Below are 56,042 nucleotides of genomic sequence, written 5' to 3' on the forward strand. Positions count from 1 at the left end.
TGACGTCGCAATCGAACAGGCGGGCGACGCCCAGTTGCTCGGCGAGCGGGCGCACGCGCTTCTCCATCGCCGCCCCCTGGTAGGAGAAGGCGAGTTCCGCGCCATGTTCGGACAATTGCTTGGCGATCCCCCAGGCCAGCGACTTGTCGTTCGCCAGCCCCATGATGAGACCCCGCTTGCCCGCCATCAAACCCGTCACGCCGTCTTCGCCTCCGCTATCGTCGGCGCTTCCTTTAGCGCCGGTTCCGGGGGTTCGGCTAGAGCCGCGTTGAGATGCGCGCCGAAGACGAGGCCCAGGCCGATGAGGTAGAAGAACAACAGCATGACGACTACGCCTGCCAGGCTGCCATAGGTGAGGTCGTAGCCGCCGAGCGACGACAACACGATCGGCAGCAGCGCGGTCATGCTGATCCACCATGCCGCGGTGAACAGCGCGCCCGGCCATTTCGGGCAGTCGGTGTAGCGGTATTTGGACGGCGTCACCGAATAGAACAGCAGGTACAGCGCACCGTACATCACCAGCCCGGGGATGACCCGCGACAGCCCGACCCAGCCCGCCAGCCCCTCGGCGAAGGGCAGCAGGCGGTAGATGAACTGTTCGGCGGCGGTCAGGATACCCTGCACCAGGAAGCTCATCAGCGCGATGATGACCGACAGGATGATGACGCCCGACGACGACAGCCGCGAGCGCCAGAACGGTACGCTCGCCTTCACGCCATAGGCGCGGTGGAAGATGTCGCGGATCGTCTCGACGAAGCTGCCGACCGTCCACAGACCGACGAGGCCGCCCAGCCAGAGCAGCGAGCCCGTACGCGCGACCAGCACGTCGGCGATCGGCTTCCTCAGGATATCGGCGACGTTGGGCGGCAGCACGTGCAGGAACGAGGTGACGGCGCGCTGCGTCTCCTCGCTCTGGCCGAGCAGCGACAGCACCGCCGCCGCCGTGATGAAGAACGGAAACACCGTCATCAGTGCCAGATAGGCAAGATTGCCGGCGTGGATGAACCCGTCGTTGAACACGCCGAGCGCGGATCGCTTGACGACCTCGATCACAGCGGGGCCCGGCTTCAGCTTGGCGAGACGATGGCGGGCGCCGTGGCGCTGGTGCGCCCGATCTTCGGGGGTGAGGGCGGTGGTATCGGTCACTCCGGCGTCAGACGCCCATCGCCGCCCTCGGGTTCCGTGCGTCGGTCCAGCTTGCCACGAACTGTTGCAATGCTGCATCATCGGCCGGCACGTCGATCATCAGCGTCACCAGCTGGTCGCCGCGGCTGCCGTCCTTCTTGTGGAAGCCCTTGCCCTTGAGGCGCAGCGTCTTGCCGGAGGTGGTGCCCTTGGGGATGGTGAGCATCACCGGCTTGTCCACCGTGGGGACGCGCACCGCGCCGCCGGCGACCGCCTCGCCGAGCGTGATCGGCAGGTCGAGCCGCACGTCGTCGCCGTCGCGGGTGAAGAAGCGGTGGCCCTGCACCTCGATCGCGACGATCGCGTCGCCGGCACCGCCCGCGCCCTGTTCGCCCTTGCCGGTGAGCTTCATCTGCGTGCCCGTCTCGACACCGGCGGGCAGCTTGAGGTCGATGGTCTTGCCATCGCCCAGCGTCACGCGCTGGGGGCTGAGCGTCGCTGCGTCGATGAACGGGACCTGCAGGCGGTAGGTGATGTTGGCGCCCTTGGGCTGCGGGCGCCGGCCGAAGCCGCTGGCGAAGCCGCCGCCGCGCGCCTGGCCGCCGCCGAACAGCCCTTCGAAGATGTCGCTCATGTCGCCATCGCCACCGCCGAATTCGAAACCGGCGCTGCTGAAACCGCCGCCGGGACCCCCGGCGCGGCCGCCCGCACCCGGCCGCGCGCCGCCGCCGAAGCCGAAGGGCGAGGCGGGGTTGCCGTCGCCGTCGATCTCGCCGCGGTCGAAGCGGGCGCGCTTGTCCTTGTCGGTCAGCAGATCGTAGGCGCTCGTGACTTGGCTGAACCGTTCCGACGCCTTGGGATTGTCCTTGTTGCGATCGGGGTGCAGCTCCTTGGCGAGCTTGCGATACGCTTTCTTGATGTCCGCCTCGGACGCGCCGCGGGCGACGCCCAAGGTCTGATATGGATCGGCCATTGGTTCCCCGTTGGTGTATTACGGACGTATGTGGGGGAGTGCGCGGCGCAACGCAATCGCCGGCTGCTTCGTTGAAGGGGCCGAGGAGAGCCACGATGAGCGACAAGCAACCGATGCAGGCGATGAGCGAGGATACTAAGGGAGCCGGGAACGGCGCGAAGGACGGCGTCGGCAATCCCTCGGGCAAGTCCGACAGCGAGAGCAGCGGCGGCGCCTATCCCAATCCGCACACCGGCAAGGGCAAGCAGGACGACGTCGGCGGCGGCTTCCTGGGCCATGGCGGGCAGAGCGGCATGGATTATTCCGGCACCGGCGACGGCGATACGGACGAGGATGTCGGCAATGAAAATGCGGTGACGAAATAGGCGCTTATTTCGTCATTCCCGCGAAGGCGGGAATCCATACTGGCTGACCTTTCGGCTCCATGCCGAACCGCAGTGATTATGGATCCCCGCCTGCGCGGGGATGACGAGGGTGTTCGTTGGATGTGGAGCCGGCATCACTCCAGCGGCGCCACGTCCACGCTGACCGCCATGTCCTGCGCCTGCGACCCCAGCACGACGCCGTCGACCGGCGCGATCTCGGCATAGTCGCGCCCCATCGCCATGACGATATGGTCGCCCGCCATCCAGATGCCGTTGGTCGGATCGAGGCCGATCCAGCCACGCGCCGGCCCGCACCACAGCATCACCCAGGCGTGGGTGGCGTCGGCGCCGACCAGTCGCGGCTGGCCGGGCGGCGGGATGGTGCGGATATAGCCGCTGGCATAGGCCGCGGGCAGGCCGGCGGCGCGCAGGCCGGTAATCATGATCTGCGCGAAATCCTGGCACACGCCCTTGCGCTTCAGGAACGCCTCGTGCGGGGGCGTGTCGACCAGCGTCGCGGTCGCATCGAAGGCGAAGTCGGCCTGGATGCGGCGGGCGAGCGCGATCCCCGCCTCCAGGCTGCCGCGTTCGGGCGGGAGATCGGGCGCGCAATAAGCGGCGATCGCATGGTCGAGCGGGATCAGCGGCGAGGGGAACAGGTAATTGGCCGGCCCCGCTGCCGACAGGTCGCGGCTGGCGCGGGCGAGCGCGGCGATCTCGCCCAGCGTCGGATCGCCGGCGTCGGGCACCGGCACCAGCCGGTCGACCCGCATCCGCGACCGGCTCTCGATGGTCAGGTCGCGCACCGGCGTGTCGATCGTCAGCCGGGTGACGTTGGCGAGCCCGGCTTCCGCGCGTGCCGCCCGCAGCCGGCCGACCGGCTCCACGGTCAGCGCATAATCCTCCAGCTCCTGCCCCGGCCAGTCGATCGGCTGGAGGCGCAGGTTGCAGCGCGCGAAGCGGACGTTGCCGCCGTAGCTGAACCGGGTGATGTGGCGGATATCGTACAGCATCACGCCAGCGTCAGCCCGACCGCGCGCAGCGGCTCGGCGCCCTGCAGGAAATAGCGGCGCGCCACCGCTTCCGACAATTGCGCCAGCCGCCGCTCGATATCGCCGAGCACGTCCTCGTCCAGCGTCGCCGCGGTGGTCATCGCCAGCGCGGCCGACAGTTCGCGGCCCTGCGCCTGCTGCGCCTCCGGCATGCCGTCGTCGCTCAGCACGGGCAGGGCGCGCAGCCGCTCGCCGATCCGCTCCGCCTGATAGGCGAGGCTGCGCGGATTGTCGGGATCGAGCGCGACGAGGTCGACCACCGGCACCCGCGCGATGCCGGTCAGGTAGCGCTGGCGATAGCTGATCTGGCTGTCGGCGAGGTCGAGCAGGGTGGACAGGTCGTCCGCGGTCGCGCCCGGCATGCCGAACAGCCGCAGCGCGCGCGCCATCGCCATCGCCCGCTCCACCCGCCGGCCGAGATCGTGGAACCGCCACGCCGCGGTGCGCCCCATATGCTCGGCGGACAGGCCGGCGATCGCGACATAGCGGCGCTGGAGCGAGCCCGCCCGGTCGAGCATGCCGCGATGCGTGGGGAACGGCGCTTCCAATAGCCGCACCATGTCCGCCGACAGCCGATCGCGCGATCCTTCGCCGATGCCGCGGGCCAGGCGGTTGATCGTGGCGATCGAATGCCAGCCTTCATCCTCCATCGCGGTGCGGGCGAAGGCGGTGAGATCGCTGCGGCGGAGCGAGGCGGGTTGCGGCGCCGCCCCGCCGCCGACGAGCAGGCCGACGAGCTTGCCGACCGTCGCGCTGGACAGCGCCGCACCGCCATCGGCATCGATCGAATTGCCCAGCATCACGCGGATCGCCGCGAGCAGCGCCTCGCCGCGTTCGAGGTAGCGGCCGAGCCAGTAGAAATTGTCGGCGACCCGGCTCGGCAGCGTGCCCGGATTGCGGCGGACGTGGTGCGAATCGGGCGCGGGCAGCAGCGAGACGGGCGGCACCGCCTCCGCCCCGTGGATGCACACGTCGGCCGACCACGTGCCCTGGCCGAGCACGCTCGCGCGCAGATCGGTCGCCTCGCCGATGCGGGCGAAGCCGCCGGGCAGCACCGTCCAGCCGCCGCTCGCATCGCGCGCCGCAAAGACGCGCAGGGTGAACGGGCGCGGCTCCAGCGCGTCGCCGATCACCACCGGCATGGTCGACAGGCGCACGATCTCCTGCCCGACATAATCCTGCGGCCGGCGCGCCATGTCGGCGAGCAGCGCATCGCGCTGGCCCGCGTCGAGCTCGCCGCCGTGCACCGTCCGCCCGCCCGGCAGGCCGAGCGGCACCGGGCCGAAGGCGGCGCCGATCAGCATCCGGTCGAAATCCTCCTCGACGCGCAGCCGCTCGCCCGGCTGGCCGCACCACCAGGTGGCGATATTGGGCAGGTGCAGGCTTTCGCCGAGCAGCCGCGTCGCCAGCTGCGGCAGGAAGGCGCCGAACGCCGGCGCCTCCAGCACGCCCGCGCCCGGCGCATTGGCGAGCACGACATTGCCCGCGGCATAGGCATCGATCAGCCCGGCGACCCCGATCTGCGAATGCGAATCGAAGGCGAGCGGATCGAGCAGCCGCGGATCGACCCGCCGCCACAGCGCATCGACCCGCTTGAGGCCGCCGATGGTGCGGACGTAGAGCGTATCCTCCAGCGCGGCGAGATCGGCGCCCTCGACCAGCAGCAGGCCGAGATAGCGCGCGAGATGCGCCTGTTCGGGGTAGCTGGGATTGAACCGGCCGGGGGTCAGCAGGCCGATGCGCGGATCCGACCGCCGGCACAATGCGGCGATGCCGGCGCGAAAGGCGGCGAAGAAGGGGGCGTGCCGCTGCACGTTGAGCCGCGCCTGCAGCCCGCGCAGCGTGCGGTTGATCGCCAGCCGGTTCTCCAGCGCATAGCCGGCGCCGGCCGGGGCGCGCAGGTGATCGGCGAGCACCCGCCATTCGCCGGTCGGCCCGCGGCCGAGATCGACGGCGATGAAATGGAGGTGGCGCCCGCCCGGCGGCTCCAGCCCGACCATCGGCCGCAGGAAATAGGGGCTGCCGGTCACCAGCGCGGCGGGGATCATGCCGCGTTCGACGAGGCGGCCGGGGCCGTAGAGATCGGCGATCACCGTCTCCATCAGCTCGGCCCGCTGCACCACCCCGCGGCTGATCGCCGCCCATTCGCCCGCCCCGATCAGCAGCGGCACCGGCGAGACCGGCCACGGCCGCTCATCCGCCTCGCCGATGATGCGGAAGCCCATGCCGATATCGGCGGCGTGCCGGCGGACGCGTTCGCGGACATGGTCGAGATCGTCGGAGGCGACCGTCGCCAGCTCTTCCAGCATCGCCGCCCAGGCGGGATCGTCGCCGTCGCACAGCACGTCGCCGCTGGTCGCGCGCGCGCAATAATCGGCGATCCACCGCCGGGCCTGCGTATCCGCATCGAACAGGGGCGCAGCCTGCGTCGCCATGACCGTCAGCACGTCACCCCGTTGAACCCGCCGCGCACCGTGTCGGCATGTGGAGTGCGGCGCAACCCCAAAGTCCTGCGTGGTGAGGGTGGGGCGCCTATGGGAGGGCTTGCCTCCCTCTCCCCTGGACAGGGGAGAGGGTTACCGGAGCTTGCCAGCTTTGCTGGCTAGCGGAGGTTGGGTAAGGGGTCGAGCGAGCCGCAGGCTCGCGCGCTCGCCTTCAGCCCGTCATTGCGAGCGCAGCGAAGCAATCCATGGCGTCCTGGTCCGGCTCTGGATTGCTTCGCTGCGCTCGCAATGACGGGAAACGTGACGTCATCGCGTGCTCAAGTCCGCCCTTAATGCAGTCGGGTGATCGAAGGGTACTTCCTTCCCCCGTCACACATCCGGCAGCATCTGGTCCGCCACGCCCCAGCCTGCCAGCGCGCGGGAGGTGGCGCGTTGCAGCAGTTCGGCGCCGTCCCGCACGGTCCAGCGCGCCGCGGTGTCGATGTCGCGCAGTTCGGTCCACGACACCGGGGCCGCCACCGGCGCACCGGCGCGGGCGCGGGCGGAATAGGGCATGATCGCGGTGCTGCCGCGCTGGTTGCGCAGATAGTCGATGAAGATGCGGCCCTTGCGCTTCGCCTTGGTCATCACCGCGACGAACCGCTCCGGCTCTGCCGCCGCCAGCGCGCGGGCGAAGCGGTCGGCGAAGTCCTTCACCGCCGGCCATTCGGCCTGCGGCGTGAGCGGCACGACGACGTGAATGCCCTTGCCGCCCGACAGCAACGGGAAGCTGGCAAGGCCGATTTCCGCCAGCTGCGCCGAGACATATTCGGCCGCACCTTTGGTGTCGGCGAAGTCCAGCCCTTCGTCGGGATCGAGGTCGATCACCAGCCGGTCGGGCTGTTCGAGTGCGTCGATCCGCGATCCCCAGCCGTGGAACTCGATCGTCCCCATCTGCACGCAGGCGACGAGGCCGTCGGCATCGTCGACCCATAGATAGGGTTCCACCGACCCGTCCTTCTCGCGCACGTCGACGTGGTGGACGTGTTCGCCGAAGCTGCCCGCGTCATGCTTCTGGAAGAAGCAGGCGCGCGCCCGGCCCTGCGGGCAGCGCACCAGGCTGACCGGCCGATGCCCGGCCCAGGGCAGCATGATCGGGGCGACCGCGGTGTAATAATCCGCCAGCTCGCCCTTGGTGACGGTGCTGTCGGGAAAGATCACGCGGTCGCGGTTGCTGACCTTGACGTGCACCGCCGGCGCCTCGGGCGCCGGTTCGGGGGTTTCCGCCACGACCTCCCCGGCCGGCTTGTCGCCGCGCAGGCCGATGAAGCTCGGGTGGCGCAGCACCTTGTCCGGCGTCACTTCGGTAAAGGCGATCTCCGCGACCAGTTCGGGCCGCACCCAGCGCGCGCCGCGTAGTGCCGCCTTGAACGGCTTGATGCTGGCGGCCTCGACCGATGGCGCATCCACCGCCAGTGCCGCCATCCGCTCGGCAAGATCGTCCATCGTCGCATGGTCGAAGCCGGTGCCAACCTTTCCCGCATAGCGATAGCCCTTGCCCTCGCGCACGCCGAGCAGCAGCGACTTGAAGCCGCGGTTCTTGTCCGACCGCGTCCAGCCGACGATGACGAATTCCTGCCGCTGGATGCACTTGGTCTTGAGCCACGCCCGGGTCCGGCCGCCGGCATAAGGCGCATCGGCCCGCTTGGAAACCACGCCCTCCAGCCCTTCGCGACACATCGTCTCGAACAGCTGTTCGCCGGCGCCGAGGACGTGTTCGGCGAACTGGATGCGCTCGCCGCCGGGAATCACCGCGCGCAGCCGCTCCTTGCGCGCGACGGTGGACAGGCCGGTCAGGTCCTCGCCATCGACCGCCAGCAGGTCGAAGGCGAACAGCGTCATCGCGCCGGCATTGCCGATCGCGTCCTTCAGCGTCGAGAAATCCGGCCGACCATCCCTGAAGGCGACGATCTCGCCATCGATCAGCGCCGTGTCCACCGGCAGCGCGGCGGCGGCCTCGGCGATCGCGGCGAACTTGTCCGTCCAGTCGAGGCCGCTGCGGGTGTAGACCTTCGCCTCGCCACCGGCGACGGCGACGAGCGCGCGGTAGCCGTCGTATTTCACCTCGTGCAGCCAGCCCGAGCCGGCGGGCACGCTGTCGACGAGGGTGCAGAGCTGGAGGTCCCTGAAATCCTCCCCGGCACGGGGAGGGGGACCGCCGGCGCCAGCCGGTGGTGGAGGGGCCGCCACAAGCGTGGCCCTGCTTGGCTGCCCCTCCACCGGCTTCGCCGGTCCCCCTCCCCGTGCCGGGGAGGATTTCTTCGCTACTCTCGCCCGTGCCGGGGAGGATTTGGCGCGCTTCCCCTCGGCGATCTCCGCCATCGTCCGGCCGGTGGCGACGCTGGTCAGCGCCTCTTCGGTCAGCGTGTCGGTGCCGCCTGCATAGCCATCGTCGATCTTGCGCAGCAGCCAGTTCTCGGCCCGTTCCTTGCCGCGCGGTTTCAGGCGGATCAGCAGCCACTCGCCCTTCATCCGCTCGCCATCGAGCGTGAAGTGGAGGTGCCCCTTGTCGAGGTCGCTGGCCGATTTGCCGGCGATCGGCGCCCAGGTGCCGCGGTCCCACAGCATCACCGTGCCGCCGCCATATTCGCCCTGGGGGATCGTCCCCTCGAACGTCGCATAGGACAAGGGGTGATCCTCCGTCCGCACCGCCAGCCGCTTCTCGTCGGGGTCGAGGCTGGGGCCGCGCGTCACCGCCCAGCTCTTGAGGACGCCGTCCACCTCCAGCCGGAAATCCCAGTGCAGGCGCGTCGCGTCGTGCTTCTGCACCATGAAGCTGTTACCGTGGCCCGGCTCCAGCGTTCCGGCGGGCTCCGCGGTCTTGGCGAAGTCGCGCTTGGCATTGTAGCGGGCGAGCGGATCGGCCTCAGGCACGTTTCTTCGCCGACGCCTTGCGGGGTGCCGCCTTCTTCTTCGCCGGCGCCGCCGTGGTCGCGGCGCCGCCGGATTTCTCCATCGATTTCTTCAGCGCGGCCATCAGGTCGACGACGTTGCTGCCGGACTTGGCAGTGCCGTCGTCCTTGTCCTCGATCACCTTGCGCCCCTTCGCCTTGCGCTTGCGCTCGACGAGGTCCTTCAGCGCATCGACGTAGCGGTCGTGGAATTCCTGCGGGTCGAAGGCGGCGGTCTTCTTGTCGATCAGCGCCTCGGCGAGGTCGAGCAGCTCGGCGTCGGGCTTGGCATCCGGGATCTCGCGGAAATAGCCCTGCGCCTTGTTGACCTCGTCGGCGTAGCGCAGCGTCTCCAGCACCATGCCGCGCCCGCACGGCTTCAGGCTGACGACATATTCGCGCCCGCGCATCGCCAGCTGGCCCAGCCCCACCTTCTTGGTCCGCCGCAGCGCCTCGCGCAGCACGATGAACGCTTCCTCGGCCAGGTCGTCGGCGGGCACGACGAAATAGGGCTTCTCGTAATAGAGCACCGGGATCTCGCTCGCGTCGACGAACTGCGTCAGCTCCAGCGTCTTCTTCGATTCCAGCTTCACCGCGTCGATCTCGTCCTGCTCCAGCAGCACGAATTCGCCCTTGGACACCTCATAGCCCTTCATGATCTCGTCGGTGTCGACCGGGCCGACGCCGGTGACGACCTTTTCGTAATGGATCGGCTTGCCGGTCGGTTCGTGGATCTGCTTGAACGCGACGGTCGCGCCGCTCTTGGTCGCCGAATAGATTTCGACGGGGATCGACACGAGGGCGAGCCGGATCTGTCCTTGCCAATAGGCGCGTGCGGGCATGAGCGTCTTTCCGTTGCGGAAGCGATTCAATTCGCGGGAGAAAGAGTCGTTCCGCCAATTCCTCCCCGGCACGGGGAGGGGGACCGCTCGCCGAAGGCGAGTGGTGGAGGGGGCGGTGCCATAAGCATGACGTTCGCAGCTGACCTCCCCCTCCGTCACCGCTTCGCGGCGCCACCTCCCCCTGGCGGGGGAGGACTGTGACAGGCAGGGCATTTGCGCTAAGGACCCGGTCATGGCCGACGATCCTTTCGCCCTGTTCGATGCCTGGTACGCGGAGGCGCGGGACAGCGAGCCCAACGACCCCAATGCGATGGCGCTCGCCACCGTCGATGCCGCGGGGCAGCCGTCGGTGCGGATGGTGCTGCTGAAGGGCCATGGCCCCGACGGCTTCGTCTTCTACACCAACCGCGAAAGCCGCAAGGCGGCCGATCTGGCCGCGGTGCCCAAGGCGGCGCTGCTGTTCCACTGGAAATCGCTGCGCCGCCAGGTGCGGGTCGAGGGCGCGGTGCAATGGGCGACCGACGCCGAATCGGATGCCTATTTCGCCAGCCGCGGCCGCGACTCGCAGCTCGGCGCCTGGGCCTCCGACCAGTCGCGCCCCCTCGATGCGCGCGCGACCTTCGAGGAACGGTTCGCAGCGGCAAAGGCGCGGTTCGATGGCGGCGACGTGCCGCGGCCGCCGCATTGGGGCGGCTATCGCGTGACGCCGCATACCATCGAATTCTGGCAGGACCGCGCCCACCGGCTGCACGAACGGCGGCTGTTCACGTGGATGCACGAATGGACCGAAGGGTTGCTCTACCCATGACCCGCGACGAACAGCGCCGGTTCCTGCCGCTGGCGACCCGCGCCGCGCTCGCCAGCGTGGCGATGGCGTGCTTCCTGCTCGCCTTGAAGAGCTTCGCCGCGTGGCAGACCGGATCGGTGGCGATGCTGGGCAGCCTCGCCGACACCGCGCTCGACCTGCTCGCCAGCCTCGTGACGCTGTACGGCGTGCGCCTCGCCGCGACGCCGGCCGATCACGACCACCGCTTCGGCCATGGCAAGGCGGAGGCGCTGGCGGCGCTGTTCCAGGTCGCGCTCATCACCGCCTCGGCCGGCGCCATCGCCTGGCGCGCGATCGTGGCGCTGGGGCAGAACGGGCCGACCGCCGACGCCGATTTCGGCATCACCGTGTCGATCGTCGCCATCCTCGCGACGGTGGTGCTGCTCTGGTACCAGCGCAGCATCATCCGCCAGACCGGATCGGTCGCGATCATGGCGGACAACGTCCATTACCAGTCGGACGTGCTGCTCAACGGCTCGGTGATCCTGGCGCTGGTGCTCGACCAATATGTCGGGCTGCACAAGGCGGACCCGGTGCTCGGCATCGCCATCGCGCTGTGGCTCGCCTGGGGGGCGTTTCAGGCGTCGTCCAACGCGATCGACCAGCTGATGGACAAGGAATGGCCGGAGAACCAGCGCGCCGCCTTCCTCGACGTCGCCGCGCGCCAGCCGGGCCTCAAGGGCATCCACGATTTCCGCACGCGCCGTTCGGGCAGCCACGATTTCGCGCAATTCCACATGGAGGTCGATCGCAACCTGACGGTCGGCGCCGCGCACGACATCGTCGAGGCGGTGGAGCACAACCTGCGCCGCACCTTCCCCAAGGTCGAGGTGCTGATCCACCTCGATCCCGAAGGCCATGTCGATACCGACAATCCGCTGGTCGAGGCGGACGTCACCCCCCATTGGTTCGGGAAACGCCTGTGAGAATCCCCTTTGCCCAGATCGATGCCTTTGCGGAGAGCGCGTTCGGCGGCAATCCCGCCGCGGTGATGCCGCTGTCGGCATGGCCCGAGGATGCCGTGCTGCAGAGCATCGCGTCCGAGAACAATCTGAGCGAAACGGCCTTCCTCGTGCCGCATCAGGGCGACGCGGCGGATTTCGACCTGCGCTGGTTCACGCCGGCGGCAGAGGTCGCGCTGTGCGGCCATGCGACGCTGGCGAGCGGGCATTTCGTGCTGTCGTCGGACGAGGACCGCCACGCAGTGCGCTTCCAGACCCGGCAGGCCGGCGTGCTGGAGGTGGCGCGCGAGGGCGATCGCTATCGCATGGCGCTGCCCGCCTGGGGGCCGGCGCCGAGGCCTCTCGACGCGATCGTCGCCGCGCTCGGGGTCGAAGCGGTGGAGACGCTGTGGCACGACAAGGGCTATGCGCTGGTCATCGTCGCCGACGAGGCCGCGGTCCGCGCCGCCCGCCCCGACGACCGTGCGCTCGCCGCGTTGGGGCCGATCGTCGCGATCGTGGCGGCACGGGGCGAGGCGACGGATATCGTCAGCCGCGTGTTCACCGCCTATTACGATATCCCCGAAGACCCGGTCACCGGCTCCGCCCATGCGGTGATGGTGCCCTATTGGGCCGAAAAGCTCGGGCGCGACCGCTTCACCGCCTATCAGGCGAGCCGCCGCGGCGGGCTCATCACCTGCGCGCTGGAGGGGGACCGCGTGATCCTGGGCGGCGCCTGCGTCACGGTGATCGAGGGCACGTTCCTGCTGCCGTAGGCGGTTTACCCGTCATCCCCCCCTTCGTCATCCCGGCGAACGCCGGGACCCATGGATGCCAGTGTGTCGGCGTCGGCGCGCACCGTCGGCCGCCCGCATCCATGGGTCCCGACTTGCGTCGGGATGACGGAAGGTCGGGATGAGGGCAGGGGGCTCAAGTCTCACCTGTGCGGCCCGGCACGAACGGCTCCGTGCAGCCCTACCGCCCCCGGCCCCTGGTCATCGGATCGGGCTTCTTCGGCTTCACCCAGCCGTCCGGCGGTGCGACGCGCTGGCGGCTGGTGCCGAGGCCCATCGCGCCGGGCTGCTGGCGGTCCAGCCCGGCCGGGTCGGAATCGGCGTCGCCGCCGCTGCGCAGCAGGCTGATCCGGTCGCGCAGCCGCCCCGCCGTCTCGAAATCGAGCGCCGCCGCAGCAGCCTCCATCTCGGCCTGCAAGGCGGCGATCGAGACGGTCATGCCGCCTCGGCCACCCGCGCCGGTTCGGTCCCGGCGATCCAGCCGCCGCCGAGCACCCGCTCGCCGGCATAGAGCACCGCCGCCTGTCCCGGCGCGACGCCATATTCGGGCGCGTCGAACAGCAGGCGGTCGCCATCGAGCAGCGCCGGCACCGGCTTCGCCATCGAGCGGACCTTGGCGGTCAGCGGCCCGCGATGGTCGCCGCCGATCCAGTTCAGCCCGTTGATCCGCGCCGCCGCCACCGCCAGTGCCGCGCGCGGGCCGACCACCACCTGCCGCGACGCCGCATCCACCCGCACGACGTACAACGGTTCGGGGCTGCCGCCGATCTCCAGCCCGCGCCGCTGGCCGACGGTGAAGTGGATGATGCCGCGATGCCTGCCGAGCGTCCTGCCCGCCAGATCCACGATATCGCCCGCCGTATCCGCCTCCGGCCTCAGCTTGCGGACGAGGCCGGCATAATCGCCATCGGGGACGAAGCAGATGTCCTGGCTGTCGGGCTTGGCGGCGACGCCGAGGCCGAGCTCCGCGGCGATTGCGCGCACCCGCGTCTTGGGCAGCGCGCCCAAGGGGAAGCGGAGGTATTCCAGCTGCGCCTGCGTCGTCGCGAACAGGAAATAGCTCTGGTCGCGCGCCGGATCGGCGCCGCGGTGCAGCTCGGCGCCCGCCGGTCCTGCCACCCGCTGCACGTAATGGCCGGTCGCCAGGCAATCGGCGCCAAGGTCGCGGGAAAGGTTGAGCAGGTCGGTGAACTTCGGCCCGGTGTTGCACTGGACGCATGGGATCGGCGTCTGCCCGGCGAGATAGGCGTCGGCGAAGGTGTCGACCACCGTCTCGCGAAAGCGGCTTTCGTGGTCGAACACGTAATGCGCGATGCCCAGCCGGTCGCACACCGCGCGCGCATCGCGAATGTCGCGCCCCGCGCAGCAGCTGCCGCTGCGCCCCGTCGCCTCGCCGTGATCGTAGAGCTGGAGCGTGACGCCGATCGTCTCCGCGCCGGTCTGCGCGGCGAGCGCGGCGACCACCGAACTGTCGACGCCGCCCGACATCGCCACCACGATCCGCTTCGCGCGCGCCTCGCCGCCCAGCTGGAAATCCACGTCTGCCATGCCGCGCTACATAGGCGCTGGCAGCGGGAACCGCAAAGTAACCTAGGTTCACATATTCTTGCGGTGCGCTTTACTCCCCCTTCACCGGCTTGGGCCTAAGCCCCGTGTTCCCGAACGAGTAACACGAGTGAGAAAGCGTTGGATCTCAGCTTCCCCGGCTTCGACAGGGATACGGAAGTCACCCAGCTTCCCAGCGACCTGGCGGTGCTCATGGTTGGGATCGCGGCTCGGCAGGTGGCGTCTCCGACCGCCGTCACCCAGGCACGGTTCGGCCGTATCGGCCAGCCGTCCCGGTTGCTGCAACCGCTCGACGGTGCCTTCAACGGCCCGACGGCAGCGCTGCTCGCGAAGTGGAAGGAACCGTGAAGAGGCTGTTTACCTTGGCGTTTCAGCCGATCTTCAAGTCCGTGCCGCTAGGGACGAGTATCGCGTTTTGAGAGGGGGCCCCCGCCCCGATCGAGGTTGAGTAATGATCGAGAACCAGAAAATCCGCCCCGCGAAAGTCATCGGCCCGCTCGGTGAATCGCTGACGCTGGACTCGCTGCCGCCGCCGTCGACGACGCGCTGGGTGGTGCGCCGCAAGGCGGAGGTGGTCGCTGCGGTCAACGGCGGATTGCTGACGGTGGACGAGGTGTGCGCCCGCTACGGATTGACCGTCGAGGAATTCGCCGGCTGGCAGCGCGCGATCGATCGGTCGGGCATGCCGGGCCTGCGCGTGACCCGCATCCAGCACTATAAATCGCTCTACGAACGCCAGCAGAAATATTGAGGGGCCGGCACGCCATACGTCGCAAAACCGAAACGCAGACGGAACATTATTCCGGCCTTGTGAGTCTTTCCGCACAGAGCCCACGGAGGGCGCAACGGAGGGACCTATGGGTATCATTCTTTGGCTTATCATCGGCGGCGTCATCGGCTGGCTCGCCAGCATCATCATGCGCACCGATGCGCAGCAGGGCATCTTCCTGAACATCGTCGTCGGCATCGTCGGCGCGTTCATCGGCGGCCTGATCATCTCGGGCGGCTCGATCAACAACGCACCGCTGAACGTCACGTCGTTCCTGGTGTCGCTGCTGGGTGCGGTGATCCTGCTCGGGATCGTCAACCTGGTGCGTCGCGGCAGCGTGCGCTAAAACGCTTTCGCTTCGTCACGCGAACGATGAAGGGCCGCCCGGGCAACCGGGCGGCCCTTTTCGTCATTGCAGCAGGAAGCGGACGGAGAGGGTGACCGTCACGTCCTTTTCGCCGGGCGCGATGGCGGTCGGCGCATCCGCCTTCATCGCGCGGGCGAGGAAGATCGGCGGCTGGCCCGGCCCGCCGGCATCCTGCCCCGCCTCGGCGATCGAGATCAGCCGCACGACCTTCATCCCCGCCGCCGCGGCATACAGGTCGGCGCGCGCCCGCGCCCGCTTCACCGCGTCCGTCCGCGCCTCGTCCAGCGCCGCATCGGGCGTGTCGATCGACAGGTTGGGGCCGTCGATCTGGTTCGCGCCCTGCGCCACCAGCGTGTCGAGCACCGTTCCCGCCCGCGCGACATCGCGGAACCGCACGCTGACCGTGTTGGTCGCCTGGTAGCCGGTGATCGCCGGCGGCTGCCCGTCGGTGTAGCGATATTGCGGGCTGAGCCCGACGCTGGCGGTGGCGATGTCGCGCTCGGCGATGCCGGCCCGCTTCAACGCGGCGGTGACCCGCGCCATGCGCTGCGCATTGTCGGCCAGCGCCGCCGCCGCGGTCGCGGCCTGCGACACCACGCCGGCGCGGATCGTCGCGAGATCGGGCACGCGCGTCGTCCGCCCCTCCGCGCTGATGTCCAGCACCGTGCCCTGCGCGGGGATCAGCGGTTCGACCGCGGTCGGCGCCACCTGCGCGGAGGCGGCGGCGGGCATCGCGACGAGCGCCAGAACAGTCCAGTATCGCATCATAACTTCCCTTGTTGCGTGACGATGACGCGGCTGCTCTGCTCTGAACCAGGACAACGCTTGCTGAACGGCCGGACAACGTTGCGAACACTGCCCTTTTAAGGCATGGCCCACAGCGTGCGCCAGCGGGGGCTTGAGCGCAGTGATATATTCAGATAACACAGCTAGGTCGAGCAATGGCCATCGGATCGGCCGGCACGGGGATGGGACAGGCATGAACGACTATCAGGGCTCGATCGGTCAGGACGCGGCAGGCCGGGAACGGCTGGCACTGCCGGGTGAGCCTGCGCCATCGGGCCGCGGCCGCAAGATCGTCGTCGCGCTGGTCATCGTCGCGCTGCTCGCGCTCGTCACCTGGGCGATGTTCGGGCGCAAGAAGGCGGATCCCGCCGCCGGTCCCAAGGTCGAGCAGATGCCGACCGTCACCGTCGTCGTTCCCGGTCGCAAGACGGTGGATCGTACCCTCACGGCGAACGGCACGCTCGCCGCGCGCCGCGAGATGCCGGTCGGCGTCGCGGGCGAGGGCGGCATGATTACCCGCGTGCTGGTCGAGCCCGGCCAGTGGGTGAACGCCGGACAGGTGCTCGCCACCGTCGATCGCTCGGTGCAGACGCAGACCGCCGAATCGCTCGCCGCGCAGGTCGCGGTCGCCCGCTCCGACCAGACGATCGCCCAGGCCGAACTCGATCGCGCGCAGCAGCTGGTCGACCGCGGCTTCATTTCCAAGGCGGATCTGCAGCGCAAGGCCGCCACCCGCGATGCCGCCGCCGCGCGCGTGCAGGTCGCCGCCGCCAGCCTGCGCGAGGCGCGCGCCCGCAACGGCCGCCTCGATATCCGCGCGCCGGCCGCCGGCCTGGTCCTCACCCGTCAGGTGGAGCCGGGCCAGATCGTCAGCTCCGGCTCGGGCGTCCTGTTCCGCATGGCGCAGAACGGGCAGATCGAAATGCGCGCGCAGCTCGCCGAATCCGACCTCGCGACGGTGCACACCGGCGCGCGGGCCGAGGTGACGCCGGTCGGCAGCGACCGCCGCTTCGTCGGCGAGGTGTGGCAGGTGTCGCCGGTGATCGATGCGCAGACGCGGCAGGGCATCGCCCGCATCGCGCTGCGCTACGATCCGGCGCTGCGTCCCGGTGGCTTCGCGGCGGCGACGATCGTGGGCGGTGCGGCGGTCGCGCCGCTGCTGCCCGATGCTGCGCTTCAGAGCGACGACAAGGGCAGCTTCGTCTATATCGTCGGCAAGGACGACAAGGTCGAACGCCGCAACATCAAGGTCGGCCAGGTGTCGGACGCGGGCGTCACCGTCGTGTCCGGCCTGGACGGCAGCGAGCGCGTGGTCCGCTCGGCCGGCGGCTTCCTGGCACCGGGCCAGAAGGTCAAGCCGGTCGTGGCCAAGGCATCCTAGGGGCGAGCCGATATGAGCTTCCGCAACATCTCCGCCTGGGCGATCCGCAACCCGGTTCCGCCGATCGTGCTGTTCATCGCGCTGACGCTGGCGGGGATCGTCAGCTTCATGCGGATGGACGTGAACAACGATCCGGATATCGACTTCCCCGTCGTCATCGTCGTCATCAGCCAGCCCGGCGCGGCGCCGACCGAGCTCGAAAACCAGGTGACGAACCGCGTCGAATCGGCGGTGCGTTCGCTCCAGGGCATCGACGAGATCACCTCGACGGTCACCGAAGGCCAGTCGACCACCGTCGTCCAGCTCGCCATCGGCACGCCGATCGACCGCGCCGTCAACGACACGCGCGACAAGATCGCCCAGATCCGCAGCAACCTGCCCGAAGGCATCCTGGAACCGCAGATCTTCCGCGCCGACACCACCGACAACGATCTCGCCAGCTATTCGGCGATCGCCAGCGACATGACGGTGGAACAGCTCAGCTGGTACATCGACAACACCGTCACCAAGGAGCTGCTGTCCGTCCCCGGCATGGCCGCGGTCAACCGCAACGGCGGCGTCAGCCGCGAGATCCGCGTGATCCTCGATCCGCTCAAGCTGCAAAGCCAGGGGCTGACCGCGAGCCAGGTCAACGCCCAGCTGCGCCAGATCAACCTCAACGCCGCCGGCGGCCGGGCGGAGATCGCCGGGTCGGAACAGTCGGTGCGCGTGCTCGGCAACGCCCGCAACGCCAACGATCTCGCCCAGACGCAGATCAACGTCGGCAACGGCCGCACCGTGCGGCTCGCCGACATCGCGACGGTGCGCGACCTCTATGCCGAACAGCGCAGCCGCGCCGCGGTCGACGGGCGGCAGGCGATCAGCTTCGATTTCCAGCGTGCCAAGGGTGCATCTGACGTCAGCGTCTTCAACGAAGCGGTGCAGAAGCTGCAGGCGCTGGAGAAGCGCAATCCGAACGTCCACTTCATCCTGCGTTCGAACAGCGTCAAATATACCGAGATCCAGTACGAATCCGCGATCCATGCGATGATCGAGGGTGCGGTGCTCGCGGTGCTGGTGGTGTTCCTGTTCCTGCGCGACTGGCGCGCGACGCTGATCTCGGCGCTCGCCATCCCGCTGTCGGCGATCCCGACCTTCTGGTTCATGGAATTGCTCGGCTTCAACCTCAACCAGATGACATTGCTGGGGTTGAGCCTGGTCGCGGGCGTGCTGGTCGACGACGCGATCGTGGAGATCGAGAATATCGTCCGGCACATGCGGATGGGCAAATCCGCCTATCAGGCCTCGATCGACGCGGCGGACGAGATCGGCCTCGCCGTGCTCGCGACCACCATGTCGATCGTCGCCGTGTTCATGCCGGTCAGCCTGATGCCCGGCATCTCCGGCCAGTATTTCCAGAACTTCGGCCTCACCGTCGTCGTGTCGGTGCTGATGAGCCTTGCCGTCGCGCGCCTCATCACGCCGATGATCGCCGCCTATTTCCTCAAGAGCTTCGGCCATGCCAGCCATGGCGAGGGGCGGCTGATGGATGCCTATATGGCGGTGTTGCGCTGGACGCTCGACAGCACCCGGCAAAAGGCGAGCGCGGCGCGCGGCGGCATGCATCGCTTCACCAGCCGCTGGCGCGACCATCGCATGTGGGTGATGGGGCTGGGCTTCGTCGCCTTCGCGCTGACGCTGGTGATGTTCGGCGTGGTGCCGATGCAGTTCCAGCCGCCCGAGAACAGCGACAATTCGACCGCGACGATCGAGATGGTGCCGGGCGCGACGCTCGCGCAGACCGATGCGGTGGTGACGCGGGTCGCCGACCTGCTGCGCCGCCAGCCGGAGGTCGCCTCCGTCTACGCCCGCACCGGTTCCAACGGCGCGGTCAACACCGGCCGCGTGTCGGCGACGCTGAAGGACGATCGCACCGTCACCAGCACCGAATTCGAACGCAACCTCGCGCCGCAGCTCGCCAGCATTCCGGACGCCCGCGTCGGCTTCCGCTCGCAGTTCGGCTGGGGATCCTCGGGCCGCGACATGACGGTGGTGCTGGGCGGCGACGATCCCGCGCTGCTCCAGAAGACCGCCAACACGCTGGTCGACCAGATGGCGCGGCTGCCGATGCTCACCCAGCCGCGCATCTCTGGCAACCTCCAGCGGCCGGAAATCGTCATCAAGCCGCGCTTCGACCTCGCCGCCAATCTGGGCGTGACGACGCAGGCGCTCTCCAGCGCGATCCGCATCGCGACGCTGGGCGATATCGACCAGAATTCGGCGCGCTTCTCGCTCTCCGACCGGCAGGTGCCGATCCGCGTCGCACTCGATCAGGGCGCGCGGACGGAATTGTCGACGATCCAGAACCTGCCCGTCTCCACCCAGTCGGGCGGATCGGTGCCGCTGAACCTCATCGCCGATATCAGCCTGGGTTCGGGGCCGACCCAGATCGATCGCGTCAACCAGCAGCGCCGCATCGCGGTGGGTGCGGACCTCGCGCCCGGCGTCGTCTCGGGCGTCGCGCAGAAGGAGATCGACAACCTGCCGATCATGAAGAACCTGCCGCTGGGCGTGAACAAGCTGACGCTGGGGCAGGCGAAGTGGCAGGCGGAGATGCTGAAGAACTTCGTCATCGCCGTCATCTCGGGCACCTTCCTCGTCTTTGCGGTGCTGGTGCTGCTCTACCGCCGCGCGCTGCCGCCGTTCGTCAACATGGCCTCGCTGCTGCTCGCGCCGCTCGGCGGACTGCTGGCGCTGTGGGCGACCGGCAATCCGCTGTCGCTGCCCGTCTTCATCGGCCTGCTCATGCTGCTCGGCATCGTCGCCAAGAATTCGATCCTGCTGATCGATTTCGCGCTGGAAGAGATGAACAAGGGCGTCGACACCCTGACCGCGATCATCGACGCCGGGCACAAGCGCGCGCAGCCGATCGTGATGACCACCGTCGCGATGGTCGCCGGCATGGTCCCGACCGCGCTGTCGCTGGGCGGCGACGGATCGTGGCGCGCGCCGATGGGCATCGTCGTGATCGGCGGCCTCATCCTCTCCACCCTGCTGACGCTGGTGATCGTGCCGGCGGCGTTCAGCCTGGCGGTGGGGGTAGAGCGCTACGTCGGGCCGCGGCTCGGCCGGCGCCTGCTCACCTATCGCCCGGGCGACGACGGCAGCACCGTGGTCGGGATCGCCGGCCCGAACCAGCCGACGCTCGGCCCGGTCCCCGGCCGCCTCGGCCACGACGAGGGCGGCGCGCAGCCGGCGGAATAGCGATCGCCCGCCATCCCGGTGCCGGCCGGGATGGCGGTTGACCCCGCGCCCGCATCACGCGACAGCGCGGGGATGAACGACGATCTGAAGGCGCTGATCCGCACGATCCCGGACTTTCCGAAGCCCGGCATCCAGTTCCGCGACATCACCACGCTGCTGCTCGATCCCGCCGGCCTCGCCGCCACCGTCGAGCGGATGGTCGCAGCGACGCAAGGTCCGGTCGACCTCGTCGCCGGGATCGAGGCGCGCGGCTTCCTGTTCGCCGCCGCGCTCGCGGTGCCGCTGAACGCCGGCGTGCTGCTGATCCGCAAGGACGGCAAGCTGCCCGGCGCGACCATCGCCGAGGATTATGCGCTGGAATATGGCGAGGACCGGATCGCCATGCACGAGGATGCGCTGGTGCCCGGCCAGCGCGTGCTGCTGGTCGACGATCTGATCGCCACCGGCGGCACCGCGCGCGCGGCGGTGCGCCTGCTGCGCAAGGCGGGTGCCGCGGTGGAGCAGGCGCAGTTCGTCATCGACCTGCCCGACCTCGGCGGTGCCGCGGCGTTGCGCGCCGACGGCATCCGCGTCGATGCGCTGCTATCCTTCGCCGGTCATTAACCGTTCAGCCGGAACCTGCGATGATCCGCCCTCGTTGAACGACGAACCGGCGCGTCCTGGCCATCATGCTCGCGCCCGTATGGGACTCAGGAGAGCATCATGTTCCTCAAGCGTTTGGCCGCAAAGCGTCTCGCCCTGCTGGGGCTGATCCTCGGCGCCGGCCTCGGCACCGCGGCTTGCACCGATGGGTATGGCTATAGCGGGGTCGCGGTCGGCTATGGCGGCGGCGGTTATTATGGCGACGGCTACGGCTATGCCGACCCCTACTACGGCGGCTACGGCTATGGCGGCTATCCCAGCTATTTCGGCTGGTACGGCAATTATTATTATCCGGGCACCGGCATCTACGTCTACGATCAATACCGCCGGCCCTATCGCTGGAACGACGGCCAGCGCCGCTATTGGGAAGGGCGCCGCAACGCCTGGCGCGGCGATCGCAACTTCCGCAACGACTGGAACGGCTTCGACCGCCGTGGTGACGGCATCCGCGGCAACCGCAATCCCGGCGGCATCCCGGGCCAGGGCTGGAACGGCAATCGCGGCACCTGGCGCGGCGACGGCGACCGGGGGAGCGGCCGGGGCAATTGGCGCGGCAACCGCCAGGGCCTCTCCGGCCAGCCCGCGCCGACGCCCGGCGCCACGACGCCGCAGGCGACGCCCGGCCAGCGCAGCTGGGGCGGCGGCGGCCGCAACTGGGGCGGTAACCGCGGCGGCTGGGGCGGCAATCGCGGCGGCGGCAACCGCGGCGGCGGCCGCGGCCCGCGCTGACGCCCAATCATCGTATCCACCCCGGTTCCCGCCGGGGTGGAGGCTGCCTCACCGCTCGCGCGTCGCGATCAGCCCGTTCGACACGAACGTCATCACCATCTCGTCGTCCTGGTTGAACACCGCCATCCGGCTCTTGAAGATCCCCATCTCCGGCCGGCTGGCGGAGCGGCGCTTCTCCAGCACCTCGCTTTCGCAGCGCAGCCGGTCGCCGGGATAGACCGGCTTCAGCCAGCGCAATTCGTCGATGCCCGGCGATCCCAGCCCCGCCTGCCGGTTCGCCTTTAGATGCGCGACCAGCATCGCCATCGTCATCGCGCAGGTATGCCAGCCGCTTGCCGACAGCCGCCCGAAATAGGTCGTCGCCGCCGCCTCGTCGGACAGGTGGAACGGCTGCGGATCGTATCTCTCGGCAAAGGCGACCACCTCGTCACGGGTCACCGCATAGTCGCCGAAGCGCGCCGTCGACCCGACCTCGATATCCTCGAAATATTGCATCCGTGCCTCTCCTATCGCTTGAGCACCTGCCGGAACGGGGTGTCGTCGCCGTCCAGTCCCGTGCCGGGCGCCAGCCCGATCAGGTCGCGCAGCAGCGGGTTGATGTCGACATTGTCGAAGCTCGCCAGCCGCTTGCCCGCCGGGAATGCCGGCCCGTTGGCGATGAACAGCGCTGCCATGTCGGGCGCCCGGTTGTCATAGCCATGCGCGCCGCCGCTGAACGGCTTGGACGACGCGGTCTTGGCGATCATCCAGCCCGGTTCGGCAAGGCAGATATAGGGCGGGACGCGCGGATTGGTGCCGTAGCGGAACCGCGCCGGGATCGCGCTCTTGCGCCAGCACTGCATGTGGGCGTGCGGCTTCAGCAGCGCCGCCGCCAACGCGGCCTCATGCCCGGCCACGGGGTAGAGGCCCATATAGGGTCCGCTGTTGAGCGGGCGATAGTCGGCGGGGTCGGCGATCCGGTCCATCACGATGACGCGGTCGCTGCTCGTCGCGGACATGCCGTGATCGGCGACGATGACGAGGTTCGCCGGCTGGTTCAGGCCGCGCAGCCCCGCCACCAGGCGGCCGATCTGCACGTCGACGTCGGCGACCGCCTGCGTCACCTCCGGCGATCGCGGCCCATGCGCGTGGCCGGCGCTGTCGACCGTGTCGAAATAAAGCGTGACGAAGCGCGGCCGCGTCGCCGCCGGCCGGCGCATCCAGTCGATCACCGCATCGACGCGCTGCGCCCCGGTCACCGCCTGGTTGAACTGCTGCCAGTCCTCCGGCCGGGTCGCGCCGCGCACCGCGCCATGGCTGTCGGGGATCAGCGTGCCACCCCAGCCGACATTGGCGCCCGGCCAGAACATCGTCGCCGTCCGCACGCCCGCCTTTTCCGCCGTCACCCAGATCGGTTCGGCCGCGTTCCACCAGAACGGATCGTCGTTCGCCATGGTGAAGGTTTCGCCCGGCCGCGCCGGGTCCTCCATGCTGTTGCCGACGATGCCGTGGTGGTCGGGCACCTTGCCGGTCACCAGCGTCCAGTGATTGGGAAAGGTGACGGAGGGGAAGGAGGGGCGCATCGACGCCGACACGCCGTTCGCCGCCAGCGCCGACAGGTTCGGCGTCACCCCGCGATCGAGATAGTCGGGCCGGAACCCGTCGATCGACACGAGGATCGTGACCGGCGCATTGGCTGCCATCGGCGCGGCGACGGGCAGCACCGCCCCGGTGGCAGGCGGCGCCACCTGCGTGACGGGGGAGAGGGCCGCAGGCGTATAGGGCAGGGTGCAACCCGCAAGCGAGAGCGCACAGGCGGCGAGGGCAAGGAATCTCACGAGGGAATCGTCCCGAACGAGGAGAGGGCGAGCGACCTCTACGCGGGACAGGGTGACTGCCACAAGCGGCGGTGCGGCGAGAAAGCCGGTGCTCCCTCCCTCTCCCCCGTCCACGCAGGGCTATCGCCTATTGCGGAGATGGCTGCCGGGCTCGGGTGAGGGGGCATGGCATCCGCGTATTCTCCGTCACCCCGGACTCGTTCCGGGGTCCACCGTGCCGCAAAACCAACAGCGTATTGGTGTGCGGCACGGTGGATGCCGGACCAAGCCCGGCACGACGAGGATGAGAGAACACCGCCTCGGATCAGGCACCCATATGCGATAGCCTGTTACCGGAGCCGCACACTCAAACGTTGAACCGGAACAGCATCACATCGCCGTCGTGGACGACATATTCCTTGCCCTCCTGGCGCAGCTTGCCCGTCTCGCGCGCGCCGGCTTCGCCCTTGCAGGCGACGTAATCGTCATAGGCGATGGTTTCGGCGCGGATGAAGCCGCGCTCGAAATCGGTATGGATCTCGCCGGCGGCCTGCGGCGCCTTGGCGCCGGCATGCACCGTCCAGGCGCGCGCCTCCTTCGGCCCCACGGTGAAGAAGGTGAGCAGCTTCAGCAGCCTGTACCCGGCGGTGATGACGCGGGCGAGCCCGGTTTCGGCAAGCCCCAGCTCGCTGAGGAACTCGGTCCGGTCCTCGGGCGGCATGGTCGCGATCTCCGCCTCGATCGCGGCCGAGACCACCACCGCCTCGGCACCCTCCGCCCTGGCCTTGTCGAACACCCGCGCCGACAGCGCATTGCCGTTCGCCGCATCGCCTTCGTCGACGTTGCAGACGTAGAGCACCGGCTTGGCCGTGATGAGCTGCGCCTGGGCGAACACGCGCGCCTCCTCGGCATCCTTGGGCTGGGTCAGCCGCGCCGGCTTGCCCTCGCGCAGCAACTCCAGCGCCTGGCCGAGCACGCTCGCGCCGATCTTCGCCTCCTTGTCGCCCTGCTGCCCCTTCTTGACGAGATTGGGGACGCGCTTTTCGAGGCTTTCGAGGTCGGACAGCATCAGCTCCGTCTCGACCGTCTCGGCATCGGCGATCGGATCGACCTTGCCCTCGACGTGCGTCACGTCGCCGTTCTCGAAACAGCGCAGCACGTGGACGATCGCATCCACCTCGCGGATATTGCCCAGGAACTGGTTGCCCAGGCCCTCGCCCTTGGATGCACCGCGCACCAGCCCAGCGATATCGACGAAGGCGAGCTGCGTCTCGATGACCTTCGCCGATCCGGCGATCTCCGCCAGCGTGTAGAGCCGCGGGTCGGGCACCGCGACGTTGCCGACGTTCGGCTCGATCGTGCAGAACGGATAATTGGCCGCCTGCGCCGCTGCCGTTTCGGTCAGCGCGTTGAAAAGGGTGGACTTGCCGACGTTCGGCAGGCCCACGATACCGCAGCGGAAACCCATGGCCTGTGCTCTGTTCGCGAGTGGAGATCGAAGCCGCCGCCCTTAGCCAAGCCCGCCCCGCTTGGCCAGCGCTTCCGCCGCCACCTCGCCTGGACGACGGAAAGCCACGCATCGTCGCAATCGGCGCTGCCACAATTGCGCCTTGATCGGGCGCGTGTCGTCTATCGTCACGCAGCGGATGCGCACCGTGGGTGACGGGCGCGAGGGCAGGGCCGCTGCGGCGGGGGATGCGATATGCGAATGTCGTGGCGGCAGGCAGCGGGACTGGCGGCGATGGCGTCGACCGGCATGGCGGGCGCTGCCGCGGCGCAGGTCGCACCGGTGCCCACTGCGGCCGTCGCTCCGATCCTGCCGACGCCAGCAGCCGCCGCGCCACGCGCGCCCTTGCCGCTCACCCTGTCACCGGTCGCGGTCGGCGGATCGGTGGAGCGCTCGACCCGTCTCGTCAGCCGGCTGCGCCTGCGCCTGACGGTGGAATCCACGGCTGCGGGCCCGCGCGACCGGCTGCATTCGCGCGTCGTCGGCCAGATGATCGATTTCTTCCCGGCCGGCGACCATGGCTTCCACCTGTCCGCCGGCACCCGCCTGTTCAACCCGCGCGCCATGGAAGTGTCGGTGCACGGCATGCTGCCGACGCAGCGGCGGCTCAACATCCCCGGCCTGAAGACGACGATGCGGCGCAGCCCGGCGCTGACGATGGGCTATGCCGACCGGATCGATCCGGACACCAGCGTCGGCGTCGAGATCGGGGCGATGAAGGGCCGCGCCTACAACGACGCCGCCGACATCGCCCGCCAGACCCGCGCCCAACGCAACGCGATCGGCAGCCCGCTGAACCCGGTCGTCAACCTGGTGCTCGGCCACCGCTTCTAGAGCCGATCGACATTCGGAATGAAGGATTCTCTTCATCCTCCATCGCCAGGGCGCATGATCGACCCCGATGCGGTGGCGCCGAAGGCGACGGAGGGGGAGGACTCCCAACGCTGGTCGTTGCTTACCTCCCCCTCCGTCAGGCTACGCCTGCCACCTCCCCCTGGCGGGGGAGGATTGAAGGTCGAACGGTCCTAGGCCTACGGTGACACCGCGCGACGCGCGGAGACCGCCCGGAGCCGTCGAGGCTCACCTGTGCTTCGACCCGCTCGGCACGAAGGCTGGGGAAGAACGGTTCGAACCCTAGGCGGCAGGCCACCCAGCCCCGCGCGCAGCGCCGTCACAACTTCGTCGCCTGCGAGGGAAGAGCAGCGGCCACACCAAGCCAAACACCTCCGCGCCTCCGCGCCTCCGCGTGAACCCTCATCCTTCGCGTCTTCGCGTCTTCGCGCGACCATCCAACCCCGCCCGGGCACCCCGGCTCGAAAGGTCGCATGGAGCAGGGCCCCACGCCACCTTCCGGCACGGCACGGGATGCTCTACGCGAGCCTCCGTCATGTTGCCGCCTGCCTCCCTGCTGCCGCCCACCGCCTCGCTGCTGCCCGCCTTTGCGCCGTGGTTCGACGTGGCGGGGCTGGCGGTGTTCGCCGCCTCGGGCGCGCTGGCGGCGGCGAAGCGCGGGCAGACGGCGGTGACGCTCGCCTTCTTCGCGCTCATCACCGGGGTCGGCGGCGGCACGGTGCGCGACCTGCTGATCGATGCCCCGGTATTCTGGGTGCACGATCCGCGGGCCGCCACCGTCTGCCTGGCGATGGCGGCGGTGATCTGGGTGACGCCGGAACGCTGGTGGCGCGACAGCGCGCTCGCCTGGTTCGACGCGGTCGGCCTTGCCGCCTACGCCGTCTACGGCGCGGCCAAGGCGATCGGCTATGGCGTGCCCCCGCTGCCCGCGGCGTTGATGGGGGTGGTCACCGCCTGCGTCGGCGGCATCATCCGCGACGTGCTGGCGGGCGAGCCCTCCATCCTGATGCGCCCCGAATTGTACGTCACCGCAGCGGCGCTGTCGTCCGCGCTCTACGTCGCGCTCGGTCTGCTCGGGCTGGCCGGCGCCCCCGCCGCGATCATCGCCGCCGCCGCCGGCTTCGGCCTGCGCGCCGCCGCGATCCACTGGCGCATCGCGCTGCCGGCGTACCGGGCGCGGTCGTGATGGCTAGCCTCGGCATGTCACCTCAGCCGGACGACATGCTAAAGCGAGTGTCGTAGACGAAACCGTTGCATGGTAGCGAGTTCGAAGCTTTGATCAACAAGGACCATGCCAATATACGTTGTGGCCTAAATCGGACCAACATTCATCGAGCATCGTCAGGTTGCGTCTGTCAGAGGTAAAGCCATAGCCCCAACCCCCGTCGAAAAACGGCTTTGTTGTTATATCGATCATGCCATGGCGCACAAAGACCGAATAGGGCTTCAGCTCTGCGATGGTGACTGGCCATTTATCGTGAGGAATCGGCTGGCTGTGATCTGTAGGGCGCAGCGGATAAATCGCCAGAAGATGCCGTGACTCGGCCGCAATCGCTTCCAATCGTACCTGATCACGGATGGGATGCGGGAAAGAGCAATATACCGCCATTCCAATCAATATGACGATTGGAAAAATGACTTGTAGGCACCCTTTCAATCAGGTCTCTCCACTACATGTGTTAGCGTTTGGCCTTCATCAAGCTTTAGCCGTCTCGAGTTTTTTAGAACATGATCCAGTGTCGAGTATCGCAATCAGCGCCAAGCCCGCTCACCCCCGCACCACCCCCACATCGGCAAACCGCCGCGGTTCCGCGGGCGGCGCAGCGGGTTCGGCCAGCGCGCATTGCCAATACCCCACATCGATCCACCGGCCATGCTTGTAGCCGACCTCGCGGAACACGCCGGCGCGGCGAAAGCCCACCGCCTCGTGCAGCGCGATCGAGGTGGTGTTGGGCAGGGCGATCCGGCCGATCGCCTGCGTGAACCCCTGCGCGCGCAGCGTGTCGACCAGCGCCCGGTACAGCAGCCGCCCGACGCCCTGGCGCTGCGCCACGTCGGCGACGTAGATGCTCGTCTCCACCACCCAGCGATACGCCTCGCGCTCCGAAAAGCGCGTCGCATAGGCATAGCCGAGCACGCCGCCGGTGGCCTCGCCGTTGGTCGCGACGATCCACGGGTAGAGCCCGGCGGAGGACGCCATCCGGCTGCGCATCGCCCGCGCGTCCGGCGCCTCCGTCTCGAACGACACCGTGCCCGCCAGCACGTGCGGCGCATAGATCGCCGCGACCGCGGCGGCATCCTCCGGCACCGCGGCGCGCAGCGCGATCACCGTTACAGGCCGATCCGCGCCAGGATCACGTCGAGCAGCCGCGCATCGGCGCCCGCCGTGTCGCTCGGCCCCAGGCCGCCGCATTCCAGGCAGCGCGCCTGCACCGATCCCGCCTGCGCCAGCCGCTTGACGTCGCCCAGCGCCTTGGCGAGCAGCCCGCGCCGCTCGGCCGCGATCCGCGCGAACACGTCGTTGCCGGTCGCGTCGCCTGCGCCCGCGTCGTCATCGTCCTTGCGGCCGAGGCTCTGCGCCAGCTGCGCGGCAAAGCCGGGCGCCTTCTCCAGATATTCGGCATGGACCTTGGCGGGATCGAGCTTCGCGCGCTTCGCCGCCTCGGCCACCGCATCGTCCAGCCCGCCGAACCGGTCGACCAGGTGCAGCTGGCGGGCGGTGCCGCCGTCCCACACCCGGCCCTGCGCGATCGCGTTCACCCGATCGGGCGTCATCCCGCGCGACTGGGCGACGCGGGCGAGGAACTGGCGATAGCCGTTCTCGATCCCCGCCTGCAGGATCGTGTCGAGCTCCGGCGTGGTGCCGGCGAGCACGTCGGGCTGGCCGGACAGCGGCGTCGTCTTCACCCCGTCGGTGGTGACGCCGATCTTGGCGAGCGTCTTCTCGAAGGTCGGGATGATGCCGAAGATGCCGATCGACCCGGTGATCGTGCCCGGCTCGGCGAAGATCACCTGGCCCGGCGTCGACACCCAATAGCCGCCGGACGCGGCAAGGCCGCCCATCGAGACGACGATCGGCAGCCCCTTCGCCTTGGCCTGCAGGATGGCGAGGCGGATGCGTTCGGAGGCGAGCACCGACCCGCCCGGCGAATCGACGCGCACCACCAGCGCCTTCAGGTTCTTGGTGGCGAGGCCGTTGAGGATCAGCTTGGCGATCGTGTCGCCATGCGCGCTGCCGGGGCCGCCTTCGCCATCGACGATATCGCCGGCGACGGTGACCACGCCGATCGCATCGCCCGCGCTTGGCAACGGGTGCGCGCCGATCCAGTCGTCATAGCGGATGGTGTTGAAATTGCCCGCCGCCTTGCGCGCATCGCTGCCGACCAGCTTGGCGACACGCTGGCCGAAAGCGATGCGGTCGCCCAGCGTGTCGACGATGCCGGCGGCCAGGTTCGCCTTGGCGATGTCGCCGTTCGCCGCCAGGATCAGCCGGTCCGGCTGGGCGAGGAACTGGCCGACCTGCGCGCGCGGCCGGGCGCGTGCCACCGCCTCGCGCCACTGGCCGAACAGCGAGCCGAGCAGCTGCTGGTTCGCCGCGCGCGCATCCGGGCTCTGGTCGGCGCGGGTATAGGGTTCGACGAAGCTCTTGAACTTGCCGACGCGATAGACGTGGACGTCGACGCCCAGCTTGTCGATCAGCCCCTTGTAATACAGCTGGCTGCCGCCCGGCCCGCTGAAGATCGTGCCGCCCAGCGGATTGACCCAGATCTCGCTGGCGTTCGCCGCCAGCCGATAGCCGGCATCGGTATAGGCCGTGGCATAGGCGAGTACCGGCTTCTTGGTGTCGCGGAAGCGGCGGATCGCCTCGCCCACCTCGTTGAGCGTCGCCGGATAGCCGCCGCCGAAGCTGTCGAGGTCGAGCACCAGCGCCTTCACCCGATCGTCGGTGCGCGCGGTGTCGATCGCCCGCAGCACGTCGCGCAGCCGGTATTGCCGCGGCATCGTATCGCCGGAGAGAGCGGCGAACGGGCTCGTCTCCTCGGGCTGCTCGACGATCGCGCCTTTGAGGTCGAGCAGCAGCGCGCCCGTGGGGATCGCCTTGGCGCCCGGCCGCGCGTTGAGCGCCGCGAACAACAGCCCGAAGAACAGCAGCATCGCGATCAGGACCAACCCGTCCTTGATCGCCACCAGCAGCTTCCATGCGCCCCGAACCAGCTTCACGTCGTGCTCCTACTTGTGCCCTCCAGCGGTAGAGGACGAGAGGGCGCGGCGCAACGGTCCGTATTAGGAGGGTAAGACAGAGTGTGTGTCCCGCTTCGGCGGCGGTGCCGCACGCCTTGTCAAATTTGTGTCGGCGGGCTTTCCCGCACCCTTGACGACTCTATTGCCCCGGCACATATCCGCGGCGTTGGCACTCGGGCATCCGGAGTGCCAGAAATCTGTAACACTGATTGAAAGAGGGACTTCGCAATGAACTTTCGTCCGTTGCACGACCGCGTCCTCGTCCGCCGCGTTGAGGCGGAAGAGAAGACGGCCGGCGGGATCATCATCCCCGACACCGCCAAGGAAAAGCCGCAGGAAGGCGAAGTTGTCGCCGCCGGCACCGGCGCGCGTGCCGAGAACGGCACGATCACCCCGCTCGACGTCAAGGCCGGCGACCGCATCCTGTTCGGCAAGTGGTCGGGCACCGAGGTGAAGGTCGACGGTGAAGACCTGCTCATCATGAAGGAAAGCGACATCCTCGGGATCGTCGGCTGATCTTTCGTGACGCACCCCGCGCGGGTGCGACTTTTGTGACTTTCCAGATCAACTGAAAGGGTAGCCACCATGGCAGCCAAGGACGTAAAATTCGGCCGCGACGCGCGTGAGCGCATCCTGCGCGGCGTCGACATCCTCGCCGACGCGGTCAAGGTCACGCTGGGGCCGAAGGGCCGCAACGTCGTGATCGACAAGAGCTTCGGCGCACCGCGCATCACCAAGGACGGCGTCACCGTCGCCAAGGAGATCGAACTCAAGGACAAGTTCGAGAACATGGGCGCGCAGATGGTGCGCGAAGTGGCCTCGAAGACCAACGACATCGCCGGCGACGGCACGACGACCGCGACCGTTCTGGCGCAGGCGATCGTGCGCGAGGGCATGAAGTCGGTCGCGGCCGGCATGAACCCGATGGACCTGAAGCGCGGCATCGACATCGCCGTGACCAAGGTGACCGAGGACATCAAGTCGCGCTCCAAGCCCGTCTCGGGTTCGCAGGAAGTCGCGCAGGTTGGCATCATCTCGGCCAACGGCGACCGTGAAGTCGGCGAGAAGATCGCCGAGGCGATGGAAAAGGTCGGCAAGGAAGGCGTCATCACCGTCGAGGAGGCCAAGGGCCTCGAATTCGAGCTGGACGTCGTCGAGGGCATGCAGTTCGACCGCGGCTACCTGTCGCCCTACTTCATCACCAACCCGGAAAAGATGACGGTCGAGCTGAACGACCCGTACATCCTGATCCACGAGAAGAAGCTCAGCAACCTGCAGGCGATGCTCCCGATCCTGGAAGCCGTCGTCCAGTCGGGTCGCCCGCTGCTCATCATCGCCGAGGACATCGAGGGCGAGGCGCTGGCCACGCTCGTGGTGAACAAGCTGCGCGGCGGTCTGAAGGTCGCAGCGGTCAAGGCGCCGGGCTTCGGCGATCGCCGCAAGGCGATGCTGGAAGACATCGCGATCCTGACCAAGGGCGAGATGATCTCGGAAGACCTCGGCATCAAGCTCGAGAACGTCACCGTTGGCATGCTGGGCACCGCCAAGCGCGTCACGATCGACAAGGACAACACCACCATCGTCGATGGCGCCGGTGATGCCGATTCGATCAAGGGCCGCACCGAGGCGATCCGCGCGCAGATCGAGAACACCACCAGCGACTACGACCGCGAGAAGCTCCAGGAGCGTCTCGCCAAGCTCGCCGGCGGCGTTGCGGTCATCAAGGTCGGTGGTTCGACCGAGGTCGAGGTGAAGGAGCGCAAGGACCGCGTCGACGACGCGCTGCACGCGACCCGCGCGGCCGTCGAAGAGGGCATCGTCCCCGGTGGCGGCACGGCGCTGCTCTACGCGTCGAAGGCACTCGAGGGCGTCACCGGCGCCAACGACGACCAGACGCGCGGCGTCGACATCGTCCGCCGTTCGCTCACCGCGCTGGTCCGCCAGATCGCGCAGAACGCCGGCCATGACGGTGCGGTCGTGTCGGGCAAGCTGCTCGACCAGAACGACACCTCGTTCGGCTTCAACGCGTCGACCGACACCTACGAGAACCTGGTCGCGGCCGGCGTGATCGACCCGACCAAGGTCGTCCGCACCGCGCTCCAGAACGCAGCGTCGGTCGCCGGCCTGCTCATCACCACCGAGGCGACCGTCTCGGAACTGCCCGAGGACAAGGCTCCGGCCATGCCCGGCGGCGGCGGCATGGGCGGCATGGGCGGCATGGACTTCTGATGTTCGACCGGGGCAGGAGAAACCTGCCCCGGACAGACAATCAGAACGGCCAGCGTGCCGGCGGCCACGCCGCCGGACACGTCCGACGTCACGGCAGCGGCTTCGCCGCTGCCCGCCACACGCAAAGAGGGCCGGGGGAGCAATCCCCCGGCCCTTTGCTATGCCAGTCGGCCAGCCGCCGATCCGACGCCCGGCCGGCCCCGTGCCCCATCGTCCGCGCACCCCGGCAACCCGCCGCGGCTCCGCTCGTTACCCGCGCCATGAACCACGACGCGACCCGCCCCGACATGCCCGCCGATGGCGCGATCCTCGGCTATGGCCCGATGCTGCCGCTGGTCGCCGCCGGCATCGGCGCGTGGCTGCTGCCGGCGCCCTGGCCGTTCTGGGCGGTGCACCTCGGCATCATCTGGGGTGCGCTGATCCTCGCCTTCATCGCCGGGGTGCGCCGCGGCTTCGGCTTCGGCTATGCCCGCGCCTCCAAGCCGCAGGAGATCGCGACCAGCATCGGCTATTTCACGCTCGCCGGCCTGGCGCTGGTGATCGGCCTGCCGTCGATGGCGCTGCTGATGCTGGTGCTGGGCTATGTGCTCGCCGCGCTGCTCGACCGCCGCGCCGCCTTGTCCGGCAACGCCCCCCGCTACTTCGCGACGCTCAGGCCGCGCCAGCTGCTGATCGGCGCCGCCGGCCTCGCTGCCCTCCTTGGGCGCGCGATCGGTTCTTGAGCGAGGGCGCATTGTCGGGCGTCACGGGAATGATACGGTGCGGTCATGCATCGAGATCCTCGCCATGAGCCGATAACCGTCGAGATGTTTCTCGACATCCGGTTCCCCGATGGCCCAAGGTACGCGCTCATCGACGGTACCATCCGCATGATGGCCGGGGTCACACCCGCTCACGCCCGCGTTGGCGGTAACATCCTCGGATATCTCTATCCACGGCTCCGTGGCACCGGCTGCCGCCCCTACAATTCCGACATGGGCGTCCGGGTCGACGACACCAACCTGCGCTATCCGGACGTCACCGTCTTCTGCGGCAACCCGGCGGCGCCGGAGCGGGAGATGGAGCGCGCCTATCCCGATCCCGTCGTGATCGTCGAGGTGCTGTCTCCCTCCACCTCGGCCAACGACGAAGGCGACAAGCTGAGGCTCTACCGCGCCCTGCCGTCGGTCGACACCATCGTGTTCGTCGACCCGCAGGCGGAAACCAGCCGGGTCGTCCAGCGGCTGGGGCCGACGGCGTGGCGTGACGACCTGTTCGCCCAGCCGCACGATGTCGCGCTGCCGGCGATCGGCGTCACCATCCCCCATGCCGAGATCTTCGCCCGCGACTGACGCGGGCGCCGCCTCATCCCTTCATCGCCTCGATCAGCTTCTTGACGTCCTGGCTGTGCCCGCGCGGCAGGATCAGCACGTCGTTGCCGCTCGCCACGACGATGAGGTCGCTGACGCCGACCGCCGCCACCCGTATCCCGTCCGAACGGACCAGGCAGTTGCGCGTGTCGATCGCCAGCACCTCGCCGCGATGCGCATTGCCCTCGCTATCGAGTTCGCTGATCGCATGCAGCGCGTCCCAGCTGCCCACATCGCTCCAGCCCATCGCCACCGGCACCACTGCGACCCGCTCGGCACGCTCCATCACCGCATAGTCGATCGAATCGGCGGGCGAGGCGCCGAACGCCTCGGCATCGGGGTGGATGCGCACACCCTCGCGCCTCGCCTTGGTCATCGCCTCCTGCGTCGCGGTCAGCATGCCCGGCGCATGCGCGGCGAGCGCGCCCAGGAAGATATCGGCGCGGAACAGGAAGATGCCGCCGTTCCAGGCATGGTCGCCCGACGCCAGCATCGCCTCGGCCCGCTCGCGCGCCGGTTTTTCGACGAAGCGGGCGACGCGGTGCACGCCTGGGGCCAGCGCCTCGCCGACCTTGATCCAGCCATAGCCGGTCTCCGGCGCGTCGGGCGTGATGCCGAAGGTGACCAGCCACCCTTCGGCGACCAACGGCATCGCCGCCTCGATCGCCGCGTGGAAGGCCGCGACGTCGGCGATGACATGGTCGGACGGCATGACCAGCAGCGCCTCCTCGCTCTTGGCGGCGAGCGCGGCGAGGGCGATCGCCGGCGCGGTGTTGCGTGCCACCGGCTCCAGGATCACGGCCTGCGGCGCGGCGCCGACCGCCGCCAGTTGCTCGTCGATATGATCGGCGTGGCGCGCATTGGCGACGACGATCGGGGCGGCGAAGGCCTCGCCATGCGCCCGCTTGGCGGTGAGCTGCAGCATCGTCTCCTCGGCGGTCAGCGCCAGCAGCTGCTTGGGCATTTCCGGGCGCGACATCGGCCACAGCCGGGTGCCGGATCCTCCGGAAAGGATCACAGGGACGATCGTCATAATGGGTCGTGAGCTCCTTCGGGTCTCTTTCGGTCGAAAGAGCACGGAGGCGTAACGATCGGGGCCGCGGGGTTGTTCAAGCTTTCTTTGCTTTTTTCTGCGACCCCCGTGTCGCCTGTCGGAAAAGCTTACAGGCCGCCGTCGGAAGGGAGCGGGCATGATCCGCCTGTTCAAGCATTACGTCCCGCATGCCGTGCTGCTGCTCGGCCTGGTCGATGCCGTGCTGCTGATGGCCGCGGCCGAACTCGGCTGGGTGATCCGCGCACGCCAGATCGGCATGCTGGTGGAGCCGACGGTCACCCGCCTGCCGCAGCTGATCGCCTTTGCCGCGGCGTTGCAGATCGCGCTGGTCGCGGTGGGGGCCTATGGCGTCGCATCCTTCCTGTCGCTGCGCTTTGCCGCGGCACGGCTGGCGGTGGCGATCCTGCTCGGCGTGTCGTGCCTGTCGATCCTGTTCTTCCTCGTGCCGCCGCTCGCCCTGTGGCGCTCCAACCTCGCTTATGCGACGCTGATCGCCGCGGCGCTGCTGGTGGTGGTGCGCGCGTTGCTCGGCCGGGCGCTGGGCGGCGATACGTTCAAGCGGCGGATCATCGTGCTCGGCGCCGGCCGTCGCGCCGCGCGGATCGGCGCGCTCGCCAGCCAGCCCGGCGCCAACGTGATCGTCGCAGGCTATGTCGCGATGGGCGAGCCCAATCCGGTGGTACGCGGCGCGGTGCCGCGCGATGCCATTCCCAACCTCGCCGCGCACGTCGTCGACCATAATGCCGGCGAGGTCGTGCTCGCGCTGGAGGAGCGGCGCAACGCGCTGCCGCTCAAGGACCTGCTGCGCGTCCGCACCACGGGGGTGAGCGTCAGCGAGATATCGAGCTTCCTCGAACGCGAGACGGGTCGGATCGACCTTCATTCGGTCAACCCGTCCTGGCTGATCTTCTCGGACGGCTTCGCCTCGGGACGGATGCTGTCGAGCGTGTTCAAGCGCGGCTTCGACGTCACCGTCAGCCTGCTGCTGCTGATCGTGACGCTGCCGGTGATCCTGGTCACCGCGGTGGCGATCAAGCTCGAATCGCGCGGCCCCGCCTTCTACCGCCAGCGCCGCGTCGGCCTCTACAACCAGGGGTTCGACATCGTGAAGCTGCGCTCGATGCGTCAGGATGCGGAGGTCGCGGGCCAGGCGGTGTGGGCGGAAAGGGACGATCCGCGCATCACCCGCATCGGCCGCTTCATCCGCAAGGTGCGCATCGACGAACTGCCGCAGACCTGGTCGGTGCTGAAGGGCGAGATGAGCTTCGTCGGTCCCCGTCCCGAACGCCCGCAGTTCGTCGAACAGCTCGAACAGCAACTGCCCTATTACGCCGAACGACACATGGTGAAGCCCGGGATCACCGGCTGGGCACAGATCAACTATCCCTATGGCGCCTCGATCGAGGACGCACGCCACAAGCTGGAATACGACCTGTATTACGCCAAGAACTATTCGCCCTTCCTCGACCTGCTGATCCTGCTCCAGACGCTGCGCGTGGTGCTGTTCCCGTCGGGCGCGCGATAGGGCGATGACCGCGCTCATCCTTTGGGGCCATGCGCTGGCCGCGCTGGCGTTCGGCGCGCTGGCGCTCGCGACGGTGCGCGGGCCGCAGGCGGCGGTGCCGCGCAGCACCGTGCCGCGCGGCGCCCTCGCATCGGCGATGATCGCCACCGCGCTCTGGGCCCTGGCGGTCGCCGGGATCGGCGCCGGCGACGTGGTGCCGCGGATCGCCGAATCGGCGCGCAACCTCGCCTGGCTCGGCCTGATGCTGGTGCTGGTGCGGCGGACGCGCACCGGCAGCCTGCCGCTCTATGCCGTCTATGCGGCGGCGGCGACCATCACCATCTTCGCCACCACGCTGGCACTGACCGAGACGCTGCCGCTGGGCGACGCGGCACTGGCGGCCGTCGCCGACGTCCGGCGGATCGCGCGCATGCTGGCGGCGGTGGTCGGCCTGATGCTCGTCCATCACCTCGCCTTCGCCGGCGGCGAACGCGGCGCGGGCAGGATGGCGCTGCTCGCTGCCGCGATCGCGACCATGTGGGGCGTCGACCTGATCGGTGCGACGCTCGCCTGGAGCCTCGGCACGCCGTCGCTCGCCATCTTCGCCGCGCGCGGCTTCGTGATGGCCGGTGCCGCGCTGCTGCTGGCGCTGGCGGCGCGGCGCGGCGAGCGTGGCCTCACCGTCTCGCACGGCGTCGCACTCCGCCTGCTGTCGGTCGCCGCGGTCGTCGCCTATGCCGGCGTGACCATCGCGCTGACCCAGGTCGCCGAACATTATGCCGGCGACACGGTGCGCATCGTCCAGACGGCGATCGTGCTCGGCGCCACCACCGCGCTCATCACCTTGCTGTCGACGCCGTGGATCCGCGCCTGGGCGAAGGTGAAGGTCGCCAAGCATTTCTTCCGCCACCGCTACGATTACCGCGCCGAATGGCAGCGCTTCACCGCGACGCTCGGTACGCCGGGCGAGGGCGCCGACCCGCTCGACCGCCGCATCGTCCGCGCCATCGCCGACCTCACCGGCTCGCCCGCCGGGCTGCTGCTGGTGCCGGAGGGCACCGGGCTGGGCGCCGGCGCGGCATGGCACTGGCAGGAGGCGGGCACCGCCGATGCCGCGCTCGCCGCCCATCTCGCCACCAGCACGCGCATCGTCGAACTGGACGCGGTGCGGCGCGGCGATGCCCCGCCCGAAGAGGCGGCGGCGATCCCCGACTGGATGCGCCGGTCGGCCGACGCCTGGGCCTTGGTGCCGCTGATCCATGGCGCCAGCCTGATCGGCGCGATCCTGCTCGCCCGCCCGCCGATCGATCGCGCGCTCGATTGGGAGGACCTCGACCTGCTGCGCGTCGCCGGGCGTCAGGCGGCGAGCTATCTGGCCGAGGATCGTGCCCATGTCGCGCTCGCCGATGCGGCGCGCTTCGACGAATTCAACCGCCGCTTCGCCTTCATCATCCACGACATCAAGAACCTCGTCAGCGGCCTCAGCCTCGTCGCGCGCAATGCCGAACGGCATGCCGACAACGCCGAATTCCGCGCCGACATGGTCGCCACGCTCAAGGACTCCGCCGCCCGCATGAACGCGCTGCTCGCCCGCCTGTCGCAGCACCACCGCGCCACCCCCGAACCGTTGCAGCCGGTGGATTGCGCCGCGCTGGCGCTGCGCCTCGCCGCCGCCCGCCGCGCGCAGCACATCGTGCAGGTCGCCGGCGAAGGCATCGCGCTGGCGCAGCCCGGCCGTCTGGAGCAACTGCTCGGCCACCTGCTGCAGAATGCGGTGGAGGCGAGCCCCGCCGACGCCGCCATCGATCTCGCGGTCGCCGGCACCGGCACGCAGGTGACGATCGATGTGGTCGATCGCGGCTGCGGGATGAGCGCCGCCTTCGTCCGCGACCAGCTGTTCCGCCCCTTCGCCTCGTCCAAGCCCGACGGCTTCGGCATCGGCGCCTATGAGGCGCGCGCGCTGGCGACCGCGATGGGCGGCACGCTCGACGTGACCAGCCGCGAAGGCGAGGGCACGCGCTTCCGCCTGACGCTCCCTGCCGAACGCCCGCTGGAGCAGGCGGCATGAGCGGTGCAGGCGATGCCCGCCCGGTGCTGCTGATCGTCGAGGATGATCTGGCGCTCCAGCGCCAGTTGCGCTGGGCCTATGAAGGCTATGAGATCGTCGGCGCCGCCACCCGCGGCGAAGCGATCGAGGCGCTGCGGGCGCACGAACCCGCGGTCGTCACGCTCGATCTCGGCCTGCCGCCCGATCCGGACGGCACCAGCGAAGGCTTCGCGACGCTGGCCGAGATCCTGGCGCTGAAGCCCGATACCAAGGTGATCGTCGCCTCCGGCCACGGCGCCCGCGAAAGCGCGCTCAACGCGATCGCGGCGGGGGCGTGGGACTTCTATGCCAAGCCGATCGACATCGATGCCTTGGGGCTGATCGTCGCCCGCGCCTTCCACGTCCACGCGCTGGAGGCGGAGAACCGGCGCCTCGCCGCCCGCGACGGGGGCACGCGCGACGGCTTCGGCGGCCTCCTCTATGCGTCCGACGAGATGGCGAAGGTGGTGCGCACCGTCGAGCGGGTCGCGCCGGCCGACGTATCGGTGATGCTGCTCGGTGCGAGCGGCACCGGCAAGGAACTGCTGGCGCGCGGCCTGCACGATGCCTCGCCGCGCCGCCACGGTGCCTTCGTCGCGATCAACTGCGCCGCCATTCCCGAAACGCTGCTGGAAAGCGAACTGTTCGGCCATGAAAAGGGCGCGTTCACCGGCGCGGTGAAGACCACGCCCGGCAAGATCGAACAGGCCGCGGGCGGCACCCTGTTCCTCGACGAGATCGGCGACGTGCCGCTGCCGTTGCAGGTCAAGCTGCTCCGCTTCCTCCAGGAACGCGTCATCGAACGGATCGGCGGCCGGAAGGCCATTCCCGTCGACACGCGCATCGTCTGCGCGACGCACCAGAATGTCGAGGCGATGGTGGCCGACGGCCGCTTCCGCGAGGATCTCTATTACCGTCTCGCCGAGATCGTGGTGCGTATCCCCGGCCTTGCCGAGCGCCCCGGCGATGCCGGCCTGCTCGCCCGCGCCTTCGTACGGCGGCATGCCGCGGCGATGAAGCTGGGGGTGACCGGCCTTGCCCCCGATGCGCTCGCCGCGATCGATGCCTGGGGCTGGCCCGGCAACGTCCGCGAACTCGAAAACCGGATCAAGCGCGCGGTCATCATGGCGGACGGCAAGCTCGTCACCGCCGCCGATCTCGACCTTGGCGGCGACCCCGCCGATGCCCTGGCGCTCAACCTGCGGGCCGCCCGCGAAGTCGCCGACCGCAAGGCGATCCGCCAGGCGCTGGCGCGGGCCGACGGCAACATCTCCGGTGCCTCGCGACTGCTCGGCGTCAGCCGGCCGACACTGTACGATCTGCTGAAAAGCTACGACCTGCATGGCTGATACGCCCTATCCGATGCTGCGCCGGCGGCGGCGGCGCGGCTGGCGCCTGCCGCGGCTGCGCCGCATCCATGCGGTCGCGCTCGGCCTGTTGCTGGTCGTTGCGGGGCTTGCCGCAGCCTATGCGCTGCGCCCGCCGCCGCGGGTCGATCCGGCGCAGGCGCTGGCGGATGCGCGCACCGCATACCGGATCGGCAACTACAGCGCCGCCCGCAACCATGCGCTCGCCGCCCTGGCCGCAGCACCGACGTCGCAGCCGGCACTGCTGCTGCTCGCCCGCGCCTATGTGCGGCTGGGGGACGGCGTCGCCGCGGAAGGCGCGCTCAGCCGCGCCCGCGATCTGCGGGCCGCCCCGGCGGCGCTCGCCGGGTTGCAGGCGCAGGCGCGCTTCCTGCAAGCGGACTATCAGGGCGCGATCGATGGGGCGGCCGCCGCACCCGCCGACGACGGCGACGCGCTGCGCGCCCGCGCCCGTGCCACCGCGATGCAGGGCGATGCCGGGGCCGCGGTCGACCTGCTCACCGCTTGGCTCGCCGCGCATCCCGACGATGCCGCGGCGTGGAGCGACCTCGGCCGGGTCAGGCTCGACGCCGGAGAGGTCGCCACTGCCACCGCGGCGGCGTCGCGGGCTGCGCGGCTCGCGCCGGGCGATCCGGTGCCGCTCGCCTTGCAGGCGGAGATCGTGCGGACCCGTTACGGCCTCACCGCCGCCTTGCCGTGGTTCGAGGCGGCGCTGAAGCGGGATGCCTATTACCACCCGGCCTTGATCGAATATGCCGCGACGCTCGGCGATGCCGGCCGCTATGCTGACATGCTGGCGGCGACGCGGCAAGCGCTGGCGGCGCGGCCGGCCAGTCCGCAGGCGCTGTACCTGCAGGCGGTGCTCGCCGCGCGCGCCGGGCGGCTGGGGCTGGCCCGCGATCTGCTCCAGCGCGCAGGCCCGGGGATCGGCGGGCTGCCCGGTGCGGCGCTGCTCGGCGGGGCGCTCGATCATGCCGCCGGCCGCGACGAACTGGCGATCGGTACCTGGCGACAGCTTGCCGCCGACCAACCGATGAACATCGTCGTGCGCCGCCTGCTCGGCGCCGCGCTGCTCCGCTCGGGCGACGTGCAGGGCGCGCTCGACCAGTTACGCCCGGTCGCGGCGCGAGCGGACGCCGATGCTTATACGCTGACCCTGGTCGCGCGCGCGGCGGAAGCCAGCGGCGACCGCATCGCCGCCGCCGGCTTCCTCGATCGTGCCGCGGGTGGTGCGCGGGGCGGGGCCGCCGCCTTCGCCAGCGACGACAGCGTCGCGGCCGCGCTGGCCGAGGCGCGTGCCGATCCCGACGATCCCAATTACCTGCTCGGCGCCATCCGCGCGCAGCTGACCGCGGGCGACGTCACCAGCGGCATCGCGCGCGCCCGCACGCTGGCGGCGGCGCGGCCGGGCGCTCCCGCGGCGCAACTCGCGCTCGGCGATGCGCTCGCCGTCGCCGGTCGCTTCGCCGAGGCGGCGCCGGTCTATGCGCGCGCCGCCGGCCTCGCCTTCGACGAGCCGACCCTGTTGCGGCTGGTCGATGCCTGGGGCCGGGCCGGCCGTCCGCGCGACGCGGCGGCGGCCTTGTCGCTCTACCTGCAGCAGAACCCGCAAAGCCTCGTTGCCCGCCGCATCCTCGGCCATTGGCAGGCGACGAACGGCGAGGCCGATGCCGCGATCGAGACACTGGAGGGCGTCCGGCGCACCGCCGGCAACCGCGATGCCGCGCTGCTCGCCGATCTCGCCATCGCCTATGCCGCCGGCGACGACGGCGCGGTGGCGCGCCGCTATGCCCGCGCCGCCTACGCGCTGTCGCCGATGAACGCGGGCGTGTGCGACGCCTATGCCGTCGCGCTCGCCGCCAATGGCGACCTTGCCGCCGCACGCCAGCTCGCCGTCAAGGCGGTCGCGCTCGCACCCGCCGATGCGACGATCGCCGCGCATGCCCGCGCGATCATGCGCTGACGCCTTGCACCGCCGCCCGCGCGTGGCCATGAGCGCCGCCATGGCCGATCCCCTGGACCGTATCGCCGCGGCGCTCGACCGCCTCGCTCCCCCGCCGCCGGCAAGCGACGATCCGCTGCGCCACCCTGCCTATGTCTGGCGAGAAGGCGCGCTGGTCGCGGCACGCGCCTTTGCGCCGCTCCCGCTCGACCTGATGATCCGCGTCGACAAGCAGAAGGCGGCCCTGGTCGAGAATCTGCGCCGCCTCGCTGCCGGCGCGGCGGCGCAGGACGTGCTGCTGTGGGGCGCGCGCGGCACCGGCAAATCGGCGTTGGTCAAGGCCGCGGTCGGCGCGGTGCAGGCGGACGGCGGCACCATCGCGCTGGTCGAGGTGACCGCGCTCGACACGCTGCCGCAGCTGTTCGCGACGCTCGCCGGCCTGTCACGCGCCTTTGCGCTGTTTCTCGACGACCTGGGCTTCGACGCGCCCGCCGAGGCGCGCATCCTGCGCTCGCTGCTGGAGGGCGGCGCGGAGGCGCGCCCGGCGAACGTCCGCCTGATCGTCACCGCCAACCGCCGCCATCTGGTGCCGCGCGATATCGCCGAGCAAGATAGCGCGATCAATCCGCGCGACAGCATCGACGACCAGCTTGCGCTCGCCGATCGCTTCGGTCTGAGCCTCGGCTTCCACGCGCTCGATCAGGACGGCTATTGCGCGATCGTCGCCGCCTACGCCGTGCGTTACGATCTGCCCTTCGATGCTGCCGAGGCGATCAATTGGGCAACGCGGCGCGGCAGCCGGTCGGGGCGGGTGGCATGGCAATATGTCACCGAACTCGCCGGACGTGCCGGCATCGCCTTAACCTGAAGCAAGAATCTTTTATCATGGATTAGGTCATTCGTCTTGACATGATAGGACCGCTCCGGCTCACTCCGGTTCGTGCCGCGCCTGGGTGAACTTGACCTGCCCGATCGCCTCGCCCCCGCCGTGCCGCGGGCGGTGACCCAGATCGGTTTCGGCGTGTTATGCGCCAGCAGCGCCATTCTGATGCGCGCGGTGCTGGACGTGCTGGCCGAGGGCGGCGCGCCCTTCGCGCTGTGTTTCCCGGCGATGATGCTCGCAACGCTGTTCGCGCGGTGGCAGGCGGGGGCGGTCGCGGCAGCGCTCGGCATCGGCTATGCCTGGTATTATGGCTTTGCGCCCCTCGGCAGCTTCCGGTTGATCGACGCGGCGGCGACCGTCACCGTCGCCTTCATCATCGTCGCGGCGATCATCAGCGTCGCGGTCGCCGAACTGTTCCGCCGCTCCGTCCGCCGCGCCACCCGCGAGCGCGACCGCGAGATCGCCGAGCGCGACCTGCTGTTGCAGGAGATCGACCATCGCATGAAGAACAATTTCGCGATCGTCGCCTCGATCCTCGACATCCAGCGCCGCCGCACCGATGGCGAGGCGGCGGAGGCATTGGGCGCCGCATTGGCCCGCGTCGAGAGCATCGCGCGGGCGCACCGCCATCTCTACCGCAGCGCCGGACAGGTCGATGCCGTCGACATGCAGGCCTATCTCGGCGATCTGTGCGCGGCCTTGGCCGATGCGCTCCTCCTGCGCGGCGGCGTGTCGCTCTCCTGCTCGGCCGATGCGGCGAACATGCCACGCGACCGGGCGGTGTCGATCGGCCTCGTCGTCAACGAACTCGTCACCAATGCGGCCAAGCACGCCTTTACCGGCCGCACCGGCGGCACCATCACCGTCGGCCTGCGCCGCCGCCCGGGGGGCATGACGCTGATCGTCAGCGACGACGGCGTCGGCATGCCGCAGATGGCGGCGCCGGCGGGCCCGGATCACGGCCTCGGCTCGCGCCTGATCCCCGGCTTCGCGCGTCAGGCCGGCGGCACGCTCAGCAGCGAAAGCGGGCCGGAGGGCACGACCGTGACGATGGACATGCCCGGCGCCATGCCTGCCTGATCCTCAGGCGAGCTGTTCGACCTGCTCGGCCAGTTCCAGCCAGCGCATCTCCGCGGCGTCCTTCTCGGCGCGCGCCGCCTCGATCGCCGCGGTCAGGGCGGCGAAGCGCTTGGGATCGCGCGTGTAGAGCGCCGGGTCGCCGAGCAGTGCCTCGTCGCGCGCGATGCCGGCGTCCAGCGTCTCGATGCGCGCGGGCAACTGGTCGTAGTCGCGCTGGTCCTTGTAGGACAGCTTGGTGCGCGCCTGCGGCGGGGGAGGGGGCGCTACCTTCGCCGCCGCGGGCGCCTTCTTCGCCTCGGGCCGCGCCTGCCGCTGCCGTTCCCAATCCTCGTAGCCGCCGGCGACGACGTCCACCGTCCCCGATCCGTCGAGCCCCAAGGTCACCGTCACCGTGCGATCGAGGAAGTCGCGATCGTGGCTGACGATCAGCACCGTGCCCGCGTAGTCGGCGATCACCTCCTGCAACAGGTCGAGCGTTTCGAGGTCGAGGTCGTTGGTCGGCTCGTCCAGCACCAGCAGGTTGGATTCCCGCGCGAACTCCCGCGCCAGCAACAGGCGGGACCGCTCGCCGCCCGACAGCGTGCCGACCTTCGCCTCGGCGAGGCTGGGGTCGAACAGGAATTCCTTCAGATAACCGTGGATGTGCTTGCGGACGCCCAGCACGTCGATCCAGTCGCCGCCGTCGGCCAGCACCTCGCGCACCGTCTTGGTCGGCGCCATCAGGCTGCGCTGCTGGTCGATGACGACGCCGTCCAGCGTCTTGGCGAGCTTCACCTCGCCGCTGTCGGGAGCGAGTTCGCCGGTCAGCAGCTTGAGCAGCGTCGTCTTGCCCGCGCCGTTGCGCCCGACGATGCCGATCCGGTCGCCGCGCGTGACGCGCAGGGTCAGGTCGCGGATGATCGTGCGGTCCCCGTAGCTTTTCGACGCATGCTTCACGTCGATCACCACCTTGGTCTTGCTGTCGTCCGCGGCGGTGACGAGATTCGCCGACCCCTGCGGCCCGATCATCGCCGCACGCGTCGCGCGCATCTCCTTCAGCTTGGCGAGCCGGCCCTGGTTGCGCCGCCGCCGCCCGGTGACGCCGCGTTGCAGCCAATGTTCCTCGATCTTGAGCTTGGCATCGAGGCGCTGCGCGTTGCGCTCCTCCTCGGCATACACCTGTTCGGTCCACGCCTCGAACCCGCCGAAGCCGATCTCGGCGCGGCGGATCGAGCCGCGATCCATCCACAAGGTCTGGCGGGTCAGGCGGGTGAGGAAGGTGCGGTCGTGGCTGATGACGACGAACGCGCCCCGGAACCGGCCGAGCCAATCCTCCAGCCAGTCGATCGCCGCGATGTCGAGATGGTTGGTCGGCTCGTCGAGCAGCAGGACGTCGGGGTCCTGCGCCAGTGCCCGGACGATCGCGGCACGGCGCCGCTCGCCGCCGCTCGCCGACGATGCCTCGCGCGACAGGTCGATGCCCAGCTGGTCGGCGATCGCATCCGCCTCGTGCCGCTCGGGCGCATCCGTGCCGCCGAGCACGTAATCGGCCAGCGTCGTGCAGCCGGCGAGGCTCGGTTCCTGCTCCAGGAGCACCACGCGCGTGCCGGGCACGATCACGCGCCGGCCTTCGTCGCTGTCGATCGTGCCGGCGATCAGCTTCAGCAGCGTCGTCTTGCCGGCGCCGTTGCGGCCGATCAGCGCCAGCCGGTCGCGCGCGCCGATATGGATGTCGAGGTGGCGGAACAGCCAGCCGTGGCCCTGGATGATGCCAAGGTCTTCATAAGCGAGGATAGGGGCAGCCATGGCCGGCGCAGGTAGGGGGCGGGGCGCCCGCGGGCAAGCGATCCTCGGCTGAATGGCATGCAACCGCTCCATTCACAGGGTGTTCAATGCGTTCTGCCTATGCCAGTTTTCATGAAGATGGTTTTGCCCTTCCTGCTTTCCCTTCTGCTCGGCGCCACGCTTGCCGGCCCGGCGGCCGCGCAGGCGCCCGACCAGCGGCGCAGCGATCAGGATCGTGCCTATGACGCGCGTCGCAAGGGCGAGGTGCTGTCGCCCCGCGCGATCGAGGCGCGCGTGCTGCCGACGATGAAGGGCTATGAATATCTCGGCTTCGATCTCGATTTCTCCACCTCGGTTTACACGCTGAAGTTCATGCGCAATGGGGTGGTCGTCTGGGTCGATGTCGACGGCCGCACGGGCCAGATCATCGGCCGCACCGGCAAATAACAGGGGAACAGCATGCGCGTTCTGATCGTCGAGGACGAGCCCAATCTCGGCCAGCAGCTGAAGAATACGCTGGAGGGTGCCGGCTATGCCATCGACCTCGCCACCGATGGCGAAGAGGGGCATTTCCTCGGCTCGACCGAAAATTACGATGCGATCGTCCTTGATCTCGGCCTGCCGGAGATCGACGGCCTGACCGTGCTCGATCGCTGGCGCAAGGAGGGCAAGACGATGCCCGTCCTCGTGCTCACCGCGCGCGACAGCTGGTCGGACAAGGTCGCCGGCCTCGACGCCGGCGCCGACGATTACGTCGCCAAGCCGTTCCAGACCGAGGAACTGATCGCCCGCCTGCGCGCGCTGATCCGCCGCGCCAGCGGCAATGCCTCGTCCGAACTCACCGCCGGCGACGTCCGCCTCGACACCCGATCTGGCAAGGTCACTCGGGCCGGCGAGCCGGTGAAGCTGACCGCGCAGGAATACAAGCTCTTGAGCTACCTGCTCCACCACAAGGGCAAGGTGGTCAGCCGCACCGAGTTGATCGAGCATATCTACGACCAGGATTTCGATCGCGATTCGAACACGATCGAGGTGTTCGTGACGCGCATCCGCAAGAAGCTGGGCCAGGACGTCATCACCACGATCCGCGGCCTGGGCTACAGCCTTGAAGATCCGGACGCCTGACCGGCCCGCCGATCCACCGCAACCGTCCTCCGTTTGCTCAGGGTAAACGGCCGGCAAAAGGTCAACCGACCGCATGGACACACCGCCACTAGCCGAAGCCCCGCCGCGCGCCCGTGCGCGCACGACGGGCTCGCTGTCGCGGCGGATGATCCTGATCGCGGCCGCGTGGATCGGGCTGCTGCTGTTCGGCGGCGGCTTCGCGCTCGATCGCGTGCTGGTGGCGGCAGTGACGCGCAACTTCGACGACCAGCTGGAGTATGTGCTGCGGTCGTTGCTTGTCTCGGCGGAGATCGGGCCGGATGGCGAGGTGATCCTCAGCCGGGACGCTACCGCCGATCAGCGCTTCCTCGAACCCAATTCAGGACTCTACTGGCAAATTTCGGGGAAGGGCAGCGATCCTTTCCCATCGCGCTCGCTATGGGATCGACGCCTCGCCTTCGGTAGCGTCCACGACGATCGCAGCGTCCATTTCTACAACAGCACCCAGTTTCCCGATGAAAAGCTGCGTATCGTCGAGCGGGATGCGCTGCTGCCCGGTTCGGCGGTTCACTGGCGTTTCCAGGTGGCGCAGAGCCGCAGCGGACTGGATTCGCAGATCACGATCCTGCGTCGAACGCTGGTGCGCAGCTTCGTGCTGCTTGGACTGGGCCTCGTCGTACTGGCCGCGCTTCAGACGCTGTACGGCCTCTGGCCGCTGCGCCGGGTGCGCGAAGAGATCGCGCGGATGCGGGCGGGGCAGTCCAATCGCGTCGACACCGCGATGCCTATCGAGGTCGCGCCGATGGTCGAGGAACTGAACGCGCTGATCGAGCATAACGAGCGGCAGGCGGAGGAAGCGCGGCGGCATGCCGGCAATCTCGCGCACGCGCTCAAAACGCCGCTCACCGTCATCATGAACGCCGCCACCGCGCACGCCGACGACCTGGCCGACACGGTGATCCGCGAGGCGCGGACGATGCGGCGGCAGGTCGACCATCATCTCGCCCGCGCCCGCGCCGTCGGCCGCCGCGGGTCCGCGCACAGCCGCGCCGACGTGTGGCCCAGCCTCGAATCGGTCGAGCGCGCGGTCGCCCGCCTCTACCGCCACGTCCGCATCGACATCACCGGCCCCAAGGACCTTCAGGTCCATGTCGAGCGGCAGGACCTCGATGAGATGCTCGGCAACCTCATCGAAAATGCCGCCAAATACGGGGGGGGCAGCGTGTTCGTCACCGTGTCCGGACAGGCCGGCTTCGTCGAACTGATGATCGAGGACGACGGCATGGGCATTCCTGAAGAAGACCGGATCCGCATCTTCGACCGCGGCGTCCGCCTCGACACCGGCAAGCCCGGCACGGGGCTCGGCCTCGCGATCGTCCGCGACGTGGCGGAGATCTACGGCGGCACGGTGAGCCTTGAGGAAAGCGAAGACCTCGGCGGCCTGCTGGTCCGGCTGAGGCTGCCAGCGGCGAACTGACGCGCCCTCCCCGGGCCGGGGAGGATTGCAGATCGCAACGCACGCGCTAACGCCCTCGCCATGCACGTTTTTCGTCCGATCCTCGCCGGCGGTGCGTTCGGCGACCGCTTGCTGGCCAGCGCTGGAGCCGCGTGCGGCATCGCCTTTGCCGGCCTGTTCGCCGCTTATGCGCTCGGGCTGGGTACGCTGCCGCTGCTCGTTGCACCGATCGGGGCGAGTGCGGTGCTGGTGTTCGCGGTGCCGGCGAGCCCGCTCGCGCAGCCCTGGGCGGTAATCGGCGGCAATGCGCTGTCCGGCGCCTGGGCCCTGCTGGTCGTGCATGCCGTACCGCACGAGGCGACCGCGGCGGGGCTGGCGGTGGGTGGTGCGATCCTCGTCATGTCGCTGCTGCGCTGCCTGCATCCCCCCGGCGGCGCAGTGGCGCTCAGCGTCGTGCTCGCCGCAGCTGGGCCGGCGCCGCTCGGCTGGGGGTTTCCGCTGTCACCCGTGGCGCTCGATTCGACGCTGCTGGTGCTGGCGGGCGTCGCCTTCCACCGCCTCTCCGGCCACGCCTATCCGCACCATCCCGCTGCCGCGCCGCCGTCCGCCTTCGCACCTGAGGATATCGATGCGGCGCTCGCCGATATGCACGAGACGTTCGACATCGCGCGCGAAGACCTCGACGCGCTGCTCGCCCGCGCCGCGCATCACGCCGGGGTCAGGCGGCGACGGCGAGGCCGCTCATCACCTCCGCGGTGATCGCCAGGCTCCGCTTGCGCGCGGCATGATCGTAGATGGCGCTCGCCACCATCACCTCGTCGACGCCGGTCCGCTCGATGAACGCCGCGGTCGCCCGCGCCACCGTGTCGCGCGATCCGACTGCGGAGCATTGCAGCACGTGGTCGAGGATCGCCGCGCCCTGCGGCCCTAGCCCGGCGCGATACCCCGCCACCGGCGGCGGCAGCTGGCGCGGATTGCCGGTGCGCAGCGCGACGAACGACTGCTGCTGCGAACTCGCCAGCAGCTCCGCTTCCTCGTCGGTGTCGGCGGCGAAGACGTTGAACCCCGCCATCGCATAGGGCCGGTCGAGCTGCGCGGAGGGGCGGAAATCACGCCGGTAGATCGCAAGCGCGCTGTCGAGCGCGTCCGGCGCGAAATGGGACGCGAAGGCGTAAGGCAGGCCGAGCGCCGCCGCCAGCTGCGCGCCGAAGGTGCTCGATCCCAGGATCCACAGCGGCACGTTGGCGCCGGCACCGGGCGTCGCGGCGATGCCGGTGCGCCCGTCATCCGCGAAATAGCTCTGCAATTCCATCACGTCCTGCGGGAAGGCATTGGGATCGCTCTCCAGCGTCCGCCGCATCGCACGTGCGACGCGCTGGTCCGATCCCGGCGCACGGCCGAGACCCAGGTCGATCCGGCCCGGGAACAGCGCATCCAGCGTGCCGAACTGTTCGGCGATCACCAGCGGCGCATGGTTGGGCAGCATGATCCCGCCCGCACCGACGCGGATGTGGCGGGTCGCGGCGGCGACATGCGCGATCACCACCGCGGTCGCGGCGCTGGCGATGCCGCGCATGCCATGATGCTCCGCCACCCAATAGCGCTGGAAGCCAAGCGTTTCGGCATGGGCGGCAAGGTCGGCGGCGTTGGCGAGGCTCTGCGCCACGCTGCCGCCTTCGACGACGGGGACGAGATCGAGCAGGGAAAAGCGTGTCATGCCGGAAAGATGGGGGCGGGGGCGCCGCGCTGCAATCGGCGGTGGCGCGATCAGAACCCCCAGCTGTATCGCAGCGCGCCGCCCACATCCGCCGGCAGGCTGGCGAAATTGCCGGGGTCGCGCCGCCAGAACAGGTTCGTCTGGATGTCGCCCCCGCCGACCAGCAGCCGATAGCGCGCCTCGACCTGCAATTCGCGCCCCTGCGGGCTGAGGTTCAGTCGCTGCGTCGTCCAGTCGCTCACCGTCAGCGTCGCATAATCCCAGTTCGTCGGCAGCCGGTAATCGACGCCGCCGCGCGCCACCCGTAGCGGCTGCGCGATCCGCAGGCCCAGGCTGTCGCGGCCGAACACGCCGTCCTTGCCGACATCGGCGGCGAACGCCGTCGTGGCGAGGGAGCCGTCACCATCCATGCCGCCGCGCAGGGTCGCGCGAGTCCAGCCGCGCCGCCACGATCCGCCGAGCGACCAGCCGTCGCTGATGCTCCAGCGTGCGTCCACGTCGACGAACCAGCTGGCCGCGCGCGCCGCGCCCAGGCCGCCGTCGAACCGCGCGCCGAGCAGGCTGTCGCGCTCGGCGAGGGAGCTGAGGCTCAGCGTCGTGGCGAGGCCACCCCAGCGGCGGTCGGCGGAAACGCTGACCCGCTGGTATGGCGAGCGGCGGTAGCCGGGCAGGCCGGCGAGCATCGCATCGCGCCGTGCCAGCACGTCGCCGCTCTCGACGGTGGCGGTCAGTCCGACGCCGCCGACCTCCTGCCGCAGCGCGCCCGCGGATCGCGCGACGCTGTCGAAGCCCAGCGCGCCCTGGCCCGCGACGAGGAAAGCGGGCTGCGCCTGCCCGACCATCTGCGCGCCCAGCGTGCCGGTGCCCTGCGAGAACGCGAAGCCGAAGCTGGTCTTCGCCCCCAGCCGCTGCATCACCGCGCCGGCGATGGCGCGGGCATCGTTCGCCTGCGCGCCGCTCATCATGCTGCGCTGGAGCGCGACATCGCCGTTGCCGCGCGGCGCCAGCGTCATCGACACGGTGGTGTCGCCGGCGGCGACCGCCAGGTTGCGCTGCCGCGTCTGGAGCATGCCGGCAAGGCTGCGCTGCGGCCCGGCGCGGTTGATCGTGCGGGCGAGATCGATGGCGAAGGCCCGGTGATAGCTGTCGAGGATCACCGCGCCCAGCTGTCCGACCGTTGCATCCCCCATCGGCGCGGACAAAGTCGCGTTGCTGGCGAGCGACACGCCGAGGTTCGATCCCGCCACGGTCGTCATGCCGACGGGCTGGAACGCACGGGTGAGGTCCAGCACGCCATTGCCGTACACGCTGTCGACGCCCGCCGCGCCGGCATCGCGCGCGGTGCGGAAGAGCAGGTCGACGATCTGCGCGCCGGTCAGGTTGGGAAAGGCCTGCGCCAGCAGCGCCACCGCACCCGAGATCTGCGGCGCGGCGAAGGACGTGCCCGACCAGAGGTAGGCGGTATTGTTCTGGTCGGGCGCGCGCACCCGCTCTCCTACCGCGGTCAGGTAATGCGTGGCCCCGGTGCCGGCCTTGTCGCTGAACGTGGACAGCACGTCGCCCGTACCGACCGATCCGGCGATGATGACGAGGTTGCGCGCCGCCGCATTGCCAGCGACCGAGGTGAAGGGGTCGGGATTGTCCGTGCCGTCGTTGCCGGCGGCGATGACGATGACGATCCCCTGCGCGGTGGCGCGGCCGATCGCATCGATCAGGTTCTGCGGCATGGTCGCCCCGCCCAGCGACATGTTGATGACGCGCGCGCCGGCGACACGCGCCGCGTCGACGCCGCGCGCGATGGCATCGGTGCCGAACTTGCAGCCCATGTCGTCGCCCGTCTTCCCCTCGGTCGCGCAGGTTCCGGCCCGGTCGGCGCGCAGCACGACCAGCGTCGCGTCGAAGGCGACGCCCTGCGTACCGGTATCGTTGCGCCGCCCCGCCGCGGTGAAGGCGACGGCGGTGCCATGCCCGCCTTCGTCGTCGATGCTGGCGTTACCGGCCACGTCCTGCGAAGCGGCCGAGATGCGGCCGGTGAATTCCGGGCTTTGCAGGTCGATGCCGCTGTCGATGATGGCGAGGTTGATGCCCTTGCCGGTCGCACCCTTGTTGTAGGCGCTGAGCGCGTTCATCGACACCGCGCCGACGGTCGCGCGATATTCGCTGGTGTCGTAGTTGGTGCCGGGGCCGGGCGTCGGCGTCGCTTCGGGTGTGGGGCTCGGCGTCGGCGCCGGCGCCGGGACCGGCGTCGGTGTCGGCGTGGGGATGGTGGCGACGGGCGGCGTCGGCGTGCTGTTCACACCACCGCCGCCACCGCCGCCGCAGGCGGCCAGCAGCAGCGGCGCCACGCCCGCCGTGCTTCGCAGCAGCCCCCTGGTCGCCCGCATCGTCCCCTGATCCCCCCACGCGTATCGTCGCCCGCGATACGCCATGCGGCGCTGCGATGCCATTATCCTTTCCGATCCGGTGCCGCTCGCTTGTGCGCGCTGCCGCGGCCGCCTAGACGCGCCGCACATGCTCCCCTCGCTCGCCACGATCGACACCTGGATCTTCGATCTCGACAATACGCTCTATCCCGCGCGTGCCAATCTGTTTGCGCGCATCGATGAGCGGATGACCGCCTATGTCGCGCGCCGGCTGGGCCTCGGAGGGGATGCCGCACGTGCCTTGCAAAAGGACTATTTCCACCGCCACGGCACGACGTTGACCGGGTTGATGGCCGATCACGGCGTCGATCCGCACGAATTCCTCGCCGACGTCCACGATGTCGAGATGGACGTGCTGGAGGCGGACGCGCCGCTCGCCGCCGCGATCGCGCAGCTGCCGGGGCGCAAGCTGGTCTTCACCAACGGCGACAAACCCTATGCGCTGCGCGTGCTCGACCGGTTGGGGCTGGGCGATCATTTCGAGGCGGTGCACGACATCCACGCGATGGACCTTGTCCCAAAACCGCACGCCTCAGCCTATGCCGGCCTGTGCGCGGCGTTCGGCATCGTGCCGAGTCGCGCGATCTTCTTCGAGGACATGGCCCGCAACCTCGCGCCCGCCAAGGCGATCGGCATGACCACCGTCTGGGTCGACAACGGCTCCGAACAGGGGCCGGAGGTGGCGCGCGACCACATCGATTTCACCGTCCACGACCTTGCGCCGTGGTTGCAGCACATCATGGAGGCATCATGAGCCAGGATCTCAGCACCGTCATCGACCGGGCGTGGGAGGATCGCGCCACCCTGGGCTTCGGCACCACGGGCGCGGTGCGTGACGCGGTCGAGGCGGCGCTGGCCGACCTCGACGCGGGCCGCGCGCGCGTCGCCGAGCCGGATGGCAACGGCGGCTGGCGGGTCAACCAGTGGCTCAAGAAGGCGGTGCTGCTGAGTTTCCGCCTCAACGACAACCAGGTGATGGGCGATGCCCCCTGGTTCGACAAGGTGCCGACCAAGTTCGCCGGCTGGGGCGAAGCCGAGTTCCGCGCCGCCGGCTTCCGCGCGGTGCCGGGCAGCGTCGTGCGCCGCGGCGCCTATGTCGCGCCGGGCGCGATCCTGATGCCGAGCTTCGTCAACATCGGCGCCCATGTCGGCGAAGGCACGATGGTCGACACCTGGGCGACCGTCGGCAGCTGCGCGCAGATCGGCAGGAACGTGCATCTGTCGGGCGGCGCCGGCATCGGCGGCGTGCTGGAACCGCTGCAGGCCGATCCCGTCATCATCGGCGACGGCGCCTTCATCGGCGCGCGGTCAGAGGTCGCCGAGGGTGTGCGCGTCGGCGAAGGCGCGGTGCTGTCGATGGGCGTCTATCTCGGCGCGTCGACCAAGATCATCGACCGCCAAACGGGTGAGGTCTTCAAGGGCGAGGTGCCGCCCTATGCCGTGGTCGTCCCCGGTTCGACCGGTGGCAATCTCGGCCTCTATTGCGCGGTGATCGTCAAGCGCGTCGATGCGCAGACGCGCAGCAAGACCAGCATCAACGACCTGCTGCGGGATTGATCGGGGGCTTCCCCCTCCAACTCCCCACCGTCATTCCCGCGCAGGCGGGAATCTATACTGGCTGACCGTCCGGCTCCTTCCGCCAACGCAGTGATTATGGATCCCCGCCTGCGCGGGGATGACGAAGATCTGATGTGGTGCAACCTCTTCACCGCCGATTGCGGCACGCGGCGAAACCTGCATCGTGGCGGATTGGCCACAGCCCCGCGCAATCCGCCGCCGGCGAAGAACCAAGCGGCGGCGCATCGGTTGTCGCCGAAACGACAACGACCGGGGTTCCATGACAGCTTCCCTCCGCCGCGCGGTGGCCGCCGCCCTTCTTGCCGCCGCCGCGAGCGCCACCGCGCATGCCCAGCAGGTGGACGTCGGCGCCTCCCCGCCTGCGCCCGACGCGGCGGAGGCGGCACCCGACTCCTCGCAGGGCGACACGCAGCGTCGCCCGCGCACGCCGATCCCGCGGGCGCGCGACACCTCACCCTCGGCGCTGATCGGCGATACCCAGAGCGCGCCGCCGCCCGGCCTGATCGGCGACTGGCAGGACATCCGCAGCCGGCTGGGCGAGCGCGGCATCGGCGTCACCGCGCGCTACGCCTCGGAAAGCGGCTACAACTTCGCCGGTGGCGACCGACAGCTGTTCCGCGAGACGGGGCAGTTCGACGCCGGCGTGCTGCTCGACCTCGACAAGCTCGTCGGCCTGACCGGCGGCGCCTTCCAGGCGACGGTGACGTGGCGGCGCGGGCGCAACCTCACCGCGGACGCCGGCATCGATGCGCTGCAACAGGTGCAGGAGGTCTATGGCCGCGGCCAGACGGTGCGCGTCACCCAATTGTGGTACGAACAGCGCATCGGCCCCGATGTCGAGATCAAGCTGGGGCGCACCAACCCCGGCGAGGATTTCGCCGTCTTCTCCTGCCACTTCATGAACCTCAGCTTCTGCGGTGCGCAGCCCGGCAACCTCGTCGGCGATTACTGGCAGAACTGGCCGGTCGGGCAGTGGGGCGCGCGCGTCCGCGTCGCGCTGCCGCAGGACCTCTACATCCAGGGCGGCGTCTACGAGATCAACCCGCGCAACCTCGACGCCGACTTCTTCGTCGCGCACTTCAAGGGCGCGACCGGGGTGCTGATCCCGGTGGAGATCGGCTGGACGCGCGGCGGCGAGGGCGCCGGCGGGGAAGGGGGCGGCAATGTCGGATCGTACAAGGTCGGCGGCTGGATCGGCACCGCCGACGGCGACGACGTGCTGCTCGACCTCAACCGCCGGCCGAGCGTGGTCACCGGGCTGGCGCCGCTCGAACACAGCAGCCGCTATGGCGTCTACGCGACGATGCAGCAGCAGCTGACCGGCACGTCCAAGGACGGCAAGGCGCTGACCGGCCTGTCGATGTTCGCCAACGTCACGCAGGCCGACCGCGCCACCTCGGTCACCGACAACCAGGTGTCGCTCGGCCTGTTCTACAAGGGGCTGGTGCCCGCGGTGCCCGGCGACGTGCTCGGCGCCGGTGTCGCCCGCACCAACGTCAACGGCCGCGCCGCCACCGCCGACCGGCTGGTCCCCGGCACGCCGGTGCGCCATGCCGAATATGCCGCGGAGGTCTATTACAGCATCCACCCCGCCGACTGGCTCGAACTGCGCCCGAACCTTCAGTACATCCACCACCCCGGTGGCATCCGCGAGGCGGACGATGTCGGTGTGCTGGGCATGAAGGCGGCGATCACGCTGTAGGCCTCGGGTACCTCATGGTAACGGAGACATCATGAGGTTCAGCAGGACCGTCATTGCGAGCGCAGCGAAGCAATCCAGGGCGTCCTGATCCGGCTCTGGATTGCTTCGCTGCGCTCGCAATGACGGTCTTATTTCGTGTCTTTTCGCTACGAACGGGTCAGGCGGCCCGTCCGCGCGACCGCTGGTGCGCGGACATTCCCGCAGGCGAAACGATGCGGTTAAGTCTCGCTTGCGGGTGAGCACCCAACAAAGCCCGTTGTGCGACTCGGCGCGTCCCTCTACACCGCTGTTATACACGTTTAACAAAGGTGCCTCGCATGTCCGACGCCAGCACGATCCTCGACCGCGTCCTCGTCCTCGAGATGGTGCGCGTCACCGAGGCGGCGGCGATCGCCGCCTCGACGCTCACCGGCCGCGGCGATGAAAAGGCCGCCGACGCCGCCGCCGTGGAGGCGATGCGCGAGGCGCTGAACGGCCTCGACATCGACGGCACCGTCGTGATCGGCGAGGGCGAGCGCGACGAGGCGCCGATGCTGTTCATCGGCGAAAAGGTCGGCAGCGGCACCGGCCCGGCGATCGACATCGCGCTCGACCCGCTCGAAGGCACGACGATCTGCGCCAAGGCGGGGCCG

51 protein-coding genes (2 of these 51 running past the window's edge) are annotated in these 56,042 nt (G+C 69.6%); 31 read left to right on the forward strand and 20 right to left on the reverse strand.

Features of this window, described 5'->3' with window-relative positions:
• The 3 genes in view from fabI to ACTZQ5_RS11240 are tightly spaced (at most 7 nt apart) and all read right to left on the reverse strand, a layout consistent with a single transcriptional unit that may run on beyond the window.
• Positions 1-199, reverse strand: partial view of an enoyl-ACP reductase FabI gene (fabI, locus tag ACTZQ5_RS11230; protein WP_443585277.1) — the start only. The gene continues 605 nt to the left of window position 1, outside the view; 199 of the gene's 804 nt are visible here — the first part of the coding sequence; it begins with the start codon at positions 197-199; its stop codon lies beyond the left edge, outside the window.
• Positions 196-1,146, reverse strand: coding sequence for a YihY/virulence factor BrkB family protein (locus ACTZQ5_RS11235; RefSeq protein ID WP_443585278.1), 951 nt, complete (start codon positions 1,144-1,146; stop codon positions 196-198). The genes fabI and ACTZQ5_RS11235 overlap by 4 nt, the downstream gene beginning before the upstream one ends.
• Positions 1,147-1,153: 7 nt before the next feature.
• Positions 1,154-2,098: a DnaJ C-terminal domain-containing protein gene (locus ACTZQ5_RS11240; protein ID WP_443585279.1), complete on the reverse strand. Its 945-nt coding sequence runs from the start codon at positions 2,096-2,098 to the stop codon at positions 1,154-1,156.
• Positions 2,099-2,193: 95 nt separating this feature from the next.
• Between ACTZQ5_RS11240 and ACTZQ5_RS11245 the strand changes: the two genes are divergently transcribed.
• Positions 2,194-2,463 (forward strand): hypothetical protein, encoded by a 270-nt coding sequence (locus tag ACTZQ5_RS11245; protein WP_443585280.1) that lies wholly within the window; start codon positions 2,194-2,196, stop codon positions 2,461-2,463.
• A 134-nt stretch (positions 2,464-2,597) separates the two neighbouring features.
• On the opposite strand, the gene ACTZQ5_RS11250 is transcribed toward ACTZQ5_RS11245, so the two are convergent.
• From ACTZQ5_RS11250 to ku, 4 genes are all read right to left on the reverse strand, one after another.
• Positions 2,598-3,476: a transglutaminase family protein gene (locus tag ACTZQ5_RS11250; RefSeq protein ID WP_443585281.1), complete on the reverse strand. Its 879-nt coding sequence runs from the start codon at positions 3,474-3,476 to the stop codon at positions 2,598-2,600.
• Complete coding sequence (locus ACTZQ5_RS11255; protein ID WP_443585342.1) at positions 3,476-5,950, reverse strand: circularly permuted type 2 ATP-grasp protein; 2,475 nt, start codon at positions 5,948-5,950, stop codon at positions 3,476-3,478. Before ACTZQ5_RS11255 ends, ACTZQ5_RS11250 begins: the two co-directional genes overlap by 1 nt.
• Positions 5,951-6,328: 378 nt before the next feature.
• Positions 6,329-8,872 carry a DNA ligase D gene (ligD, locus tag ACTZQ5_RS11260; protein ID WP_443585282.1) on the reverse strand — a complete coding sequence of 848 codons (2,544 nt, stop codon included), beginning with the start codon at positions 8,870-8,872 and terminating at the stop codon, positions 6,329-6,331.
• On the reverse strand, positions 8,865-9,731 hold the full coding sequence (gene ku / locus ACTZQ5_RS11265; RefSeq protein ID WP_443585283.1) for a non-homologous end joining protein Ku: 867 nt from the start codon (positions 9,729-9,731) through the stop codon (positions 8,865-8,867). The genes ligD and ku overlap by 8 nt, the downstream gene beginning before the upstream one ends.
• Before the next feature lie 232 nt (positions 9,732-9,963).
• On the opposite strand from ku, the gene pdxH reads away from it, so the two are divergent.
• The 3 genes from pdxH to ACTZQ5_RS11280 are packed head-to-tail and all read left to right on the forward strand — an operon-like array spanning position 9,964 to position 12,274.
• The gene (gene pdxH, locus ACTZQ5_RS11270) at positions 9,964-10,539 is read left to right on the forward strand and encodes a pyridoxamine 5'-phosphate oxidase (RefSeq protein WP_443585284.1); all 576 of its coding nucleotides are present in this window, start codon (positions 9,964-9,966) and stop codon (positions 10,537-10,539) included.
• On the forward strand, positions 10,536-11,483 hold the full coding sequence (locus tag ACTZQ5_RS11275) for a cation diffusion facilitator family transporter (protein WP_443585285.1): 948 nt from the start codon (positions 10,536-10,538) through the stop codon (positions 11,481-11,483). Before pdxH ends, ACTZQ5_RS11275 begins: the two co-directional genes overlap by 4 nt.
• Positions 11,480-12,274 (forward strand): PhzF family phenazine biosynthesis protein, encoded by a 795-nt coding sequence (locus ACTZQ5_RS11280; RefSeq protein ID WP_443585286.1) that lies wholly within the window; start codon positions 11,480-11,482, stop codon positions 12,272-12,274. The genes ACTZQ5_RS11275 and ACTZQ5_RS11280 overlap by 4 nt, the downstream gene beginning before the upstream one ends.
• A gap of 199 nt (positions 12,275-12,473) precedes the next feature.
• Here ACTZQ5_RS11280 and ACTZQ5_RS11285 read toward each other — a convergent pair whose 3' ends face one another.
• Positions 12,474-12,731 (reverse strand): UvrB/UvrC motif-containing protein, encoded by a 258-nt coding sequence (locus tag ACTZQ5_RS11285; protein WP_443585287.1) that lies wholly within the window; start codon positions 12,729-12,731, stop codon positions 12,474-12,476.
• Positions 12,728-13,840: a tRNA 2-thiouridine(34) synthase MnmA gene (gene mnmA, locus ACTZQ5_RS11290; protein WP_443585288.1), complete on the reverse strand. Its 1,113-nt coding sequence runs from the start codon at positions 13,838-13,840 to the stop codon at positions 12,728-12,730. Before mnmA ends, ACTZQ5_RS11285 begins: the two co-directional genes overlap by 4 nt.
• Before the next feature lie 138 nt (positions 13,841-13,978).
• On the opposite strand from mnmA, the gene ACTZQ5_RS11295 reads away from it, so the two are divergent.
• From ACTZQ5_RS11295 to ACTZQ5_RS11305, 3 genes are all read left to right on the forward strand, one after another.
• Positions 13,979-14,206, forward strand: coding sequence for a hypothetical protein (locus tag ACTZQ5_RS11295; protein WP_443585289.1), 228 nt, complete (start codon positions 13,979-13,981; stop codon positions 14,204-14,206).
• A gap of 103 nt (positions 14,207-14,309) precedes the next feature.
• The gene (gene sciP, locus ACTZQ5_RS11300) at positions 14,310-14,609 is read left to right on the forward strand and encodes a CtrA inhibitor SciP (protein ID WP_140872437.1); all 300 of its coding nucleotides are present in this window, start codon (positions 14,310-14,312) and stop codon (positions 14,607-14,609) included.
• A gap of 106 nt (positions 14,610-14,715) precedes the next feature.
• Positions 14,716-14,973: a GlsB/YeaQ/YmgE family stress response membrane protein gene (locus ACTZQ5_RS11305; protein ID WP_017979892.1), complete on the forward strand. Its 258-nt coding sequence runs from the start codon at positions 14,716-14,718 to the stop codon at positions 14,971-14,973.
• Positions 14,974-15,036: 63 nt separating this feature from the next.
• Here the strand turns inward: ACTZQ5_RS11305 and ACTZQ5_RS11310 are convergent, their stop codons facing one another.
• Positions 15,037-15,759 carry an SIMPL domain-containing protein gene (locus ACTZQ5_RS11310; RefSeq protein ID WP_443585290.1) on the reverse strand — a complete coding sequence of 241 codons (723 nt, stop codon included), beginning with the start codon at positions 15,757-15,759 and terminating at the stop codon, positions 15,037-15,039.
• Positions 15,760-15,973: 214 nt separating this feature from the next.
• Between ACTZQ5_RS11310 and ACTZQ5_RS11315 the strand changes: the two genes are divergently transcribed.
• The 4 genes from ACTZQ5_RS11315 (at position 15,974) to ACTZQ5_RS11330 (ending at position 21,775) form a co-directional block, all read left to right on the forward strand.
• Positions 15,974-17,161, forward strand: coding sequence for an efflux RND transporter periplasmic adaptor subunit (locus ACTZQ5_RS11315; RefSeq protein WP_443585291.1), 1,188 nt, complete (start codon positions 15,974-15,976; stop codon positions 17,159-17,161).
• 12 nt (positions 17,162-17,173) lie between these two features.
• Positions 17,174-20,404, forward strand: a complete 3,231-nt coding sequence (locus tag ACTZQ5_RS11320) for an efflux RND transporter permease subunit (RefSeq protein ID WP_443585292.1) — start codon at positions 17,174-17,176, stop codon at positions 20,402-20,404.
• A 72-nt stretch (positions 20,405-20,476) separates the two neighbouring features.
• A complete protein-coding gene (locus tag ACTZQ5_RS11325) occupies positions 20,477-21,007 on the forward strand; it encodes an adenine phosphoribosyltransferase (RefSeq protein ID WP_443585293.1) in 531 nt (176 codons plus the stop codon).
• A 99-nt stretch (positions 21,008-21,106) separates the two neighbouring features.
• Complete coding sequence (locus tag ACTZQ5_RS11330; protein ID WP_443585294.1) at positions 21,107-21,775, forward strand: hypothetical protein; 669 nt, start codon at positions 21,107-21,109, stop codon at positions 21,773-21,775.
• A gap of 48 nt (positions 21,776-21,823) precedes the next feature.
• Here ACTZQ5_RS11330 and ACTZQ5_RS11335 read toward each other — a convergent pair whose 3' ends face one another.
• The 3 genes from ACTZQ5_RS11335 to ychF form a co-directional block, all read right to left on the reverse strand.
• Positions 21,824-22,270 (reverse strand): MaoC family dehydratase, encoded by a 447-nt coding sequence (locus ACTZQ5_RS11335; RefSeq protein WP_443585295.1) that lies wholly within the window; start codon positions 22,268-22,270, stop codon positions 21,824-21,826.
• An 11-nt stretch (positions 22,271-22,281) separates the two neighbouring features.
• Positions 22,282-23,592, reverse strand: a complete 1,311-nt coding sequence (locus ACTZQ5_RS11340) for an alkaline phosphatase family protein (protein ID WP_443585296.1) — start codon at positions 23,590-23,592, stop codon at positions 22,282-22,284.
• A gap of 346 nt (positions 23,593-23,938) precedes the next feature.
• Positions 23,939-25,039 (reverse strand): redox-regulated ATPase YchF, encoded by a 1,101-nt coding sequence (gene ychF, locus ACTZQ5_RS11345; protein WP_443585297.1) that lies wholly within the window; start codon positions 25,037-25,039, stop codon positions 23,939-23,941.
• A 240-nt stretch (positions 25,040-25,279) separates the two neighbouring features.
• On the opposite strand from ychF, the gene ACTZQ5_RS11350 reads away from it, so the two are divergent.
• Together ACTZQ5_RS11350 and ACTZQ5_RS11355 are read left to right on the forward strand one after the other, a co-directional pair.
• The gene (locus tag ACTZQ5_RS11350; RefSeq protein WP_443585298.1) at positions 25,280-25,912 is read left to right on the forward strand and encodes a hypothetical protein; all 633 of its coding nucleotides are present in this window, start codon (positions 25,280-25,282) and stop codon (positions 25,910-25,912) included.
• Positions 25,913-26,465: 553 nt separating this feature from the next.
• Entirely contained in the window at positions 26,466-27,116 is a 651-nt protein-coding gene (locus ACTZQ5_RS11355) for a trimeric intracellular cation channel family protein (protein WP_443585299.1), read from the forward strand.
• Positions 27,117-27,209: 93 nt separating this feature from the next.
• On the opposite strand, the gene ACTZQ5_RS11360 is transcribed toward ACTZQ5_RS11355, so the two are convergent.
• From ACTZQ5_RS11360 to sppA, 3 genes are all read right to left on the reverse strand, one after another.
• The gene (locus ACTZQ5_RS11360) at positions 27,210-27,539 is read right to left on the reverse strand and encodes a hypothetical protein (RefSeq protein ID WP_443585300.1); all 330 of its coding nucleotides are present in this window, start codon (positions 27,537-27,539) and stop codon (positions 27,210-27,212) included.
• A gap of 159 nt (positions 27,540-27,698) precedes the next feature.
• Positions 27,699-28,259, reverse strand: a complete 561-nt coding sequence (locus ACTZQ5_RS11365) for a GNAT family N-acetyltransferase (RefSeq protein ID WP_443585301.1) — start codon at positions 28,257-28,259, stop codon at positions 27,699-27,701.
• A gap of 2 nt (positions 28,260-28,261) precedes the next feature.
• On the reverse strand, positions 28,262-30,151 hold the full coding sequence (gene sppA, locus ACTZQ5_RS11370) for a signal peptide peptidase SppA (protein ID WP_443585302.1): 1,890 nt from the start codon (positions 30,149-30,151) through the stop codon (positions 28,262-28,264).
• A 249-nt stretch (positions 30,152-30,400) separates the two neighbouring features.
• On the opposite strand from sppA, the gene groES reads away from it, so the two are divergent.
• The 4 genes from groES (at position 30,401) to ACTZQ5_RS11390 (ending at position 33,732) form a co-directional block, all read left to right on the forward strand.
• Complete coding sequence (gene groES / locus ACTZQ5_RS11375; RefSeq protein WP_443585303.1) at positions 30,401-30,688, forward strand: co-chaperone GroES; 288 nt, start codon at positions 30,401-30,403, stop codon at positions 30,686-30,688.
• A 69-nt stretch (positions 30,689-30,757) separates the two neighbouring features.
• On the forward strand, positions 30,758-32,401 hold the full coding sequence (groL, locus tag ACTZQ5_RS11380) for a chaperonin GroEL (RefSeq protein WP_443585304.1): 1,644 nt from the start codon (positions 30,758-30,760) through the stop codon (positions 32,399-32,401).
• A gap of 260 nt (positions 32,402-32,661) precedes the next feature.
• Positions 32,662-33,123: a DUF3429 domain-containing protein gene (locus tag ACTZQ5_RS11385; protein WP_443585305.1), complete on the forward strand. Its 462-nt coding sequence runs from the start codon at positions 32,662-32,664 to the stop codon at positions 33,121-33,123.
• Positions 33,124-33,207: 84 nt separating this feature from the next.
• Positions 33,208-33,732: a Uma2 family endonuclease gene (locus tag ACTZQ5_RS11390; protein WP_443585306.1), complete on the forward strand. Its 525-nt coding sequence runs from the start codon at positions 33,208-33,210 to the stop codon at positions 33,730-33,732.
• 13 nt (positions 33,733-33,745) lie between these two features.
• Here the strand turns inward: ACTZQ5_RS11390 and ACTZQ5_RS11395 are convergent, their stop codons facing one another.
• Positions 33,746-34,783, reverse strand: coding sequence for a mannose-1-phosphate guanylyltransferase/mannose-6-phosphate isomerase (locus tag ACTZQ5_RS11395; RefSeq protein WP_443585307.1), 1,038 nt, complete (start codon positions 34,781-34,783; stop codon positions 33,746-33,748).
• Between the two features lie 157 nt (positions 34,784-34,940).
• On the opposite strand from ACTZQ5_RS11395, the gene ACTZQ5_RS11400 reads away from it, so the two are divergent.
• From ACTZQ5_RS11400 to ACTZQ5_RS11425, 6 genes are all read left to right on the forward strand, one after another.
• Positions 34,941-36,329 (forward strand): TIGR03013 family XrtA/PEP-CTERM system glycosyltransferase, encoded by a 1,389-nt coding sequence (locus tag ACTZQ5_RS11400; RefSeq protein ID WP_443585308.1) that lies wholly within the window; start codon positions 34,941-34,943, stop codon positions 36,327-36,329.
• Positions 36,330-36,333: 4 nt separating this feature from the next.
• The gene (gene prsK / locus ACTZQ5_RS11405; protein ID WP_443585309.1) at positions 36,334-38,376 is read left to right on the forward strand and encodes an XrtA/PEP-CTERM system histidine kinase PrsK; all 2,043 of its coding nucleotides are present in this window, start codon (positions 36,334-36,336) and stop codon (positions 38,374-38,376) included.
• Positions 38,373-39,743 (forward strand): PEP-CTERM-box response regulator transcription factor, encoded by a 1,371-nt coding sequence (prsR, locus tag ACTZQ5_RS11410; protein WP_443585310.1) that lies wholly within the window; start codon positions 38,373-38,375, stop codon positions 39,741-39,743. The genes prsK and prsR overlap by 4 nt, the downstream gene beginning before the upstream one ends.
• Entirely contained in the window at positions 39,736-41,724 is a 1,989-nt protein-coding gene (locus ACTZQ5_RS11415; protein ID WP_443585311.1) for a tetratricopeptide repeat protein, read from the forward strand. The genes prsR and ACTZQ5_RS11415 overlap by 8 nt, the downstream gene beginning before the upstream one ends.
• 40 nt (positions 41,725-41,764) lie before the next feature.
• Positions 41,765-42,571: a DUF815 domain-containing protein gene (locus ACTZQ5_RS11420; protein ID WP_443585312.1), complete on the forward strand. Its 807-nt coding sequence runs from the start codon at positions 41,765-41,767 to the stop codon at positions 42,569-42,571.
• Positions 42,572-42,643: 72 nt separating this feature from the next.
• Positions 42,644-43,666 (forward strand): sensor histidine kinase, encoded by a 1,023-nt coding sequence (locus ACTZQ5_RS11425; RefSeq protein ID WP_443585313.1) that lies wholly within the window; start codon positions 42,644-42,646, stop codon positions 43,664-43,666.
• Positions 43,667-43,669: 3 nt separating this feature from the next.
• Here ACTZQ5_RS11425 and ACTZQ5_RS11430 read toward each other — a convergent pair whose 3' ends face one another.
• A complete protein-coding gene (locus tag ACTZQ5_RS11430) occupies positions 43,670-45,451 on the reverse strand; it encodes an ABC-F family ATP-binding cassette domain-containing protein (protein WP_443585314.1) in 1,782 nt (593 codons plus the stop codon).
• A gap of 111 nt (positions 45,452-45,562) precedes the next feature.
• On the opposite strand from ACTZQ5_RS11430, the gene ACTZQ5_RS11435 reads away from it, so the two are divergent.
• The 4 genes from ACTZQ5_RS11435 (at position 45,563) to ACTZQ5_RS11450 (ending at position 48,749) form a co-directional block, all read left to right on the forward strand.
• Positions 45,563-45,877 carry a hypothetical protein gene (locus ACTZQ5_RS11435; RefSeq protein ID WP_443585315.1) on the forward strand — a complete coding sequence of 105 codons (315 nt, stop codon included), beginning with the start codon at positions 45,563-45,565 and terminating at the stop codon, positions 45,875-45,877.
• A 12-nt stretch (positions 45,878-45,889) separates the two neighbouring features.
• Complete coding sequence (locus ACTZQ5_RS11440) at positions 45,890-46,555, forward strand: response regulator transcription factor (RefSeq protein WP_230628729.1); 666 nt, start codon at positions 45,890-45,892, stop codon at positions 46,553-46,555.
• A gap of 73 nt (positions 46,556-46,628) precedes the next feature.
• Positions 46,629-48,011: a sensor histidine kinase gene (locus ACTZQ5_RS11445; protein WP_443585316.1), complete on the forward strand. Its 1,383-nt coding sequence runs from the start codon at positions 46,629-46,631 to the stop codon at positions 48,009-48,011.
• Positions 48,012-48,071: 60 nt separating this feature from the next.
• The gene (locus ACTZQ5_RS11450) at positions 48,072-48,749 is read left to right on the forward strand and encodes an HPP family protein (protein WP_443585317.1); all 678 of its coding nucleotides are present in this window, start codon (positions 48,072-48,074) and stop codon (positions 48,747-48,749) included.
• Here ACTZQ5_RS11450 and ACTZQ5_RS11455 read toward each other — a convergent pair.
• Entirely contained in the window at positions 48,709-49,707 is a 999-nt protein-coding gene (locus ACTZQ5_RS11455) for an LLM class flavin-dependent oxidoreductase (RefSeq protein ID WP_443585318.1), read from the reverse strand. The two genes, ACTZQ5_RS11450 and ACTZQ5_RS11455, sit on opposite strands and share 41 nt — an antisense overlap.
• Before the next feature lie 50 nt (positions 49,708-49,757).
• The gene (locus tag ACTZQ5_RS11460) at positions 49,758-52,091 is read right to left on the reverse strand and encodes a S8 family peptidase (RefSeq protein ID WP_443585319.1); all 2,334 of its coding nucleotides are present in this window, start codon (positions 52,089-52,091) and stop codon (positions 49,758-49,760) included.
• 127 nt (positions 52,092-52,218) lie between these two features.
• On the opposite strand from ACTZQ5_RS11460, the gene ACTZQ5_RS11465 reads away from it, so the two are divergent.
• From ACTZQ5_RS11465 to glpX, 4 genes are all read left to right on the forward strand, one after another.
• Entirely contained in the window at positions 52,219-52,884 is a 666-nt protein-coding gene (locus ACTZQ5_RS11465) for a pyrimidine 5'-nucleotidase (RefSeq protein ID WP_443585320.1), read from the forward strand.
• Complete coding sequence (gene dapD / locus ACTZQ5_RS11470) at positions 52,881-53,687, forward strand: 2,3,4,5-tetrahydropyridine-2,6-dicarboxylate N-succinyltransferase (RefSeq protein WP_443585321.1); 807 nt, start codon at positions 52,881-52,883, stop codon at positions 53,685-53,687. Before ACTZQ5_RS11465 ends, dapD begins: the two co-directional genes overlap by 4 nt.
• A 280-nt stretch (positions 53,688-53,967) precedes the next feature.
• Positions 53,968-55,410, forward strand: coding sequence for a carbohydrate porin (locus tag ACTZQ5_RS11475; RefSeq protein WP_443585322.1), 1,443 nt, complete (start codon positions 53,968-53,970; stop codon positions 55,408-55,410).
• Positions 55,411-55,727: 317 nt separating this feature from the next.
• On the forward strand, positions 55,728-56,042 hold the 5' end (the start) of the coding sequence (gene glpX / locus ACTZQ5_RS11480) for a class II fructose-bisphosphatase (protein WP_443585323.1). 648 nt of this gene lie beyond the right edge of the window; 315 of the gene's 963 nt are visible here — the first part of the coding sequence; the start codon lies at positions 55,728-55,730; its stop codon lies beyond the right edge, outside the window.

This window comes from Sphingomonas cellulosilytica, from assembly GCF_052321755.1.
Classification (GTDB): domain Bacteria; phylum Pseudomonadota; class Alphaproteobacteria; order Sphingomonadales; family Sphingomonadaceae; genus Sphingomonas.

Bases quoted from the DNA above. Each gene is read 5' to 3' on its own strand.
- ACTZQ5_RS11240 (WP_443585279.1), bottom strand. From the start codon at position 2,098: ATGGCCGATCCATATCAGACCTTGGGCGTCGCCCGCGGCGCGTCCGAG.
- ACTZQ5_RS11430 (WP_443585314.1), bottom strand. From the start codon at position 45,451: ATGGCTGCCCCTATCCTCGCTTATGAAGACCTTGGCATCATCCAGGGC.
- ACTZQ5_RS11400 (WP_443585308.1), top strand. From the start codon at position 34,941: ATGATCCGCCTGTTCAAGCATTACGTCCCGCATGCCGTGCTGCTGCTC.
- ACTZQ5_RS11305 (WP_017979892.1), top strand. From the start codon at position 14,716: ATGGGTATCATTCTTTGGCTTATCATCGGCGGCGTCATCGGCTGGCTC.
- ACTZQ5_RS11390 (WP_443585306.1), top strand. From the start codon at position 33,208: ATGTTTCTCGACATCCGGTTCCCCGATGGCCCAAGGTACGCGCTCATC.
- ACTZQ5_RS11285 (WP_443585287.1), bottom strand. From the start codon at position 12,731: ATGACCGTCTCGATCGCCGCCTTGCAGGCCGAGATGGAGGCTGCTGCG.
- ku (WP_443585283.1), bottom strand. From the start codon at position 9,731: ATGCCCGCACGCGCCTATTGGCAAGGACAGATCCGGCTCGCCCTCGTG.
- ACTZQ5_RS11385 (WP_443585305.1), top strand. From the start codon at position 32,662: ATGAACCACGACGCGACCCGCCCCGACATGCCCGCCGATGGCGCGATC.
- prsR (WP_443585310.1), top strand. From the start codon at position 38,373: ATGAGCGGTGCAGGCGATGCCCGCCCGGTGCTGCTGATCGTCGAGGAT.
- ACTZQ5_RS11355 (WP_443585299.1), top strand. From the start codon at position 26,466: ATGTTGCCGCCTGCCTCCCTGCTGCCGCCCACCGCCTCGCTGCTGCCC.
- ACTZQ5_RS11420 (WP_443585312.1), top strand. From the start codon at position 41,765: ATGGCCGATCCCCTGGACCGTATCGCCGCGGCGCTCGACCGCCTCGCT.
- ACTZQ5_RS11255 (WP_443585342.1), bottom strand. From the start codon at position 5,950: ATGGCGACGCAGGCTGCGCCCCTGTTCGATGCGGATACGCAGGCCCGG.
- ACTZQ5_RS11415 (WP_443585311.1), top strand. From the start codon at position 39,736: ATGGCTGATACGCCCTATCCGATGCTGCGCCGGCGGCGGCGGCGCGGC.
- ACTZQ5_RS11465 (WP_443585320.1), top strand. From the start codon at position 52,219: ATGCTCCCCTCGCTCGCCACGATCGACACCTGGATCTTCGATCTCGAC.
- groL (WP_443585304.1), top strand. From the start codon at position 30,758: ATGGCAGCCAAGGACGTAAAATTCGGCCGCGACGCGCGTGAGCGCATC.
- ACTZQ5_RS11435 (WP_443585315.1), top strand. From the start codon at position 45,563: ATGAAGATGGTTTTGCCCTTCCTGCTTTCCCTTCTGCTCGGCGCCACG.
- ACTZQ5_RS11315 (WP_443585291.1), top strand. From the start codon at position 15,974: ATGAACGACTATCAGGGCTCGATCGGTCAGGACGCGGCAGGCCGGGAA.
- ACTZQ5_RS11350 (WP_443585298.1), top strand. From the start codon at position 25,280: ATGTCGTGGCGGCAGGCAGCGGGACTGGCGGCGATGGCGTCGACCGGC.
- pdxH (WP_443585284.1), top strand. From the start codon at position 9,964: ATGGCCGACGATCCTTTCGCCCTGTTCGATGCCTGGTACGCGGAGGCG.
- ACTZQ5_RS11475 (WP_443585322.1), top strand. From the start codon at position 53,968: ATGACAGCTTCCCTCCGCCGCGCGGTGGCCGCCGCCCTTCTTGCCGCC.
- ACTZQ5_RS11460 (WP_443585319.1), bottom strand. From the start codon at position 52,091: ATGCGGGCGACCAGGGGGCTGCTGCGAAGCACGGCGGGCGTGGCGCCG.
- ychF (WP_443585297.1), bottom strand. From the start codon at position 25,039: ATGGGTTTCCGCTGCGGTATCGTGGGCCTGCCGAACGTCGGCAAGTCC.
- ACTZQ5_RS11310 (WP_443585290.1), bottom strand. From the start codon at position 15,759: ATGCGATACTGGACTGTTCTGGCGCTCGTCGCGATGCCCGCCGCCGCC.
- ACTZQ5_RS11330 (WP_443585294.1), top strand. From the start codon at position 21,107: ATGTTCCTCAAGCGTTTGGCCGCAAAGCGTCTCGCCCTGCTGGGGCTG.
- ACTZQ5_RS11445 (WP_443585316.1), top strand. From the start codon at position 46,629: ATGGACACACCGCCACTAGCCGAAGCCCCGCCGCGCGCCCGTGCGCGC.
- ACTZQ5_RS11440 (WP_230628729.1), top strand. From the start codon at position 45,890: ATGCGCGTTCTGATCGTCGAGGACGAGCCCAATCTCGGCCAGCAGCTG.
- ACTZQ5_RS11395 (WP_443585307.1), bottom strand. From the start codon at position 34,783: ATGACGATCGTCCCTGTGATCCTTTCCGGAGGATCCGGCACCCGGCTG.
- ACTZQ5_RS11325 (WP_443585293.1), top strand. From the start codon at position 20,477: ATGAACGACGATCTGAAGGCGCTGATCCGCACGATCCCGGACTTTCCG.
- ACTZQ5_RS11320 (WP_443585292.1), top strand. From the start codon at position 17,174: ATGAGCTTCCGCAACATCTCCGCCTGGGCGATCCGCAACCCGGTTCCG.
- ACTZQ5_RS11450 (WP_443585317.1), top strand. From the start codon at position 48,072: ATGCACGTTTTTCGTCCGATCCTCGCCGGCGGTGCGTTCGGCGACCGC.
- ACTZQ5_RS11275 (WP_443585285.1), top strand. From the start codon at position 10,536: ATGACCCGCGACGAACAGCGCCGGTTCCTGCCGCTGGCGACCCGCGCC.
- ACTZQ5_RS11360 (WP_443585300.1), bottom strand. From the start codon at position 27,539: ATGGCGGTATATTGCTCTTTCCCGCATCCCATCCGTGATCAGGTACGA.
- prsK (WP_443585309.1), top strand. From the start codon at position 36,334: ATGACCGCGCTCATCCTTTGGGGCCATGCGCTGGCCGCGCTGGCGTTC.
- sciP (WP_140872437.1), top strand. From the start codon at position 14,310: ATGATCGAGAACCAGAAAATCCGCCCCGCGAAAGTCATCGGCCCGCTC.
- ACTZQ5_RS11245 (WP_443585280.1), top strand. From the start codon at position 2,194: ATGAGCGACAAGCAACCGATGCAGGCGATGAGCGAGGATACTAAGGGA.
- groES (WP_443585303.1), top strand. From the start codon at position 30,401: ATGAACTTTCGTCCGTTGCACGACCGCGTCCTCGTCCGCCGCGTTGAG.
- ACTZQ5_RS11250 (WP_443585281.1), bottom strand. From the start codon at position 3,476: ATGCTGTACGATATCCGCCACATCACCCGGTTCAGCTACGGCGGCAAC.
- mnmA (WP_443585288.1), bottom strand. From the start codon at position 13,840: ATGGCAGACGTGGATTTCCAGCTGGGCGGCGAGGCGCGCGCGAAGCGG.
- ACTZQ5_RS11455 (WP_443585318.1), bottom strand. From the start codon at position 49,707: ATGACACGCTTTTCCCTGCTCGATCTCGTCCCCGTCGTCGAAGGCGGC.
- ACTZQ5_RS11335 (WP_443585295.1), bottom strand. From the start codon at position 22,270: ATGCAATATTTCGAGGATATCGAGGTCGGGTCGACGGCGCGCTTCGGC.
- dapD (WP_443585321.1), top strand. From the start codon at position 52,881: ATGAGCCAGGATCTCAGCACCGTCATCGACCGGGCGTGGGAGGATCGC.